The organism is Nocardioides sp. JS614 (genome assembly GCF_000015265.1).
GTDB lineage: Bacteria > Actinomycetota > Actinomycetes > Propionibacteriales > Nocardioidaceae > Nocardioides.
On record NC_008699.1, the window covers coordinates 3785514 to 3841278 of the forward strand.

52 protein-coding genes and 1 riboswitch (1 of these 53 running past the window's edge) are annotated in these 55765 nt (G+C 71.0%); of the genes, 18 read left to right on the plus strand and 34 right to left on the minus strand.

The features are described from left to right. Window positions 1-124: 124 nt before the first annotated feature. The 3 genes from NOCA_RS26835 to NOCA_RS19570 form a co-directional block, all read right to left on the minus strand. A complete protein-coding gene (locus NOCA_RS26835; protein ID WP_158305685.1) occupies window positions 125-823 on the minus strand; it encodes a DUF2510 domain-containing protein in 699 nt (232 codons plus the stop codon). Between the two features lie 1176 nt (window positions 824-1999). Then, a complete protein-coding gene (locus NOCA_RS19565) occupies window positions 2000-3118 on the minus strand; it encodes a helix-turn-helix domain-containing protein (protein WP_011757001.1) in 1119 nt (372 codons plus the stop codon). Then, on the minus strand, window positions 3115-3813 hold the full coding sequence (locus NOCA_RS19570) for a hypothetical protein (RefSeq protein WP_041546717.1): 699 nt from the start codon (window positions 3811-3813) through the stop codon (window positions 3115-3117). The genes NOCA_RS19565 and NOCA_RS19570 overlap by 4 nt, the downstream gene beginning before the upstream one ends. Window positions 3814-4139: 326 nt before the next feature. On the opposite strand from NOCA_RS19570, the gene NOCA_RS19575 reads away from it, so the two are divergent. Then, on the plus strand, window positions 4140-4844 hold the full coding sequence (locus NOCA_RS19575) for a hypothetical protein (RefSeq protein WP_011757003.1): 705 nt from the start codon (window positions 4140-4142) through the stop codon (window positions 4842-4844). A 335-nt stretch (window positions 4845-5179) separates the two neighbouring features. After that, complete coding sequence (locus NOCA_RS19580) at window positions 5180-6595, plus strand: hypothetical protein (protein ID WP_041546718.1); 1416 nt, start codon at window positions 5180-5182, stop codon at window positions 6593-6595. 31 nt (window positions 6596-6626) lie between these two features. On the opposite strand, the gene NOCA_RS19585 is transcribed toward NOCA_RS19580, so the two are convergent. Together NOCA_RS19585 and NOCA_RS19590 are read right to left on the minus strand one after the other, a co-directional pair. Next, a complete protein-coding gene (locus NOCA_RS19585) occupies window positions 6627-7163 on the minus strand; it encodes a hypothetical protein (protein WP_011757005.1) in 537 nt (178 codons plus the stop codon). Further along, on the minus strand, window positions 7156-9369 hold the full coding sequence (locus tag NOCA_RS19590; protein ID WP_011757006.1) for an NADP-dependent isocitrate dehydrogenase: 2214 nt from the start codon (window positions 9367-9369) through the stop codon (window positions 7156-7158). Before NOCA_RS19590 ends, NOCA_RS19585 begins: the two co-directional genes overlap by 8 nt. A 177-nt stretch (window positions 9370-9546) precedes the next feature. Between NOCA_RS19590 and NOCA_RS19595 the strand changes: the two genes are divergently transcribed. Continuing rightward, on the plus strand, window positions 9547-10542 hold the full coding sequence (locus NOCA_RS19595; protein WP_011757007.1) for an MIP/aquaporin family protein: 996 nt from the start codon (window positions 9547-9549) through the stop codon (window positions 10540-10542). Here the strand turns inward: NOCA_RS19595 and NOCA_RS19600 are convergent. After that, window positions 10523-11206, minus strand: a complete 684-nt coding sequence (locus NOCA_RS19600; RefSeq protein ID WP_041546720.1) for a hypothetical protein — start codon at window positions 11204-11206, stop codon at window positions 10523-10525. The two genes, NOCA_RS19595 and NOCA_RS19600, sit on opposite strands and share 20 nt — an antisense overlap. A gap of 72 nt (window positions 11207-11278) precedes the next feature. Between NOCA_RS19600 and NOCA_RS19605 the strand changes: the two genes are divergently transcribed. Next, window positions 11279-12265: a malate dehydrogenase gene (locus tag NOCA_RS19605; RefSeq protein WP_011757009.1), complete on the plus strand. Its 987-nt coding sequence runs from the start codon at window positions 11279-11281 to the stop codon at window positions 12263-12265. Window positions 12266-12283: 18 nt separating this feature from the next. On the opposite strand, the gene NOCA_RS19610 is transcribed toward NOCA_RS19605, so the two are convergent. The 7 genes from NOCA_RS19610 to NOCA_RS19635 form a co-directional block, all read right to left on the minus strand. Further along, on the minus strand, window positions 12284-12973 hold the full coding sequence (locus NOCA_RS19610) for a hypothetical protein (RefSeq protein WP_011757010.1): 690 nt from the start codon (window positions 12971-12973) through the stop codon (window positions 12284-12286). Then, the gene (locus NOCA_RS26040) at window positions 12974-13324 is read right to left on the minus strand and encodes a hypothetical protein (protein WP_011757011.1); all 351 of its coding nucleotides are present in this window, start codon (window positions 13322-13324) and stop codon (window positions 12974-12976) included. A gap of 31 nt (window positions 13325-13355) precedes the next feature. Next, window positions 13356-13688: a DUF3017 domain-containing protein gene (locus tag NOCA_RS19615; protein ID WP_011757012.1), complete on the minus strand. Its 333-nt coding sequence runs from the start codon at window positions 13686-13688 to the stop codon at window positions 13356-13358. Next, the gene (locus tag NOCA_RS19620; RefSeq protein ID WP_011757013.1) at window positions 13685-14536 is read right to left on the minus strand and encodes a bifunctional methylenetetrahydrofolate dehydrogenase/methenyltetrahydrofolate cyclohydrolase; all 852 of its coding nucleotides are present in this window, start codon (window positions 14534-14536) and stop codon (window positions 13685-13687) included. The genes NOCA_RS19615 and NOCA_RS19620 overlap by 4 nt, the downstream gene beginning before the upstream one ends. Window positions 14537-14558: 22 nt before the next feature. Continuing rightward, on the minus strand, window positions 14559-16136 hold the full coding sequence (gene purH, locus NOCA_RS19625) for a bifunctional phosphoribosylaminoimidazolecarboxamide formyltransferase/IMP cyclohydrolase (RefSeq protein ID WP_011757014.1): 1578 nt from the start codon (window positions 16134-16136) through the stop codon (window positions 14559-14561). A gap of 20 nt (window positions 16137-16156) precedes the next feature. Continuing rightward, window positions 16157-16233, minus strand: a riboswitch (ZMP/ZTP riboswitch). 11 nt (window positions 16234-16244) lie between these two features. Next, the gene (gene purN, locus NOCA_RS19630) at window positions 16245-16871 is read right to left on the minus strand and encodes a phosphoribosylglycinamide formyltransferase (protein WP_011757015.1); all 627 of its coding nucleotides are present in this window, start codon (window positions 16869-16871) and stop codon (window positions 16245-16247) included. Continuing rightward, a complete protein-coding gene (locus NOCA_RS19635; protein ID WP_011757016.1) occupies window positions 16868-18136 on the minus strand; it encodes a cell division protein PerM in 1269 nt (422 codons plus the stop codon). The genes purN and NOCA_RS19635 overlap by 4 nt, the downstream gene beginning before the upstream one ends. Window positions 18137-18228: 92 nt before the next feature. Here NOCA_RS19635 and NOCA_RS26045 point away from each other — a divergent pair, with 92 nt between their 5' ends. From NOCA_RS26045 to NOCA_RS19650, 3 genes are all read left to right on the plus strand, one after another. Next, window positions 18229-20058 carry a hypothetical protein gene (locus NOCA_RS26045; RefSeq protein WP_011757017.1) on the plus strand — a complete coding sequence of 610 codons (1830 nt, stop codon included), beginning with the start codon at window positions 18229-18231 and terminating at the stop codon, window positions 20056-20058. 394 nt (window positions 20059-20452) lie between these two features. Then, a complete protein-coding gene (locus tag NOCA_RS19645) occupies window positions 20453-20965 on the plus strand; it encodes an RNA polymerase sigma factor (RefSeq protein ID WP_011757018.1) in 513 nt (170 codons plus the stop codon). After that, complete coding sequence (locus NOCA_RS19650; RefSeq protein WP_011757019.1) at window positions 20958-21914, plus strand: hypothetical protein; 957 nt, start codon at window positions 20958-20960, stop codon at window positions 21912-21914. Before NOCA_RS19645 ends, NOCA_RS19650 begins: the two co-directional genes overlap by 8 nt. A gap of 108 nt (window positions 21915-22022) precedes the next feature. On the opposite strand, the gene sucD is transcribed toward NOCA_RS19650, so the two are convergent. The 3 genes from sucD to NOCA_RS19665 form a co-directional block, all read right to left on the minus strand. After that, a complete protein-coding gene (sucD, locus tag NOCA_RS19655) occupies window positions 22023-22916 on the minus strand; it encodes a succinate--CoA ligase subunit alpha (RefSeq protein WP_011757020.1) in 894 nt (297 codons plus the stop codon). 19 nt (window positions 22917-22935) lie between these two features. Next, window positions 22936-24096 carry an ADP-forming succinate--CoA ligase subunit beta gene (sucC, locus tag NOCA_RS19660; RefSeq protein ID WP_011757021.1) on the minus strand — a complete coding sequence of 387 codons (1161 nt, stop codon included), beginning with the start codon at window positions 24094-24096 and terminating at the stop codon, window positions 22936-22938. Between the two features lie 158 nt (window positions 24097-24254). Then, complete coding sequence (locus tag NOCA_RS19665; RefSeq protein WP_011757022.1) at window positions 24255-24686, minus strand: cobalamin B12-binding domain-containing protein; 432 nt, start codon at window positions 24684-24686, stop codon at window positions 24255-24257. A gap of 197 nt (window positions 24687-24883) precedes the next feature. On the opposite strand from NOCA_RS19665, the gene NOCA_RS28050 reads away from it, so the two are divergent. Next, window positions 24884-25849, plus strand: coding sequence for a M23 family metallopeptidase (locus NOCA_RS28050; RefSeq protein WP_011757023.1), 966 nt, complete (start codon window positions 24884-24886; stop codon window positions 25847-25849). A 12-nt stretch (window positions 25850-25861) separates the two neighbouring features. Here NOCA_RS28050 and pcrA read toward each other — a convergent pair whose 3' ends face one another. The 15 genes from pcrA to NOCA_RS19745 all read right to left on the minus strand — a co-directional run bounded on the left by pcrA (window position 25862) and on the right by NOCA_RS19745 (window position 40049). Further along, the gene (pcrA, locus tag NOCA_RS19675) at window positions 25862-28255 is read right to left on the minus strand and encodes a DNA helicase PcrA (protein ID WP_011757024.1); all 2394 of its coding nucleotides are present in this window, start codon (window positions 28253-28255) and stop codon (window positions 25862-25864) included. A 62-nt stretch (window positions 28256-28317) separates the two neighbouring features. Next, window positions 28318-28794: a hypothetical protein gene (locus NOCA_RS19680; RefSeq protein WP_011757025.1), complete on the minus strand. Its 477-nt coding sequence runs from the start codon at window positions 28792-28794 to the stop codon at window positions 28318-28320. Window positions 28795-28805: 11 nt separating this feature from the next. Next, window positions 28806-29168: a response regulator gene (locus NOCA_RS19685; RefSeq protein ID WP_011757026.1), complete on the minus strand. Its 363-nt coding sequence runs from the start codon at window positions 29166-29168 to the stop codon at window positions 28806-28808. Between the two features lie 33 nt (window positions 29169-29201). Continuing rightward, window positions 29202-29654 carry a chemotaxis protein CheX gene (locus NOCA_RS19690; RefSeq protein WP_011757027.1) on the minus strand — a complete coding sequence of 151 codons (453 nt, stop codon included), beginning with the start codon at window positions 29652-29654 and terminating at the stop codon, window positions 29202-29204. Then, window positions 29651-30046 (minus strand): response regulator, encoded by a 396-nt coding sequence (locus tag NOCA_RS19695; RefSeq protein WP_011757028.1) that lies wholly within the window; start codon window positions 30044-30046, stop codon window positions 29651-29653. The genes NOCA_RS19690 and NOCA_RS19695 overlap by 4 nt, the downstream gene beginning before the upstream one ends. Beyond that, window positions 30034-30870 carry a CheR family methyltransferase gene (locus NOCA_RS19700; protein ID WP_011757029.1) on the minus strand — a complete coding sequence of 279 codons (837 nt, stop codon included), beginning with the start codon at window positions 30868-30870 and terminating at the stop codon, window positions 30034-30036. The genes NOCA_RS19695 and NOCA_RS19700 overlap by 13 nt, the downstream gene beginning before the upstream one ends. Further along, the gene (locus tag NOCA_RS19705) at window positions 30867-31967 is read right to left on the minus strand and encodes a protein-glutamate methylesterase/protein-glutamine glutaminase (RefSeq protein ID WP_011757030.1); all 1101 of its coding nucleotides are present in this window, start codon (window positions 31965-31967) and stop codon (window positions 30867-30869) included. Before NOCA_RS19705 ends, NOCA_RS19700 begins: the two co-directional genes overlap by 4 nt. A gap of 96 nt (window positions 31968-32063) precedes the next feature. Next, a complete protein-coding gene (locus tag NOCA_RS26055; RefSeq protein ID WP_011757031.1) occupies window positions 32064-32969 on the minus strand; it encodes a hypothetical protein in 906 nt (301 codons plus the stop codon). Between the two features lie 43 nt (window positions 32970-33012). Next, on the minus strand, window positions 33013-33222 hold the full coding sequence (locus tag NOCA_RS19715) for a methyl-accepting chemotaxis protein (protein ID WP_202944651.1): 210 nt from the start codon (window positions 33220-33222) through the stop codon (window positions 33013-33015). Window positions 33223-33314: 92 nt separating this feature from the next. Continuing rightward, on the minus strand, window positions 33315-34871 hold the full coding sequence (locus tag NOCA_RS19720; protein ID WP_011757033.1) for a methyl-accepting chemotaxis protein: 1557 nt from the start codon (window positions 34869-34871) through the stop codon (window positions 33315-33317). 48 nt (window positions 34872-34919) lie between these two features. Further along, a complete protein-coding gene (locus NOCA_RS19725) occupies window positions 34920-35339 on the minus strand; it encodes a chemotaxis protein CheW (RefSeq protein ID WP_011757034.1) in 420 nt (139 codons plus the stop codon). After that, window positions 35336-37564, minus strand: coding sequence for a chemotaxis protein CheW (locus NOCA_RS19730; RefSeq protein ID WP_011757035.1), 2229 nt, complete (start codon window positions 37562-37564; stop codon window positions 35336-35338). Before NOCA_RS19730 ends, NOCA_RS19725 begins: the two co-directional genes overlap by 4 nt. A 97-nt stretch (window positions 37565-37661) precedes the next feature. Then, window positions 37662-38018 carry a hypothetical protein gene (locus NOCA_RS19735; protein WP_011757036.1) on the minus strand — a complete coding sequence of 119 codons (357 nt, stop codon included), beginning with the start codon at window positions 38016-38018 and terminating at the stop codon, window positions 37662-37664. A gap of 26 nt (window positions 38019-38044) precedes the next feature. Beyond that, the gene (locus NOCA_RS19740) at window positions 38045-38734 is read right to left on the minus strand and encodes a response regulator (protein ID WP_011757037.1); all 690 of its coding nucleotides are present in this window, start codon (window positions 38732-38734) and stop codon (window positions 38045-38047) included. Then, window positions 38727-40049 (minus strand): ATP-binding protein, encoded by a 1323-nt coding sequence (locus tag NOCA_RS19745; protein WP_011757038.1) that lies wholly within the window; start codon window positions 40047-40049, stop codon window positions 38727-38729. Before NOCA_RS19745 ends, NOCA_RS19740 begins: the two co-directional genes overlap by 8 nt. A 143-nt stretch (window positions 40050-40192) precedes the next feature. Between NOCA_RS19745 and NOCA_RS19750 the strand changes: the two genes are divergently transcribed. From NOCA_RS19750 to NOCA_RS19775, 6 genes are read left to right on the plus strand one after another with little or no spacing between them, the layout of a single operon-like run. Then, on the plus strand, window positions 40193-41416 hold the full coding sequence (locus NOCA_RS19750; RefSeq protein ID WP_158305686.1) for a PspC domain-containing protein: 1224 nt from the start codon (window positions 40193-40195) through the stop codon (window positions 41414-41416). Next, entirely contained in the window at window positions 41413-41721 is a 309-nt protein-coding gene (locus tag NOCA_RS19755; protein WP_011757040.1) for a hypothetical protein, read from the plus strand. The genes NOCA_RS19750 and NOCA_RS19755 overlap by 4 nt, the downstream gene beginning before the upstream one ends. Window positions 41722-41742: 21 nt before the next feature. Next, entirely contained in the window at window positions 41743-42285 is a 543-nt protein-coding gene (locus NOCA_RS19760; RefSeq protein ID WP_011757041.1) for a YbaK/EbsC family protein, read from the plus strand. A 10-nt stretch (window positions 42286-42295) separates the two neighbouring features. Then, entirely contained in the window at window positions 42296-42805 is a 510-nt protein-coding gene (locus tag NOCA_RS19765) for a DUF6328 family protein (protein WP_011757042.1), read from the plus strand. 33 nt (window positions 42806-42838) lie between these two features. Further along, on the plus strand, window positions 42839-43867 hold the full coding sequence (locus tag NOCA_RS19770; protein WP_011757043.1) for an LLM class F420-dependent oxidoreductase: 1029 nt from the start codon (window positions 42839-42841) through the stop codon (window positions 43865-43867). After that, the gene (locus tag NOCA_RS19775; RefSeq protein ID WP_011757044.1) at window positions 43867-45015 is read left to right on the plus strand and encodes an acyl-CoA dehydrogenase family protein; all 1149 of its coding nucleotides are present in this window, start codon (window positions 43867-43869) and stop codon (window positions 45013-45015) included. Before NOCA_RS19770 ends, NOCA_RS19775 begins: the two co-directional genes overlap by 1 nt. A 32-nt stretch (window positions 45016-45047) precedes the next feature. On the opposite strand, the gene NOCA_RS19780 is transcribed toward NOCA_RS19775, so the two are convergent. After that, on the minus strand, window positions 45048-45281 hold the full coding sequence (locus NOCA_RS19780; protein WP_140403883.1) for a hypothetical protein: 234 nt from the start codon (window positions 45279-45281) through the stop codon (window positions 45048-45050). Window positions 45282-45402: 121 nt separating this feature from the next. Here NOCA_RS19780 and NOCA_RS19785 point away from each other — a divergent pair, with 121 nt between their 5' ends. Then, window positions 45403-46347 carry an NAD-dependent epimerase/dehydratase family protein gene (locus tag NOCA_RS19785; protein ID WP_041547976.1) on the plus strand — a complete coding sequence of 315 codons (945 nt, stop codon included), beginning with the start codon at window positions 45403-45405 and terminating at the stop codon, window positions 46345-46347. 107 nt (window positions 46348-46454) lie between these two features. Here the strand turns inward: NOCA_RS19785 and NOCA_RS19790 are convergent, their stop codons facing one another. After that, entirely contained in the window at window positions 46455-46793 is a 339-nt protein-coding gene (locus tag NOCA_RS19790; protein WP_041546721.1) for an HNH endonuclease signature motif containing protein, read from the minus strand. Between the two features lie 510 nt (window positions 46794-47303). Between NOCA_RS19790 and NOCA_RS19795 the strand changes: the two genes are divergently transcribed. The 3 genes from NOCA_RS19795 to NOCA_RS19805 all read left to right on the plus strand — a co-directional run bounded on the left by NOCA_RS19795 (window position 47304) and on the right by NOCA_RS19805 (window position 54048). Then, a complete protein-coding gene (locus tag NOCA_RS19795; protein ID WP_011757048.1) occupies window positions 47304-49130 on the plus strand; it encodes an AMP-dependent synthetase/ligase in 1827 nt (608 codons plus the stop codon). A gap of 186 nt (window positions 49131-49316) precedes the next feature. Continuing rightward, window positions 49317-51455 (plus strand): MMPL family transporter, encoded by a 2139-nt coding sequence (locus NOCA_RS19800; RefSeq protein WP_011757049.1) that lies wholly within the window; start codon window positions 49317-49319, stop codon window positions 51453-51455. 67 nt (window positions 51456-51522) lie between these two features. Next, on the plus strand, window positions 51523-54048 hold the full coding sequence (locus NOCA_RS19805; RefSeq protein ID WP_011757050.1) for a bifunctional FO biosynthesis protein CofGH: 2526 nt from the start codon (window positions 51523-51525) through the stop codon (window positions 54046-54048). A 3-nt stretch (window positions 54049-54051) separates the two neighbouring features. Here the strand turns inward: NOCA_RS19805 and NOCA_RS19810 are convergent, their stop codons facing one another. Then, window positions 54052-55765, minus strand: partial view of a phosphoketolase family protein gene (locus NOCA_RS19810; RefSeq protein WP_011757051.1) — the 3' portion only. It continues 683 nt past the right edge of the window; 1714 of the gene's 2397 nt are visible here — the last part of the coding sequence; the start codon falls outside the window, past its right edge; its stop codon occupies window positions 54052-54054.

The following is a 55765-nucleotide window of genomic DNA, read 5'->3' on the forward strand; positions in this document are numbered from 1 at the left end:
CGTCGAGGGCTGCGTCACTTCGCCGCCTGTCGGCGCGGCTGATTTCGGCATCCAACTGCACTCAGTCATCCGGTGGTCGCCGAGGCATGACGCAACGCCATGCCTCGGTGTCGCTGCCTCCGCTCTAACTGAACACCCAAGCCGTAAAGAGACCAATCAGCACCACGATCATGGTGACCTTCAGGACGTCTGGGTCGTCGAAGTGGAGGCTGAGCCAGACACCCCCGGCCGCAACCACTCCGCAGATCACGTACGGCAACTTCGTCAGGCGCTTCTTCAACGTCTTCCATGATGTTCCGGTGAGCTTGTAGGAGAAGACATTCGCCGAGGCGGTCGCGGTCAGCAAGAGAAGTTTCGGCTCGCTCTCATGCCAGGCGACCCACGCCGACCAGATGGCGAGGATCAACCAGAAGATGACCCATCCGCTGAAAGCGAGTCTGCTGACGAGCGTGCCGAAGGTGTCGACAACATCCCAGAAGCCCTTTGATTTGTGGTCTTCCGGCAGCCGAGCAGAGCTCGGCATGGGTCGAAACGCCTGCCCTGACTCGGCGAACTGAACGCCGTTTCTCGTGACGTGTTCACTCCACGCATGCCCGTTCCACCACCGGAAGTCATGCCGTCCAGTCGGGTCTGGTCGCCATCCCGCTGGTAGGACCACCCAGTTCGCTCCGGTGAACGCCCAATCGTTGACAATGTCGCCCGGGTACCACGGTCCGGCACTGTTCGCGTTTGCATTGAGTGGAACCCACGTGCCGTGCGCAGCGAGAATGTATCCGTTGGCGATTGCGCCGATTGCCGCTCCATTCCCGTACCCATCCCGCACGCTCGGATTGTAGGGATGGCCGATCACCCCTTCCGCCGTTTGCGGCCAGAAGCGTGGTGACTTTGCGAACCTCTGGTTCCTCACGGCAGCCGGTCGACGGGCAGTCTCGTCCTCGTCCTGCCCAAGGAGATGCCGTAACGGCGACGGTCCACCACCGTCATTCCGCCGCCAGCCGGGCGATGTCAGCTCAGCGCCGCAGCAAGTTCACCGATGGTCACGAACCAAGCGCCTGCCGCAACCAGAGTCCAAGCGGTCCAATCGGTCTGCGCGCGTTTGACAGCTCGTCGCAGTTCGAGGTGCTCCGTCCTCGAAGCTACCAACGCTCGACGACTTCGGATTACGCCTCCTTCGGTCAGCAACCAGCGCAGGGCCTGGACCGAGGCTCCGGTTGCCACGAGTAGGGCGCCGACGAGCGATAACAGCGACGTCATACTGACATCGTCGCGCAGGCATGAGGATGTCCACGGGTAGGGCAGCGTCAACGACGAGCGACGGCCCCAAGGTGGCTCCGGTGAAGCTGCCCCGTTCCGCCGCGTTGGCACTCGGTGATTGCTCTGCCTAGGACTACTGGAGCCCGTAGACGCCGGCAATTAGATCGGCGTGAGAATCGAGCCCGACCTGCCGCAGGTACCTGAGGAGGACCGGGATCGGAGGCCAGTTCCGACGTAGCGGGGGGCCCGGGGGGCCTGAGTACGCACCGCCACCAGGGCCGGTGTAAAGGCCTCCTCCCGGGCCGCTGTAGCAACCTCCGCCAGGACCCGTGTACAGACCACCCCCGGGCCCGGTGTAGCAACCGCCTCCGGGGCCGGTGTAGAGACCTCCTCCGGGGCCGGTGTACGCGCCTCCGCCGGGTCCCGTGTAGGCACCTCCGCCGGGTCCCGTGTAAGCGCCCCCGCCGGGGCCCGTGTACATGCCGCCCCCTGGTCCGGTGTACTGGCCACCGTCGGGCCCGGAGTACCTGTCCCGAAGCCAGCCGTTCTCGTCTACCCAGTCAGTCATGCGACGATTGTTCCCTCGACCGCCGACAGTTGGGGGTGTGTCATAACGGACCGAGTCTGGCCAGACACCGGTCCTACGGAATCGTCCAGTTGCCGCCTGTCGACATGGAAGCAAACGACCAGGTCTGCCGATGAGCGGTCACTTGCCTCGAAGGTCGCGAGGGTGACAGCGATTGCTCTAGTTCCATGCGTCGGAGGGCGCGACGGCGAGGGTGGGCCGGTTGTCCGACCCGGCGCGCACGATCTCTTCTGCAAGTGCGGGTGCGATGCGACTAGAGGCAAGGATGTCGTGAAGATCGAGCCCGCTGTCGCGCATGGTCGTCTGCACCAGACCTAGAAGGGTCGGCGTTTCGGCGGGGCCCAGTTCGCCCGGCTCGGGAAGTCCCCACTGGGAGAGCTGCTGGTTCGCACGTCGGTAGGACGCTTCTGAAAGTCGGCCCAGGGCATGGGCGCGATATACGAGTGCCCTCAGGCTGACGCCCCAGTGCCGCTTGAGTTCGTGGAACTTTGGCCAGTCGATGCGGCGGGGTAGGTCGGAGATGATTTGGTCGCGCGGCATCAGGAACTCGCTCGCGAACCTGTGCGCCTGTTGTTCGACGAGCTTCGAACCGGGCTCGGTATCTGGGTGAAGGACGAGGTGGCCTAGTTCGTGTGCGGCGTCAAAGCGACTGCGCCCCTTGTCGTTCTTCGCTGGGGACAGGAACACCAGGGGTCGACGTGCAGTGAAGGTCGAGAATGCGTCGACTGCGTGAGGGGTGTCGCCGGGTAGGCGCAGCACGACGATGCCGTGTGCCTCCATCGTCTGGACGAGTGATGGCACGGGCCCGGGGGCGATGTTCCATGCTGCGCGTGTGCCGTTGGCGGCGCTGATGATGTCGTCGTCGGTGAGTTCGTCTGGGATGTCGACTTCTGGGAGACGCACGGGTGGCAGGTGCACGTACTGGCTGATGAGGTCGATGAGCTCCAGGCTCAGTTCGCCGTATGCGAGTGCTTGCTCGCGGGACGTGGCTGGAGTGGCGCGCAGGGAGCGGAAGTGGGCCCCGGATGCGGGGAGGAGCGTCAGGGGCCTCGAGACTCCGAAGAACTCGCGCGGAAGGCCGAGGCTTAGGCAGATTTGGTTGAGGACGCCCGAGGACGGGCGCGCCTGGCCCTTCTCATACTGCGCTATCGCGGTCGCGCTGATGCCGAGTTCGCGTGCGAGTTGTGCTTTCGTCTTGCGGCGCAGCCGACGCGCGACGGTAAGGCGTGTCCCGTCGAAGTCGGTACCAGCAGCCGGCTCTCGCACCGGCCCGGTCATGAAGCGCCGCCCTCCTGGGTAGCAGGTCGCACGACGACGGATGGCGTCGCACCGGCACGCTGATCAAAGCTCGGGGCCGAAGAGGCCGCGGAACGTACGGATGGGGTGGCCTCGGACGCCATCTCCTCGTCCCACCACAGGGGCTGCATTGCGACGAATGGGCGCTGCCCGAGCACTGGGACGGTCAACCAGCCCGCAGTCGATGCGGTCTTGGTGTCGCCGGCCCATACGAGGAGATAGGTGCGGACCACGCGGGGCTTGGCGGGATGGTCGAATAGCGGATCTTCGACGTTGGCGGTGGTGGTGTAGCCGCCGAGGGTGTCGGTGTTCGTTTCGGCGATGCTGTGCCGGATGGCGGAAGCCTGGGACCAGTTGAACAGGTCCCAGCGAGGCATTCGTCCTTCAGCATAGGGCGCTTTCATCACGTACACGTGCCGCCCACCTTGCTCGAACATCAGGCTGTTCCGCACGGTCGCCACCTTCAACCCTGGGACGTTCCAGTGTTCGGAGTCGACCTCGTCGCCTTCGCCATAGAACCGGCGCAACGCGAGGGTCTTGAGGTTCTCCGAGCACTGCACACCGAACGAGGTGGGTGTGTCGCCGAGCTCGCCGGGCTCGTGCCGTTCGAGGTTGCGTTTGAACACCTCCCCCGTCAGGTCAGCCACCTTCGCGGCCAGTCCGGTGTCGGTGAGCATCGCTACTGTTTCGACAAGAGCTCGGTCAGCGGCGACTTGCGCAGTGTCCATGGGTACATGTAAGCACAGATGCGCACACTCGCTCACGAGTCCGGGGGCCGATTTGCGACAAAGTTGTGAAGAACTGAAGTGAAATGGTTGCAGGCGCGGGGCTCAGTCTGCTCTAGTGGAACGACAAGAGGCCCCAACCGGGGTCTCTTCCCCAGGCCGAGGCCTCTTGCTTCCGTTGCTACCGGAAAGCCCGAGGTTAGTTGGTCCATACGGCTCTGACCAGAGCCGGCCGACTGGTGGTCTTGGGGTGGACACCCTGAAAGGGGGCCGCCCTCATGAGTGAGGGAATCACCACCAACCTCGAGGTCAGCCGGCAGTCGGTCAACGTCGACGTGGAGTCGATCGCGCCGCTGCGGAACTTCGGCGAGGACTCCTACGACGTCGCGAACTCCACGATCACGGCCCACGTCAACGTGCCAGCGCAGGGCAGGTACCGGCTGGTGCTGGCCATGGAGACCGAGGAGGCGACGTCGGCGTTCGTCCGAGTCGTCTCCGCGACCGACCAGGACTTCGACACGACCGCCACGTTCAAGCGAATCCCGCAGGGACAGGCGAGCATTCTCGAGCCCGTCCTCGCCAAGGCCGGCATCCCGCTGGAGGCCGACGTGAAGGCGGAGCTCGAGCGCGAGGTCAAGCGGTACAAGGTCGCCGACATCGACCTCCCCGCCGGGCCGCAGGTGCTCCGCATCCACGCCAGCCAGCGCGTGATGCCTCTGGGCGGCGACCCGCGGCGCTACCAGTTCGTCATCTACGCGCCGCAGCTCAGCCTCGCGCCGACGTCGAACGTCCGCCTGGGGGTGACGGTCGTGTTCCCGCTCGACTTCAGCGCCAATATTGACGCGCCCGTCGTGGAGGCGCTGCCCAACCAGCCGGCCGTCGCGACCGACGTGTTCACCGACACCATGCTCGGGCAGCAGCGAGCCTTCGGATGGGCGTTCCACGCCGACCCGAAGATCACCATCGGGTACACCTACCCGTAGTCCGACACAAGACGGGGCGGCAGGTCACCTGCCGCCCCGTCCTCGTCCGCGAAGTTGACATGGGTCGGTGCAAGTTCCAGTCCTGGACTACCGCATGCTCATCCCTAGATGCGCGCAGTTCGCAGCTGCGTCATTCCGCCTGTGTCCGCGCGACTGCGCGGACCAACCGCAGCCGGCACGCCGCCGACCAGCGCCCCCCGGCTCGAACTCCACGGCTCGCCCGGCCCCTGGCCGGACACGCGAACGCGACGCGTCGCAGCAACGGGTTCCAGCCATCGTTTCCACAAGCACGCCACCGACTTGTTTTCGAAGCTTTGATCGAATATAGTACAGACATGTCCACTGACATCAGCGACCTCGACGCGGCCGGCGTGCTGGCCGCTAGCGGTGGTGCGCTGCGCCGGCGGCGTGACGCGCAGGTGGCGGATCTGCTGCTGGTGCTGCAATGGGCGGACCTCCACGGCGACGACCCGCAGGACCGGCCGGGCGCGGTGCCGGTGAGTCACGGCGGCGAGCGGCTGGTCGAGCTCGGCGGCGACGGCACTCCCCTGGTTCAAGACCTGTGCGTGCACGAGCTCGCGATCGCTCGGCACACCCATCCCGTCTCGACCCGGGCAACGATGGGCGATGCACTCGACCTGCGGCACCGACTGCCGCTGACCTGGGCCCAGGTGGTCGCCCTGGAGTGCGAGACCTGGGTCGCCTGCAAGGTCGCGCGCATGTCGCGCCGCCTCGACCGCGACCAGGTCGGGATCGTCGACCGAGCGGTGGCCGAGGCGATCGGCGGTGAGTCGCCCGGCCGCGTGCTGGCGATCGCCGAGGCCAAGGTCATCGAGGCCGACACCGCCGCCCACGCGGCCCGGTTCGACGACGCTCGGCGCCGCCGAGGAGTCTGGGTGAGCCGCACCGACCTCGAGACCGGCAGCCGCACCGTCTTCTCCCGCATCGAGCCTGGCGACGCCGCATGGATCGACGCGATGACCGAGCGGATCGCCGACGCCCTCCTCGCCCGCCCCGACCTGCTCCGCGCCCACCACGCCGACCTGCCGGCCGCCCTGGACGACCTCAGCCACGACGAGCTGCGCGCGATCGCCTTCGGCTGGCTCGCGCGCCCCGACGACGTCTGCGAGCTGCTGCGCATCGGCGTCGACGAGGTCGTCCCGCGCAAGGCGCACCACCGAGCCGTGCTCTACCTCCACCTCCACGAGAGCGCCCTGGCCGGCAGCTCCACCGCCGTCGCCCGGGTCGAGGGACTCGGACCCATGCTCCTCGAACAGGTCGTGTCGCTTCTCGGCCACGCCCACGTGACCGTCAAGCCGGTGATCGACCTCGACGACCACGTCAGCGTCAATGCCTACGAGTTCCCCACCGCCGTGACCGAACGCACCCGGCTGCGCTGCGTCGGCGACGTCTTCCCGTACGCCGTCGGAACCGCCACGATGAGCGGCCGCTACGACGACGACCACGCCGTCCCCTACGACCCGCTCGGTCCACCCGGGCAGACCGGCGACCACAACGACGCCCCACTCGCCCGATCACACCACCGGGCCAAGACCCACCGCGGCTACCGCGTCAGACAGATCGGCGACGGCGCCTATCTCTGGACCACACCTCACGGGCTGCGGCGACTCGTCGACGTCGGCGGCACCCACGAGCTCTGCGCGAGCGACGCCTGGCGGCTCGAGCACGCCGAGGAGCTCGACGCCGCCATCCAGCGCATGTCCGACGCCATGCAGGCGGCTGCTTCCTGAGCAACCCGCACGGCACCGCACGACCTGTGCGTCAGCGCTCGACCGTCACCGCGGACTGCACGATCGCGACCTCGCCGCTCGCCGGCACGCACGGCTCGCCGGCGAAGGTGCCGGCCGGGCCGAAGCCGCCGCTCATCGAGACCTGGTCGCCGTCGTGGGCGACGACCTTGCCGTCCGCGTCGAGCAGCGTGAGCCGGTCGCCCTCGCGGGTGGCCTTGAAGCCCGCCGGCCAGACCGGCCACACCTTCCCGGGGTCGGCCCCGTCCTGGCCCGCCTCGAGGTAGACGCAGTAGTGGTCGTCGAGGCGCAGCACGCCCTGGATCAGGGCATCGTCGCCGCCACCGGACGTCGGCGCCCAACCGGAGATCGGCAGCCGGACCGTGGTGCCGCTGCCGGCCTCGTCGCCGGAGGAGACCAGGGCGACGATGCCGAACCCGATCGCGGCGATCACGAACGGGACGACCGCGGCGATCAGGTACCCGCGGTTGCTCAGCGCCTGCGTGCGGGACCAGCGGTCGTAGGTCTGGTCCCGCTCGTCGGGCGTCGGGTCGGGGCCGGCGTCAGCCAAGGGAGGCCAGCGCCTCGTTCAGGGTCGCCGAGGGCCGCATCACCGCGGACGCCAAGGCGTCGTCGGGCCGGTAGTAGCCGCCGATGTCGGCCGGAGAGCCCTGCACGGCGAGCAGCTCCTCGACGATCTGCTGCTCCTGCGCGGCGAGCGTCTCGGCCAGCGGCTTGAACGCGGCCGCGAGGTCGGCGTCCTCGGTCTGGGCCGCCAGCTCCTGCGCCCAATACAGCGCCAGGTAGAAGTGCGAGCCGCGGTTGTCGATGCCGCCCAGCTTGCGGGTCGGCGACTTGTCCCGGTCCAGGAAAGTGCCCGTCGCGCGGTCCAGGGTGTCGGCGAGGACCTGGGCTCCCGGGTTGGCGGCGTACCCGGAGAGGTGCTCGAAGGACGCCGCGAGCGCGAAGAACTCACCGAGGCTGTCCCAGCGCAGGTAGTTCTCCTTGAGCAGCTGCTGGACGTGCTTGGGCGCCGAGCCCCCGGCGCCGGTCTCGAACAGCCCGCCGCCGGCCATCAGCGGCACGACCGAGAGCATCTTCGCGGAGGTGCCGAGCTCGAGGATCGGGAACAGGTCGGTGTTGTAGTCGCGCAGCACGTTGCCGGTCACCGAGATGGTGTCCTCGCCACGGCGGATCCGCTCGAGGGAGTACGCCGTCGCCAGCTCGGGCGCCAGGATCTTGATGTCCAGGCCCTCGGTGTCGTGCTCGGGCAGGTAGGCGTTGACCTTCGTGATCAGGCTGGCGTCGTGGGCGCGGGTCTCGTCTAGCCAGAAGACCGCCGGCGCACCGGTCGCGCGGGCGCGGGTCACGGCGAGCTTGACCCAGTCGCGGATCGGCGCGTCCTTGGTCTGGCAGGCGCGCCAGATGTCGCCGGCCGCGACGTCGTGCTCGATGAGGACCGCGCCCGAGGAGTCGAGGACCCGCACGGTGCCGTCGGTGGGGATCTCGAAGGTCTTGTCGTGGGAGCCGTACTCCTCGGCCGCCTGGGCCATCAGGCCGACGTTCGGCACCGAGCCCATCGTCGCCGGGTCGAACGCGCCGTGCTCGCGGCAGTCGTCGATCACCGTCTGGTAGACCCCGGCGTAGGAGGAGTCCGGGATCACGGCCAGGGTGTCGGCCTCCTGGCCGTCGGGGCCCCACATGTGGCCGGAGGTGCGGATCATCGCCGGCATCGAGGCGTCCACGATCACGTCGGAGGGCACGTGCAGGTTGGTGATACCGCGGTCGGAGTCGACCATCGCGAGCGCGGGGCCGTCGGCGATCGCCTGCTCGAAGGCCGCCTTGATCTCGGCGCCGTTCGAGAGCTTGTCCAGCCCGCCGAGGATGGCGCCGAGGCCGTCGTTCGGACTGAGGCCGGCCGCGGCGAGGTCGTCGCCGTACTTCGCGAAGACCGGCTCGAAGAAGGCCCGCACCACATGGCCGAAGATGATCGGGTCGGAGACCTTCATCATCGTCGCCTTGAGGTGGACGCTGAACAGCACGCCCTCGCTCTTCGCGCGGGCGATCGCGTTGCGCAGGAAGCCGTGCAGGTGGGCGACCTGGAGGGTCGTGGCGTCCACGACCTCACCGGCCAGGACCGGCAGTGACTCCTTGAGCACGGTCGTGGTGCCGTCCGCGGCCTCGAGCTCGATGCGCAGGGTGTCGTCGGCGGCGAGCACCACGGACTTCTCGTTGGTCTTGAAGTCGTGCTCGCCCATGGTGGCGACGTTGGTCTTGGAGTCGGTGCTCCACGCGCCCATCCGATGCGGGTAGGCCTTCGCGTACTGCTTGACCGACGCGGGCGCACGGCGGTCGGAGTTGCCCTGCCGCAGCACCGGGTTGACCGCCGAGCCCTTGACCTTGTCGTAGCGCGCCCGGACGTCCCGGTCCTCGTCGGTCTGCGGGTTCTCGGGGTAGTCGGGCAGGTCGTAGCCCTGCTCCTGGAGCTCCTTGATCGCGGTCTTGAGCTGCGGGACGGAGGCGGAGACGTTCGGCAGCTTGATGATGTTGGCCTCGGGCCGCTTGGCCAGCTCGCCGAGCTCGGCCAGCGCGTCGTCGATCCGCTGCTCGGCGGTCAGGCGGTCGGGGAACTGGGCGATGATCCGGCCCGCGAGGGAGATGTCGCGGGTCTCCACCTCCACACCGGCCTTCGCGGCGTACGCCTGGATGATCGGCAGGAACGAGTACGTCGCGAGCAGCGGCGCCTCGTCGGTGTGGGTGTAGATGATCGTGGCCATGCGCGACGACTCCTGAAGCTCGAGAAAGTTGCTTGACGTCAAGATACCTGACGGGTCCGACGGAGCCACCTTCGCACCGGCTCTCGAGGCAGGTCCAGCCGGGCCCGCGCGTGAGTAGAGTGCTGTCGCTGCGTCCGCGGGGGACGCGTGTGAGCGAGCGCGAACGAGGAGCACATCGTGGCCGACTCCAGCCAGCCGACTCTCCAGCAGCAGCTCTCCGCCGAGGCGATCGGCACGTTCGTGCTGGTCTTCTTCGGGTGTGGGTCGATCGTCTTCGCCCACGAGGCCGACGCGCAGACCACCATCGCCACGATCGGCCTCACCTTCGGCCTGGCCGTGGGCGTGATGGCCTATGCGTTCGGGCGCGTGAGCGGCGCGCACTTCAACCCGGCGGTCTCCGTGGGCGCGGCGGTGGGCGGCCGGATGTCGTGGGCCCGCGCGGGCTGGTACCTGCTCGCCCAGGTGGGGGGCGCGGTCCTCGCCGCGCTCACCCTGTTCCTGCTGCTGCACGGCTTCGACGGCTTCGACTCCGAGCGCAACATGGGACAGAACTTCTTCGGCGACCAGGGCAGCGGCTACGCGTGGTGGGCGGCATTCGTCCTCGAGGCGCTGCTGACCGCCGTCTTCGTCGGCGTGATCCTCGCGGTCACCGACGAGCGCAACGAGCACCCGGCCCTCGCCCCGCTCACGATCGGCCTGACCCTCGCCGCGATCCACTTCGTGGCGATCCCGGCCACCGGCACCTCGGTCAACCCGGCGCGCTCGATCGGCCCGGCGCTGTTCGCCGGCCCCGACGCGATCATCCAGCTCTGGCTGTTCATCCTCGCCCCGGCGCTCGGCGCGACGATCGCGGGCGCCGGCTACTCGCTGCTGTTCGGCCGGGTCGGCGACCCGGTCCCGGGCTCGGGAGTCGTCCTCCGCCGCCCGCGCACCGCGGCGCAGGTGCCCGGCTACGCCGCGCCCGACCAGTACCAACAGCAGTGGAACCAGGAGAGCCCGTCGGCGTACGTCGCGCCGATCGTCCAGGACGGCTGGCAGTGGGACCCGATCGGCCAGCAGTGGCACCCCGTGGGGCAGACGCCCGAGCAGTGGCGCGTCCAGCAGGCGGCCGAGCAGGCGGCCCAGGATGAGTCGGACGACGGCGGGACCCGGATCAGGCCGCCGGCGGAGTAGGTCCCCGCACCAGCCGCACGGTCCGGTAGCTGTCGGAGACCAGCCGGGCCTCCACCAGACCCACGTCCCGGCCGTAGGAGAGCTCGGCCGTGGCCCCGGGCTCGAGCGCGCTCTGCTGCTCGAGGAGCAGGAGGTCGTCGTACGACCCGGCGGCGACCTCGGCGCTCTCGTCCAGCGACACCACGCGGGCCGTGTCCTCCACGACTCCCTCCAGGTAGCCCGTCCGGTAGCCGTCACCGACCCGGGGCCGAGCCAGCATCGCGATGCCCGCCTCGGCGCCGTCCTCCCCCGCCCGCCAGCTGCCGGCGCGGCCGAACCACCACACGTTGCCGCGCTCGTCCTGCGCGAACCAGTCGGTGACGACCCCGGACGGCTCGGTCGTCACGCGGCTGGTCGTGGCCACGCCGGCGACCTCCGGGCCGGTCTCCACGGTGACCCGCATCCGGTGCGCGCCCTCGGCGTCGGTGACGGCGTAGACCCACGAATCGCCGGCCTCGAGCGGGAACCAGGGGTTGTCCACGGTCGCGACGAAGTCGCCGGGGTCCGGGGACGGGGTGGGGATCGTGAGCTCGTCCACCCCGGCCGGCGGGCTCGGCGCCGATGCGGTGCCACAGCCGGCCAGGACGGCGAGTGCGGCCGCCAGGAGGAGGGGCCGCACGGTCATGGACCCCAGCATCGCAGGAGGCGGAGCCGCTGCTAGCGTCGGGACGAGAAACCGTCGCGTGAAGGAGTCGTCGTGAGCTCTACCCCGTTGAAGGTCGCCGTCACCGGCGCCGCCGGCCAGATCGGCTACAGCCTGCTGTTCCGTCTCGCGAGCGGGTCGCTGCTGGGCGACCGCCCGATCGAGCTGCGCCTGCTGGAGATCACGCCGGCCCTCAAGGCGCTCGAAGGCGTCGTGATGGAGCTCGACGACTGCGCGTTCCCGAACCTCGCCGGGGTCCAGATCGGCGACGACGCCGAGCAGATCTTCGACGGCGTGAACCTCGCCCTGCTCGTCGGTGCGCGCCCGCGCGGCCCGGGCATGGAGCGCGGCGACCTGCTCTCGGCCAACGGCGCGATCTTCACCGCCCAGGGCAAGGCGCTGAACAAGGTGGCCGCCGACGATGTCCGCATCGGCGTGACCGGCAACCCCGCCAACACCAACGCCTTGATCGCGATGACCAACGCCCCCGACATCCCCCAGGCCCGCTTCTCCGCGCTGACCCGCCTCGACCACAACCGGGCGATCTCGCAGCTGGCCGCCAAGACCGGCGCCGCGGTCACCGACATCAAGAAGATGACGATCTGGGGCAACCACTCCGCGACGCAGTACCCCGACGTCTTCCACGCCGAGATCGGCGGCCGCAACGCCGCCGAGGTCGTCGGCGACCAGGACTGGATCGAGAGCACCTTCATCCCGACCGTCGCCAAGCGCGGCGCGGCGATCATCGAGGCCCGCGGCTCGTCCTCGGCCGCGTCGGCCGCCTCGGCGACCATCGACGCCGCCCGCGACTGGCTGTTCGGCAGCGCCGACGCCGACTGGGTCTCGATGGCGGTGGTCTCCGACGGCTCGTACGGCGTCCCCGAGGGCCTGATCTCCTCCTTCCCGGTCACCACCAAGGACGGCGACTGGGAGATCGTCCAGGGTCTCGAGATCGACGACTTCTCGCGCGCCAAGATCGACGCCTCGACCGCCGAGCTCGCCGACGAGCGCGAGGCCGTCAAGGAGCTGGGGCTGATCTGACGGGTCGGCCCCGACAACTCAGCCCAGCAGGGACCTGACCGCGGCCGAGTCGTAGAACGGCGTGAGCCGGGCGCGGATGATCCGCTCCAGCTCACCGGACTCGTGCAGCGCCGCCACGGCGTACGGCGCGAGCCGCACGACGTCCGCGACGACGTCGGCCCGGTCCAGGCCGAGCTCATCGAGCAGCTCGGTGGGCGTGTAGCCGCCGAGCCGCTCCAGCAGCCCGTCGACCGCGGCCTCGACCAGCCCCGCGGCCGGCTCCCCCGCGGCGGCGGTCACGACCAGGTCGTACGCCGCGTCGACGAGCCCGGCGAGCTGCTCGCGGGTGACGCTGCGGCTCAGCCCCGAGATCGGCTCGGCGGCGGCCAGCTCCCACACCTGCAGCACCGCCGCGCGGGTCGTGGGGTCCCGCACGGTCTCGACCAGGATCTTGTTGAGCCGGCCGACGGCGTAGGTGCCGCCGCGCCCGACGGTGTCGCCGATCAGCCCCTCGAACTGCTTGTCCGCCACGCCCATCACCTTCGACGCGGCGCTGGTGCCGAACGACATCAGGGAGCCGAGGCCGGGGACGCGGTCGGCGACCGCCTTGTTGGCCTGGAGCACCTCGCCGACGATCCGGCCCATGAACCGCGAGGCGACGGTCCCGACCAGCGGGCTGGCGGTGAGCCGGTCCAGGCCCCGTTCGAGCCCCGGGCTCAGCGCGATCAACTAGTCGAGCAGCGCCTCGATCTGCTCCCGGTCGGCCAGCTCGCCGAGCAGGTGCCGGTCGACCGGCCCGTCGTGGACGACGTCGGCGAGGACCTCGACGACCGCGCCGGTGGCGGCACTGCCCGGCACGCTCTGCAGCAGGCGCGTCGCGATCGCGACCAGGGTGTCCCGGTCGACGAGGTCGGCGATCGGCTGCCCGGCGGACGCCGCGAGCAGGTCGTCGGCGAGCCCGGCGACGGTCTCCGACAGGCCGGCTCCGCTCAACCGGGCCACGTGGTAGGCCACCTGCGCGTCGAGGAGCTGGTCGGCGAGGGCCGCGACATCGGAGGGGGCGCGGGAGGGGTCGGTCACGGACCGACCGTACGCGAGGGAGCGGTGCGGGCTACAGCGGCTGGTCGGGGATCGAGCCGGCCAGCAGGATCAGTGCGACGCCGACGCCGGCGAGCAGGAAGCAGTCCCACCAGCGCCGCCGTACGGCGAGCATGCCGGCGTCCCGGCTGGGCAGCACCGCCCGGACGACGGCCGCGAACAGCAACGCACCGGCGATCCAGCGGATCCCCTGGCGCCACGCGCCGGTGGTGACGATCCCGAACCCGATCGCGGTCACCGCGATGACCACGAGGTAGAACGCGCCCCCGATCGTGGACGGGTAGCGCCGGCCCACGTCCTCCGCGGAGACGGGCTCCAGGTCGTCGGGAGGCTCGAGGTCGCTCACGAATCCGTCTGCTCGGCCATCGCCACGATGTTGGACAGCAGCATCGCCCGGGTCATCGGGCCGACGCCGCCCGGGTTGGGCGAGACCCAACGGGCCACGTCCCACACCTCGGGGGCCACGTCCCCGGCGAGCTTGCCGTCGACCCGGGAGACCCCCACGTCGAGCACGGCGGCACCCGGCTTGACCATCGCGCCGGTGACGATGCCGGGCACCCCGGCAGCCGCCACGACGATGTCGGCGCCGCGCACGTGCGCCGCCAGGTCGCGGGTGCCCGTGTGGCACAGCGTCACGGTGGCGTTCTCGCTGCGGCGAGTCAGCAGCAGGCCGAGCGGCCGGCCGACCGTGACGCCGCGCCCGACCACGGTGACCTCGGCGCCGGCGATCTCGACCCCGTGGCGGCGCAACAGCTCGACGATGCCGTTGGGGGTGCACGGCAGCGGCGCGGCCTTGCCGAGCACCAGCCAGCCGAGGTTCGTCGGGTGCAGGCCGTCGGCGTCCTTGGCCGGGTCGATCAAGCCGAGCACGCGATTCTCGTCGCGGCCCTTCGGCAACGGCAGCTGCACGATGTAGCCGGTGCACGCCGGGTCGTCGTTGAGCACCCGGACCGCGTCCTCGATCTCGTCCTGGGTCGCGGTCGCGGGCAGGTCGATCCGGATGGACTCGATGCCGACCTCGGCGCAGTCCTTGTGCTTGCCGTTGACGTACCACCGCGACCCGGGGTCGTCGCCCACGAGGATGGTGCCGAGCCCGGGACGGATCCCGCGCTCGTGCAGGGCCGCCACCCGGGTCGTCAGCTCGCCCTTGATCGCCGCCGCGGTGGCGGTCCCGTCCAGCTTCTGTGCGGTCACGTGGTCATCCTCGCCTGTCGGCTCAGTGGAAGAAGTGCCGGGTGCCGGTGAAGTACATGGTGACGCCGGCGGCCTTGGCCGCCTCGACCGTGAGCTCGTCACGGACCGAGCCGCCCGGCTGCACGATCGCGGTGACGCCGGCGTCGATGAGGATCTGCGGGCCGTCCTCGAAGGGGAAGAACGCGTCGGAGGCGGCGACCGATCCCGCGGCCCGGTCCCCGGCCCGCGAGACGGCGAGCCGGCAGGAGTCGACCCGGTTGACCTGGCCCATGCCGATGCCGACCGAGGCGCCGTCCTTGGCGAGCAGGATCGCGTTGGACTTCGCGGCGCGGCACGCCGTCCAGGCGAACGCGAGGTCGGCGAGCACCTCCGCCGAGGCGGGCTCCCCCGCGGCCAGCGTCCAGGTCGACGGGTCGTCGCCCGTCGCGTCGACGTGGTCACGCACCTGCACGAGCACGCCGCCGCTGATCTGGCGCAGCTCGGTGGAGCGCTCCTCGGCCGGGTCGGCGCAGCGCAGGATGCGGATGTTCTTCTTGCCCTGCAGGATCTCGACCGCGCCCTCGTCGTACGACGGCGCGACGATCACCTCGGTGAACACGTCGGCCACCTGGCGGGCCATCTCGACCGAGACGGGCCGGTTGACCGCGATCACGCCGCCGAAGGCGCTGACCGGGTCGCACTCGTGGGCGCGGCGGTGGGCCTCGGCGACGTCGGCGCCGACGGCGATGCCACACGGGTTGGCGTGCTTGATGATCGCGACGGCAGGCTCGTCGAAGTCGTACGCCGCGCGCCGCGCCGCGTCGGTGTCGACGTAGTTGTTGTAGGACATCTCCTTGCCGTGCAGCTGCTCGGCCCCGGCCAGACCGCCGCCCCCTGACGAATCGGTGTAGAGGGCGGCGTCCTGGTGCGGGTTCTCGCCGTACCGCAGCACGGCGGCCTTCTGCCAGGTCTCCCCGGCGAACTCGGGCCAGCCGTCCTCGGCCGGCACGTACGTCGAGGCGAACCAGCCCGCGACCGCGACGTCGTAGGCCGCGGTGTGGGTGAACGCCTCGGCTGCCAGCACCTTGCGCTGCTCGAGGGTGAACCCGCCTGCGGCGACGGCCGCCAGCACGTCGGCGTACCGCTCCGGCGAGGTCACGATCGCCACGGACGGGTGGTTCTTGGCGGCGGCCCGGACCATCGAGGGCCCGCCGATGTCGATCTGCTCCACGCACTCGTCGGGCGTGGCGCCCGACGCGACGGTCTCGCGGAACGGGTAGAGGTTGGAGACCACCAGGTCGAACGGCTCCACCCCGAGGTCGGCGAGCTGCTGGACGTGGGAGTCCAGGCGCCGGTCGGCGAGGATCCCCGCGTGCACGCGCGGGTGCAGCGTCTTGACCCGGCCGTCGAGGCACTCCGGGAAGCCGGTCAGGTCCTCGACCTTGGTGACCGGGAGGCCCAGGCCCTCGATCAGCTTCGCTGAGCCGCCCGTCGACACCAGCTCGACGCCGGCGTCGTGCAGGCCGCGGACCAGGTCCTCGAGGTCGGTCTTGTCGTAGACGGAGACGAGGGCGCGGCGGATCGGGATGCGGTGCTCGGGCGTGGACACGGGTTCGGACACAGAGAACTCCTGCTCGGAAGGGGGAGCACCCAGGCGGTCGATGCTCCGTGCGTCACTCCCCGGTGGTCACCCACCCGCGCCAGTCGTGTGGAGTCCAGCATAGGACCGTCAGGTCTCGTCACCGAACCGAGTGCGCCGGCCCTCGACGGTCCAGCCGGCCCGGGCCATCCGGCCGACCGTGTCGACCAGCATCGCGCGCTCGGCGACCTTGATCCGCTCGTGCAGCGTCTCGACGGTGTCGTCGTCCTCGACCGGCACGGCTCGCTGGGCGACGATCGGGCCGGTGTCGACCCCGTCGTCGACCACGAACAGCGTGCACCCGGTCACCTTGACGCCGTACGCGAGGGCATCGGCCGGACCGTGCATGCCGGGGAAGGACGGGGACAGCGCGGGGTGGGTGTTGACGACCCGGCCGCCGAGCCGGGTCAGGAACTCGGCCCCCACCAGCTTCATGAACCCGGCAAGCACGACCAGGTCGGGCTCGAAGCCGGCGACCGTGTCCGCGAGGGCCCGGTCCCAGTGCTCGCGGCTGGTGAACTGCCCGACCTTCCGCACGAACGTCGGCACGCCGGCCCGATCCGCGCGGGCGAGTCCCTCGATGTCGTCGCGGTCGGCGCCCACGGCGACGACGCGGGCGCCGTACGACGGGTCGGCGCACGCGTCGAGCAACGCCTGGAGGTTGGTCCCGGACCCGGACACGAGCACCACGAGACGAGCGGGGCGGCGTGGGGTCACGCGGTGGATTCTAGGGAACCGCGGCGATGGGTCCGACGCTGCCACCAGGTCATGAGAACGCCGCCGACCAGGCCGCCGAGGCCGAAGGCGGTGATCGCGTGCACGAGCACGTCGAACGCGAACGGTCCGACCTCGCGCATCCGGCCCGGCCCGACGGCCCCTCCAGCGACCACGGCGAGCAGCCCGAGCAGGAGTCCGGCCAGCGCGCCGCCCACGCAACCGCGCAGGGCTCCGTGGTCCCAGCGCAGCGTCGGGTAGCGGCGCTGCGAGCGGGCGACGGCGGCAGCGGCGACCAGCGGCGGCACCGCGAGGAGGTACGCCGTCCAGGCCGGGGTCGGTCCGTTCGCCGGGAGCGCGGCGAGCAGCGGGAACATCGGCAGCGGGCCGAGCGCGACGCCGGTCGGGGACACCAGTGTGTCGACGCCCACCGCGAAGCCCGGGCCGAGCAGGTAGGAGCCGGTGAACACCGCAGCGTTGGGGACCAGGGTCGCGGTCAGCGCCGCGTAGACGGTGCCGTCGCCGGCGCTCAGGTGCAGCCGGGACATCACGTTGGCCGCCGTACCGAAGTCCAGCGCGAACGCGACCAGGAAGACCAGCGCCGAGAGCGCGAGGTAGCCGCCGAGGACCCGCAGGCAGGCGGCGCCCGCGGCCCGCACCGAGGCGGGGACGAACGCGGCCCAGATCGCCGCGCGCCCCGAGCCCACCGCGATCGCGACCAGCCCGAACGTGGCGCACAGCAGCAGCGATCCGGCGACCACCCGCGGCAGCGAGGGTGCGGTCTCGGCGGTGGCCGCGAGGCGGAACGTGACGAGGGCCACGAGCAGGTAGCCGGCGAAGAACGCGGCAGCCGCGGTCGGGACCGTCCAGTCGCGCTCACCGTCGGCGATCCGGTCCGCGTCGGGTCCGTGGCCAGACACCGAGTCGCCGACCCGGTGCCCGAGGCGCCACACGGCCCAGGCGGCCAGCGCCGTCAGGCCGAGGGGTACGACGGTCACCGCGACGCCGTCGACGTGGATACCGGAGCCGTGGGCCAGCAGCCAGCCGAGCGCCCCCACCCGCAGTCCGTCGCGTGGGGTTCCGTGTGCGCCCGCGTCAGCCAGGAACCAGCCCACGACTCCGACGGCCAGGCAGATCAGGAGGGTCGCCAGCGCCGCGCTCGCCCCGCCGAGGACCGCGACCAGCACCAGGGGTCGCCGGTGGCGGGGGTCCGAGCGGTCCGCGCCTGCGAGGCGGGCGGCGGCCGAGCCGGTGAGCAGCGAAGTCATGGCTCCGCCATCATCACCGCCCGGGCAGGCCGATCCGGGCTCCCACGCCGGTTCGGCCGGGATGTCCCGATCGGGCTACCGTGGACGTCGCCATGAGGGACCCCGGTCAGTTCGACGAGTTCTACAAGGACGTCCGCACGCGCCTGCTGCTGCTGACGTACTGCCTGACCGGCGACCTCGGATCCTCCCGTGCCGCCGTCCGCGACGCGTTCGTGGTGGGCTCGCACCACTGGCGCAAGGTGACCCGCCTGGAGGACCCGGAGGCCTGGGTCCGGGTGCGCGCCTGCGCACACGCCCAGCGCCGCCACACCGCGAAGCTCTGGCACCGCGAGAAGGGCCTCGACCCCGAGGTGAAGGCCACGCTGGACGCGCTCGGCAAGCTGTCGCTGGGCCAGCGCAAGGTGCTGCTGCTGACCGAGCTGACGACCGCCTCGCTCGCCGAGATCGCTCGCGAGGTGGGGCTCCCCCGGCTGGAGGCCGAGCGCGAGCTGCAGACCGCGATGTCGCGGCTCTCCGTCCTGCGCGAGGTGCCGACCACGAGCATCCGCACGCTCTTCGACCCGATCCGCGCCCACGTCGACGACGGCCGCTGGCCGCGAGCCACGATCATCCGGCGGGCCGGGGCCGCCCGCCGTCGTACCCACACGGTGATCGGCGTCGCCGCGACCGTCGCCGCCCTGGTCGTCACCGGCACGCTGGTCACCGACGCGACCGGGGTGCGGCCGACGCTGGCCGGTGAGCGGATGGAGGCCCCCCAGGACCACAAGCCGTCGAGCTCGCCGACCCCAGACCCGGTCGACGTTCCCGAGGACACGCTCCTCACGGCCGAGCAGGTCGGCGCCCAGGTGCCCGGCTCGGGCTGGACGGTGACCCGGACCGACGACAACTCCGGTGGCGACGGCTTGGTGATGCCGTGCCAGGCGAGCCGGTACGCCGACCCCCGCGGCACCGCCGCCCTGGTTCGGGTCTTCGGATCCGCGGGCAAGGGCTCGGCCGAGACGGTCCAGGCCACGCAGGCCTCCCCCTCGGCCAAGGCCGCGGGTCGCGGCTACCGGACCGCGCTCTCCTGGTTCGCCGGCTGCGCCTCCGAGCGCGCCCAGCTGCTCGAGACCCGCGAGGTTGCGGGCGTCGGCGACGAGGCGATGCTCGTGGTGCTGCGCACCTGGGACGCTCCCGCCTCGACCGTGGTCGCGGGCGTCGCCCGGACCGGGCAGCTCACGACCACGGTCGTCAGCCGCTCGCCGGTCGGCCGGGCGCCGGAGCTGACGAAGTCCGCCGCCCTGCTCGGGTCGGCGGTGACCGAGCTGTGCGGCCGCACCGGCGCCGGGACCTGCTCGAGCCGGCCGCGCCTGCGGACCGTGCCGCCGGTCCCGGTCGCGACCGTGCCCGCCATGCTCGCCGAGGTCGACCTGCCGCCGGTGGGAGAGGTACGCCGACCCTGGGTCGGCACCGAGCCGCGCCAGGCACGGGACAACGCCGCGGCCACCGGCTGCGACCGCGCGGACTTCAGCACCAAGGCGATGAGCAACAACGTCACCCGGACGTTCCTGGTGCCCGGCGCGAAGCTGCGCGCCGAGTTCGGCCTCACCGAGACGATCGGCTCCCTCCCCGAACCGAAGGCGGCCGGCTTCGTCGACGACGTCCGCGACCGGCTGGCGAGCTGCTCGAAGAAGCAGATGGGCACCCAGGTGGACCGGATCCGCCAGCTCGAGGGCAAGCACCGCGACCTCACCGTCTGGCGGGTGACCACGGAGATCAGCGACCAGCGGTCGGTGAGCTACCTGATGGGCATCGTCCGCGACCGGACCTCCGTCGCGCAGGTCGGCTTCGTCCCCGACCCCGCCGGCGGGATGTCCGCCGACGACTTCGTCGCCCTGGTCGAGCGCGCGCTCGCGCGCCTCGAGGCGATGCCGCGCCCCTAGCCCGGACCCGGCCGGCTGAACCTGCGCAGAAATACGGCGCTCCTGCTGCATCTGTGGTTCTGCACCAGGCGGTGGGGCCTGGTCGAGGCTGGGGTCTCCGGGAGGTCATGCGGACGGTGTTACCGCTTGCTCCGTCTGCATGACGTCCCGCCAGAACCCGGCGGCCGGGAGCGAACCGCAACCGCCCGCCCACCGTGCCCCCTGCCAGCCTTGTCGGCCGTCACCCCAGGCCGTCCGCAAGCCACGCAACGCCCGACCCGGGGCTCTACGCACCCACTGATAGGTCAGGAGAGCCAGAAATACTCCCCGAGCGTGCAACCGTGGTGCGCGGTGAGGCGTATCCCCTACGACTCGGCACCGAGCCGGGCCGCACACAGACGGGAACCCTGGGTCGATGGACGAGCTCGAGTTCGACGAGTTCTACAGCGCGTCGTTCCAACGCATCGTGGGCCAGGTCTACGCGATGATCGGCAACCGTGACGAGGCACAGGAGTGCGTCCAGGAGGCGTTCGCGCGGGCCTGGGCGCACCGACGCAAGCTGGACCGCGCGGAGCACCCCGAGGCGTGGGTGCGGACCACGGCGTACCGCCTGGCGGTGAGCCGCTGGCGGCGTACGGCGCGGGGCCGCAGGCCGGTCGACCGGGCCCTCGGCGCGCCCACCGAGACGGCGCCGCCGAGCGAGGCACACGTCGCGCTGGTGGCCGCGCTCAAGCAGCTCCCCGAGGCGCAGCGACAGGCGTTGGTCCTGCACCACATCGCCGACCTCCCCGTCCACGACGTCGCCCGTGAGGTCGGCGTCCCCGAGGGCACCATCAAGGCCCGGCTCAGCCGCGGCCGCGCGGCGCTCGCCGCGATGCTCGCCGACGAACGACCCGGCGGTCTCCAGGAAGGAGCGAGCCATGCGTGACCCGATCGAGGAGCTCGAGAACTTCACCGTCCCAGGACCTCCCATGACTCCCCTCCCCGCCGCCGAGGTGCGCCGACGCGGCAACCGGATCCGCCGGCGCAACAACGCGCTGGCCGGCGCCGCCGCCGTCGCCGTCCTCGCTGCCGTCGTCACGCCGGTCGCGCTGCTCGCCGGAGACCACCAGGACCGCGACGTCCAGCCCGCGCCGGCGGTCAGCTGGCAGCAGGAGGTGCCCGACGACTTCCCGCTCGCGACCGACCTCTTCGGTGACCCGCCCGTCACCGCGGAGTCCGGGGTCGACGACATCGTGCTGTGCGGGACGACCGCCTGGTCACCCGCCGACCCGGTGGCGACCGTCGACCTCGCCGGCGCGCGCTTCGAGGAGAACGAGGCCTACCTCGGCCGCACGCTCGCCCTGTACGCCGACGGCGCCACCGCTGAGCAGGCCCTCGCCGCGCTGCGCTCGGGCGTCGAGGACTGCGCGCGGGATGAGAACGGCACCGGGCTGCCGCTGGTGCAGGAGACCGTCCCGGTCGACCTCGGCGAGGACGGTTTCGCGTTCATCCAGCGCTCGAAGGACGGCGACCTGCTCGCCGAGCTCACGCTCTGGGAGGTCGTCCGGTCCGGGAACGCGCTCTACCTCGACACCTCCTACGGCGCCGCCGGCGACGACCAGGCCGTGGCGACGGCGATCTCGAACATGACCCACCGCTCCGAGGTGGTCCGGGCCCAGCTGTGCGTGTTCTCGGCCGACCCGTGCGCCCAGCCGGGGCTCGAGTCCGAATCGCCGTCGCCGTCGCCGAGCATCGGCGAGGGCGCGGTCGGCGCGATCCCGCCCCGCTCGACCGAGGGCTCGCTCGACAGCGCCGCCCAGAGCGTCCCCGACGTCACCGAGGCCAACCGGGGCCTGGTCCCCGCCCTCTGCCGCTTCACCGAGCGCGGCTGCTGAGCGCCGCGGCGGTCGCCGTTGGTCGAGCAGCGGGCGCCAGCCGGACGAGATCCGGGGCGAACGGCCCCGGGCAAGCGCGTGCCCGGGGCCGTCGTCCTACGCGGTGGATCAGAGCGAGGCGAGGACCTCGCGCATGAGCTCGGCGGTCTCGGACGGCGTCTTGCCGACCTTCACGCCGACGGCCTCGAGGGCCTCCTTCTTCGCCTGCGCGGTGCCGGAGGAGCCGGAGACGATGGCGCCGGCGTGGCCCATGGTCTTGCCCTCGGGCGCGGTGAAGCCGGCGACGTAGCCGACGACCGGCTTGGTCACGTGCTCCTTGATGTACGCCGCCGCCCGCTCCTCGGCGTCGCCGCCGATCTCGCCGATCATCACGATCGCCTTGGTGTCCGGGTCGGCCTCGAACGCCGCGAGGGCGTCGATGTGGGTGGTGCCGATGATCGGGTCACCACCGATGCCGATCGCGGTCGAGAAGCCGTGGTCGCGCAGCTCGTACATCATCTGGTAGGTCAGCGTGCCGGACTTCGACACCAGGCCGACCGGGCCGGAGCCCGCGATCGTGGCGGGCGTGATGCCGGCCAACGCCTCCCCCGGCGTGATGACGCCGGGGCAGTTCGGGCCGATCATCCGGGTGCCGCCCGTGTTCGCGGCGCTCTGCAGGTAGGCGAACACCTCGGCGGTGTCCTGCACGGGCACACCTTCGGTGATCACGACGAGCAGGGCGATGCCGGCGTCGATGGCCTCGATGCAGGCGTCCTTGGTGAAGGCGGGCGGGACGAACACGACCGACACGTCGGCGCCGGTCTCGGCCATCGCCTCCTTGACCGTGCCGTACACGGGCAGGTCCTTGCCGCCGAGCTCGATCGAGGTGCCGGCCTTGCGCGCGTTCACGCCGCCGACGATGTTGGACCCCGCCTCGACCATGAGGGTGGTGTGCTTGGAGCCCATGCCACCGGTCATGCCCTGGACGATGATCTTGGAGTCCTTGTTGAGGTAGATCGACATTGCTTCGTGGTCTCCAGTCTCAGGCGTTCGCGAGCTCGGCGGCCTTGTCGGCCGCGCCGTCCATCGTGTCCACCATGGTCACGAGAGGGTGGGCCGCCTCGGTGAGGATCCGGCGGCCTTCGTCGGCATTGTTGCCGTCGAGCCGGATGACCAGCGGCTTGGTGGCATCCTCACCGAGGATGTCCAGGGCGCCGACGATGCCGTTGGCGACCTCGTCGCAGGCGGTGATCCCGCCGAACACGTTCACGAACACGGCCTTGACCTGCTCGTCGCCGAGGATCACGTGCAGGCCGTCGGCCATCACCTGGGCGTTGGCGCCGCCACCGATGTCGAGGAAGTTCGCGGGCTTGACCCCACCGTGCTTCTCACCGGCATACGCGACGACGTCGAGCGTGGACATGACCAGACCGGCGCCGTTGCCGATGATCCCGACCGAGCCGTCGAGCTTGACGTAGTTCAGGCCCTTGTCCTTGGCGGCGGACTCGAGCGGGTCCTCCTCCTCGCGGATCACGAAGGAGGCGTGCTCCTCGTGGCGGAACTCGGCGTTCTCGTCGAGCGAGACCTTGCCGTCGAGCGCCTCGAGCTTGTCGCCGGCCAGCCGCGCGAGCGGGTTGACCTCGACCAGCGTGGCGTCCTCCTCGACGAAGACCTTCCAGAGCGCGAGCACGGTCTGCACGGCCTGCTCGGTCAGCGCCTCGGGGAACTTCGCGTCGGCGACGATCTCCCGAGCCTTGGCCTCGTCGACACCGGCGCCCGGGTCGATCGGGATCTGGCGCACGGCGTCGGGGTTGGTCTTGGCGACCTCCTCGATCTCCACGCCGCCCTCGACGCTGGCGATGCACAGGTAGCGACGGTTGGCCCGGTCGAGCAGGAACGAGAAGTAGTACTCCTCCTCGATGCTGGCGGCGGGAGCGATGAGCACGCGGTTCACGCGGAGGCCCTTGATCTCCATGCCGAGGATCGCCTCGGCGTGCGTGCGAGCCTCCTCGGGCGTCTTGGCGAGCTTGACGCCGCCCGCCTTGCCGCGGCCACCGGCCTTCACCTGCGCCTTGACCACCACGACACCCAGCTGCTCAGCAGCGGCCTGGGCCTCGTCGGGGGTGTGGGCGACGATGCCGAGAGTGACCGGTACGTCGTGCTTGGCGAAGAGCTCCTTCGCCTGGTACTCCATCAGATCCACTGATCCACCATGTTCCTCTGTAGGAGCGGGCGGACGCGTTTGACGTCCGCGCGCCGCTGGGATGTCGCTCGGGTGTCCTCGGGCACCCTAGTCCGGACCCCGCGGGTACGACGAGGGCGGCCGGACGTGACGCGTGGCATACGACTCGTCGGTAACCCTCAGCCGGCGAAGTGCTCCGCGACCCAGCCGGTGATCTCGCCGGTCGCCGCGCCGGGGGTGAACACCTTGGCGACGCCGAGCTCCTCCAGCACCGGGATGTCCTCCTCGGGGATGATCCCGCCCCCGAAGACCACGATGTCGGCCGCGTCCCGCTCCCGGAGCAGCTCGAGCAGCCGCCGGAACAGGGTCATGTGCGCGCCGGAGAGGACCGAGAGGCCGATCAGGTCGGCGTCCTCCTGGATCGCCGTCTCCACGATCTGCTCCGGGGTCTGGTGCAGGCCGGTGTACACCACCTCGTGGCCGGCGTCCCGCAGCGCGCGGGCGACGATCTTGGCGCCCCGGTCGTGGCCGTCGAGGCCGGGCTTGCCGACCACGATCCGGATCCGCGGCGACGGGCCGGCCGGGCCCCCCGAGGGTGTGGTCGACGTCATGTCCGCAGGTTAACCCACCCCGAACCGCGCCGGAGGCACGCGTGACCCTGCCCACTCCGCCACCCCGTTCCCCGCCCGAACGGGTTCAAGTACCCGGTTCTCCTGCCGAAGATTCCCCAGAAGGTTTCCTGCGCCCGTGATCTTTCCGTTACAGTCGGGCGTCGCCGTCTGAACCCCGAGCAGCGGAGAACTTATTCATGGGCAACCACCGAGCGGAACGTCGCGGCCCCGGCCGCCGTCCCTCGGACCTCCCGACCCCGCTCGAGGCAGCGACCCCGGTCGCCGTCGGCGGCAAGCGCCGGGCGACCCCGCCGGCCAAGGCGCCGAAGCTGCTGAAGACCGCGAAGCCCCCGAAGCCCGAGAAGGCCGGTCCGGCGGTGACCGACAGGCCGGCCCGGCGCGCCCACCGCCACACGGCCCCGCGCGGACCGCTCTTCCGCGGCCTCCTCCCCTCGCCGCCGATCCTGCTCGGCGTCGCCGCCCTCGCGATCTCCGCGGGCGGAGCCCTGACCGTCGCGAACGGCGGCCTCGGCGAGGACGCGGCCCGGTTCACCCAGGCGAGCGCCCTCAGCGGCGCCAGTGACGTCTCCCGGGTCAGCATGCTCGACCGCGGCACGATCAGCCGCGACTCCCGCCGGGACGCATTGGAGGATCGCGCCGACGCCGAGCTCGTCGCGCAGGCCGAGGACCAGGCTCGCCAGCGCGACGCCGCGCTCGCGAAGCTGACCGCCCTGGCCCAGCAGCAGGCCGACAAGCTCCGCCTCAACCAGTGGGTCCTGCCCGTGGCCGGCTACCACCTGACCGCGGGCTTCGGCGACTACAGCGGACTCTGGTCGAACTACCACACCGGCTTGGACTTCGCGGCGCCCAGCGGCACCCCGATCGTGGCGATCGCCAACGGCGTGGTCACCTCCGTCGGCTACGACGGCGCGTACGGCAACAAGACCGTCATCACGCTCGACGACGGCACCGAGCTGTGGTTCGCGCACCAGACGTCGTACACGGTCAGCGTGGGCCAGGAGGTCCGCGCCGGCGATCTGATCGGGTACGTCGGCTCCACCGGCAACGTGACCGGCCCGCACCTGCACCTCGAGGTCCGCCCCGGCGCCGGCGACCCCGTCGACCCGTACCAGGCGCTCGTGGTCCACGGCCTGACGCCGTAGCGCGGACGAGCGCTACAGCTTCTCCACGGGCGCGTAGCGCAACAGCAGCCGCTTGACGCCCTCGGAGCCGAAGTCGATCGAGGCGACCGCCTTCTCCGCGACCCCCTCGAGCGCGACGACCGTGCCCATGCCGAAGGAGTCGTGCAGCACCCGGTCGCCGGGCTCGAGGCTCGGGATCTCGCGGGCCGGCTTGGCCCGGGCCGCCGCGTCGGCGCGGACGGCGGCGGCGGAGAAGTTCCGGCGGCCGGCCGCGGTGGGCGAGCCGAGCCGGGCGGCCGAGCCGCTCGCCAGGTCGGGGCGCCCCCAGCGGGTCTGGGCGGCCTCGGTGCGGCGCCAGTCGACCAGGTCGACGGGCAGCTCGTCGAGGAACCTCGACCCGGGGTTGTGCGAGGGCGCGCCCCACGCCGAGCGGACCACGGCCCGGGAGACGTAGAGGCGCTCGCGGGCCCGCGTGACGCCGACGTACGCCAGCCGGCGCTCCTCCTCGAGCTCCTGCTGCTCACCGAGCGAGCGCGCGTGCGGGAACACGCCGTCCTCGAGACCGGTGAGGAAGACGACGGGGAACTCCAGGCCCTTCGCGGTGTGCAGGGTCATCAGGGTGACGACACCGGCGTCCTCGGGGTCGTCGTCGGGGATCTGGTCGGCGTCGGCGACCAGCGCGACCCGCTCCAGGAAGTCCGCCAGGCCCGGCGCGACGGTGCCGGCGTCGACGTCGGCCGGGTCGGCGGACGGACCTGCGACGGGGTCGTCGGCGAACTCGCGCGCGACGGCGACCAGCTCGGCGAGGTTCTCCAGCCGGGTCTCGTCCTGGGGGTCGTCGCTCTCCTCCAGCGCGGTGAGGTAGCCCGAGCGCGCCAGCGTGGTCTCCAGGATCACGTCGGGGCGCTCGCCCCCGTCGACCATCGACTGGAGCTCCTCGATCATCGCGACGAACCCTTGGATCTGGGTCAGCGACCGGGTGGCGAGCCCCGGCGCGTCCTCCGCGCGGCGCAGCGCCTCCCAGAACGTGGTCCGGTCCCGCTCCGCGAGGGCGTTGACGCACGCGACGGCCCGGTCGCCGATGCCCCGCTTGGGGGTGTTCAGGATCCGGCGCAGCGAGACCTGGTCGGCAGGGTTGACCAGCAGCCGAAGGTAGGCGAGCGCGTCCCGGACCTCACGGCGCTCGTAGAAGCGGACGCCCCCGACCACCTTGTAGGGCATGCCGAGGCGGATGAAGATCTCCTCGAACACTCGCGACTGGGCGTTCGTGCGGTAGAACACGGCGACGTCCCCGGGCCGGTAGGCCTTCGCGTCGGTGAGCCGGTCGATCTCCTCGGAGACGAACCGCGCCTCGTCGTGCTCGTCGTCGGCGACGTACCCGACGATCCGCTCGCCGTCGCCGGCGTCGGACCACAGCCGCTTGGGCTTGCGCGCCTGGTTGTGGCCGATCACCGAGTTCGCGGCGGTCAGGATCGTCTGCGTGGAGCGGTAGTTCTGCTCGAGCAGGATCGAGGTGGCGTTCGGGAAGTCCTGCTCGAAGTCGAGGATGTTGCGGATGTTGGCGCCCCGGAACGCGTAGATCGACTGGTCGGCGTCACCGACGACCATCAGCTCGGCCGGCTCGATGCGCTCCGCGGACGGGTCCAGCTCCTCCATCCGGTCGGCGCAGAGCTGGTGGATGAAGGCGTACTGCGCGTGGTTGGTGTCCTGGTACTCGTCGACGAGCACGTGCCGGAACCGGCGCCGGTAGGTCTCGCGCACCTCGGGGAACTGCTGGAACAGGTGGACCGTGAACATGATCAGGTCGTCGAAGTCGAGCGCGTTGGCCTGGCGCAGCCGCCGCTGGTAGGTGGTGTACGCCGCGGCGTAGGTCTCCTCCAGGTGGTTGCGCGCGTCCTTGGTCGCCTCGTCGGGGTCGCGCAGCTCGTTCTTCTGGTTGGACACCCAGTGCAGCAGCGCGCCCGGCTGGTAGCGCTTCGGGTCGAGATCCAGGTCGTTGCAGACCAGCGTCATCAGCCGCTTCTGGTCGGCCGCGTCGTAGATCGAGAAGTTCGACTTGAACCCCAGCTTGTCGACTTCCTTGCGGAGGATCCGCACGCAGGCGGAGTGGAACGTCGAGACCCACATGATCCGGGCCCGCCGGCCGACCAGGTCCTCGACCCGCTCCTTCATCTCGGCCGCGGCCTTGTTGGTGAACGTGATCGCCAGGATCGACCCGGGGTGGGCCTTCCGCTCGGAGATCAGCCAGGCGATCCGGCGGGTCAGCACCCGGGTCTTGCCCGAGCCCGCTCCCGCGACGACCAGGAGCGGCGCGCCCTCGTGGACGACGGCCGCCCGCTGGGGCTCGTTGAGCCCCTCGAGCAGCTCCTCGCGAGTGGGTCCGCGGCGGGTCGGCTCCGGCCCGTCGGACGTGGGGGTGGCGGGCATGCCGGGCAGGGGGATCGAGATGCTCATGCTGTCCGCCAGCCTACGTGTCGGGACCCCCGGTCTCAGACGACGACCGTCACCACCGAGAGCGTGCCACTGCCGTAGCCGGCGATCTCGAGGGCCACGTCCTCGCGGACGCCCGGTGTGGCCGCGCACGACGCGATCTGCGGGGGCAGCGGGTCGTGCGGGGCGAAGGTCGACGACAGCCGCTGGTGCACCCCGGCGCAGTCGCCGATGGGCGCTGCGAGCACGTTCAGGATCTCCGAGACGTTCTCGAACAGGTTGTCGGGCAGCAGGCCGTCCTCGACGGCCGCGTCTGCGCCGCCCTTGGGGATCAGCGCGAGGGCGGCGCCGGCGTACGCCGCCAGCGGCAGGTCCATCACGGCGATGGTGGCCAGGTTGTGCTGGGGGTCGACGTACGCCGCGACCACAGGCCGGGGCGGGTCGAGGGTGACCGGGGCACCATCGCCCACGGCGACGTCGCGGCCGAGCAGGCCCTCGAAGACGTCCTTGATCAGCTTGCGGTCCGGGAGGCTCATCGTCGCGCCCCTCAGCCCAGCATGCCGGCGAGCGCGGACTCGAAGTGCTCGGGGGTGAACGGCTTGGCGATGAGGAACAGCGCGCCCGCTTCCGCGGCGGTCTTGCGCATCTCGTCGGAGCCCTCGGAGGTGACGAACCCGAACGGGACGGCGTTGCCGCTGCCGCGCAGGTCGCGGAGCAGCTCGATCCCCGTCTTGTTCGGCATGTTCCAGTCCGAGAGCACCAGGTCGGGCCTCTCCGTGGCGACCTTGTCGAGTGCGTCGGCACCGTCGGTGGCCTCCACGAAGTCGTGGTGCCCGAAGCCGGCCTGGCGCAGCGTGCGCAGCACGATCTGGCGCATGACCCGGCTGTCGTCGGCGATGATGATCTTCATGGTCGGGTGGTCTCCTCCTAGTGGGTGGTCGGGTCAGCTGGCCACGGCGTCGGGCACGATCTGGACGTGCACCGGGTTGCCGCGCCAGGACACCACGAGGCTCTCCTCGGTGGACGGCGGTGACGCGCTCGCCCGGATGCCCGGGAGGCCGAGCGTCATCGAGCCGCCGATGGCGCCCTTCACGCTGCCGCCCACGACGTTCAGGACCTCGCCGACCGCATCGTGGACGTCCGGCTCGTCGACCGTCTCGTCCGGGCCCATGCCCAGGAGAGCGCCCGCGATCTGAGCCGCGACGGAGCTGTCGCAGGTCAGCAGCAGCCGGCCGTTCCAGCCGCCGCGGATCTCGATGTGGGCCTGGAGGCCGGTCTCGAACTCCGCCGGTACGCCCGCGGGCCAGGGGTCGGCGGCCTCGAAGAGCATCGAGCCCCAGACCTGCTCGATCGCGGCGTGCACCAGGGCCTGGTCGGGCGCGCTGTAGGTGGTCATACGGGATCTCCCACGGTCGTCGGGGTCAGCCCGAGCAGGTCGAGCTTCTCCACGAGGGCGTCGCCGGTGAACGGCTTGATCAGGTACTCGTGCGCCCCTGCAGCCAGCGCGCGCACGATCCGGTCCTGCTCGCTCTCGGTGGTCACCATCATCAAGGTGATGGCGCGCCACTCGACCTGCTTGCGGACCTCGGTGATGAACGTCAGGCCGTCCATCACGGGCATGTTCCAGTCCACGCATGCCAGGACGGGCAGGTTCCCGTCCTGGGCGGCGAGGACGTCGAGCGCCTCCTGGCCGTCACCGGCCTCGAGGACCTCGAAGCCGGCATCGACCAGGATGCGACCGACGATCCGCCGCATCGCTCGGGAGTCATCGACAATCAAGGCACGCATGTGCGCTGTTCCTCTCTGATCCGGTACACGGAGGATCGTCCGGCCGGTACTCGTTCCCAGGCGTCGTCGACGCCCATGGTCATCTCGGCCGCACCGAGGAACAGGTGGCCGTCGGGTGCCATCACCTGCCGGACGCGGCGCAGGATGTCGCGCTTGGTCGCCAGGTCGAAGTAGATGAGCACGTTGCGCAGGAAGACCACGTCGAACTTCCCTATCGGCGGGAAGGGACGGACCAGGTTGAGCTGGCGGAACTGCACCTGCGAGGAGAGTGCCGAGCTGATCCGCCAGTTCAGGCCGGCGCGCTCGAAGTGGCGGACGAGGGTGGTCGCGGGCAACCCGCGGTTGACCTCCAGCTGTGAGTACTCGCCCTTGCTCGCCCGGTCGAGCATCTCCTGGGAGAGGTCGGTGGCGAGCATGTCGATCTTCCACCCCGAGAGCTCGGGGGTGTCCTGCGCCGTCATCAGGATGCTGTACGGCTCCTGACCGCTGGAGCAGGCCGCGGCCCAGACGCGGATCTCGCGCTTGCTGCGGGTCTTGGCGAGAGCCGGGAAGACCGACTGTCGCAGCGTGGTGAACGGGTCGGTGTCTCGAAACCACGACGTCTCGTTGGTGGTGAGTGCCTCGACCACGAGCCGCAGGGCCGACGGGTTGCGGCGGGTGGCGAGCTCGGCGACGAAGGCATCGACGCTCGCGTGGCCGCCCTGACGGGCGAGCGGCACCAGGCGGGACTCGACGAGGTACTCCTTGCCCGGCTCGAGGACGATCGCGCTCTCCGCTCGCACCAGCTCGCGGACGAACGTGAAGGCGTCGTGCCCGATGCTCATGACAGCGCTCCTGCCGGGACGAGGGACGGACGTTGGCGAGCGAGCCGGCGCAGGATCTCCGGTCCGAGCTCGAGAAGGGGCAGCACCCGTTCGGCCAGCCCCGCGGTGGCGACGGCGCCCGGCATCCCCCAGACCACGGAGGTGGCCTGGTCCTGGGCCAGGACGCTGCCGCCGCGCTCGACGATCAGCCTCGCGCCCTTGCAGCCGTCGGACCCCATGCCGGTCAGCACAGCGGCCAGCACCGCCGGGCCGACGGCGGCCACGGCGCTGCGGAACAGCACGTCGACGGCCGGCCGGCAGTAGTTCTCGGGCGGCGCCTGGGTGAGCCGGGTGCGGAGGCCGGCGGCGTCGGTGGTCACCTCGAGGTGGTAGTCGCCGGGCGCGATCGCCACGGTGCCCGGCCGCAGCGGCTGGTTGTGCTCCGCCTCGACGACGTCGTACGGCAGCTGCCGGTCCAGGCGGGCGGCGAACTGGCGGGTGAACAGGGGCGGCATGTGCTGCACGACCGCCACCGGGACCGAGAGCGGCGGCAGCGTGTGCAGCAGCGCGCTGAGGGCCTCGGGGCCGCCGGTCGAGCTGCCGATGACCAGCAGGCGGTGGCCTCCGAGCGGAGGCGTCGCCGGGGCGTGCAGCTGCACGGTGGCGGTCGGGGCGACCGTGACACCAGCGGGGTGCGGGGTGATGCCGCGTCGGGGCACCAGCGACTTGATCCGCGGGATCAGCGCCTCGCGGACCTGCTCCATCGAGCGGCCCACGCTGCCGACGTTCGCCGGCTTGGGCACGTAGTCGGAGGCGCCCGCGCCGAGGGCGTCCAGGGTCGCGACCGCGCCCCGCTCGGTGAGCGTGCTGAACATGATGATCGGTACCTTGTTGCCGGTCGCGCGGATGGCGCGGACCGACTCGATGCCGTCCATCTCCGGCATCTCGATATCCATGGTCACCAGGTCCGGCCTGAGCTGCGCGACCTTCTGCAGCGCGGCCCGGCCGTTCACGGCCGTGCCGACGACCTCGATGTCCGGGTCGGCGGAGAGCAGGTCGGACACCAGCTTGCGGATCACCACGGAGTCGTCGACCACGAGCACCCTGATACCGGGCATGGGCGTCCTCTCGTCCTGTCCGCCAGGCTGCGGACGTAGTGACCATCGGCGGCGCGGGCGGATACCTAAGGAGTGCGACGCACCCAGGTCCGGATGTCAGGCCCCGAAGATCGGTCCCTCGCCGTACACCAGGTGCCACGGGCGCAGCAGCACCGTCGAGGCGGTGGCCGGCAGCAGGTCGGCGATCGCCACCGCCTGCAGGACGCCGGAGACCGCGTTCCAGACGCCGTACGCCGCGTCCCGGGGCGTGAGCCCGGCGAGCTGGAAGGCGATGACGCCGGCGAGCTGGGCGTCGCAGGCGAGCCGCAGCCGACCGGCCATCGACACCGCCCAGCTCGCCTGGTGCATCGCCGGCGCCCACTCGGCCGTGCGCACCCGGTTCTCGTCCACGACCCGGCGCCAGGCGGCCCGGACCTCCTCGTCGCCGTCGGCCAGCCGGTCGAGCACCCGGTCGAGGCGGCCCATCCCGGTCGAGGCCGTCTCGTCGCGGGTCGGCAGGTCCGCGCGCAGGTACGGCGCGACCAGCGCGCGCCGCACTCCCGGGTCGAGCCGGTCCCCGAGGAAGCCGCTGACCGCGGCGTCGGACAGCACGTCCGCGGCGGCCGAAGCGGTCGGGTCCTGCACGCTCATCGGGCCGGAGTGGATCCAGGTCCAGTCCAGGAGCTCGTGCCGGACGAAGTGGTCCAGGGCGTGCGTGTCACCGAGCAGGCTCGTCTCGAGGCGACGCAGGAGCGTGGACGCCCCGGTCGTGACGGCCTCCTCGACGGCCGCGCCGGCCAGGGGCAGCATCGACCGGACGGTGGCCGCCCGCTCGTCGGCGCGTGCGGCGGCCCGCAGCCAGTCGCTCCGGCGCACCGGTCCCGGGTGCTGCGCGGCCCACGCGTCCAGGTCTGCGACGTCAGCGGTGAGCGCGGTCCGCAGGACGGCGGCCGCCTGGCGACCACGGCCGAGCCGGGCGAGGTCGAACCCGATCGCATGTCCGCCCAGCAGGGAGTACGGCATGGTGGCACTCCCCCTTCACGAACAGCGGTCCGGCCGGGCCGGGTCAGGACGTGAAGCCGGCGACGGCCCCACGCAGGTCAGTAGCCATTCTGGCGAGGTCGTCGATGGCACCGCGGGTCTTTGCAAGAGCCAGGGTCGTCGCATCGGCGGCGGCGGCGACGCCGGAGATGTTCGTCGCGATCTCACCCGAGCCCGTCGAGGCCTCCGCGACATTGCGCGACATCTCGTTCGTCGTCGCGGTCTGCTCCTCCACCGCCGACGCGATCGTCAGCTGGTAGTCGTTGATCGAAGCCCGAGATCCTCGGAGCTGCCGGGGCACTCATGGTGCGGCCCTTCCAGTTGTCGTCAGCGGCGGAAGCGGGTGACCTCGGAGCGCAGGTCCTGGGACATCCGGGCCAGCTCCTGGATCGCGGTGAGGGTCTGGTTGACCGCCTGCGTCGTGGTGTCGGCGGCGGCGGCGACGCCGGAGATGTTCGCCGCGATCTCACCCGAGCCCGTCGAGGCCTCCGCGACATTGCGCGACATCTCGTTCGTCGTCGCGGTCTGCTCCTCCACCGCCGACGCGATCGTCAGCTGGTAGTCGTTGATCGAGGCGATGATCGCCGAGATCTGCCCGATCGCATCCACCGCACCACCGGTATCGGCCTGGATCGCCTCCACCCGACGCGCGATGTCCTCGGTCGCCCGCGCCGTCTCCTGCGCCAGCTCCTTGACCTCGTTGGCCACCACCGCGAACCCCTTGCCCGCCTCACCGGCACGAGCCGCCTCGATCGTCGCGTTCAACGCCAACAGGTTCGTCTGCTCCGCGATCGAGGTGATCACCTTGACCACGTTCCCGATCTCCTGGCTCGACGCCCCCAGCTTGCCCACCGTCTCGTTCGTCGACTCCACCATCGACACCGCCTGCGACGCCACCCGCGCCGCCTCGTTCGCCGACTGCGCGATCTCCCGGATCGACGCCCCCATCTGCTCCGAACCAGCAGCCACCGTCTGCACGTTGCGCGAGACCTCCTCCGCAGCACCAGACACCACACCGGCCTGCACCGAGGTCTCCTCCGCACCCGCAGCAATCTGCTGCGACGACGCCGACAACTCCTCCGACGCAGCCGCCACCGCATCCGCCGACCCCACCACGGTGCTGATGATGCCGCCGACCGAGTCGATGGAGGCGTTCAGCGCGCACTCGAGCTCACCGAGCTCGGCGGTGGACCTCTCCTCGGCGCGCTGCGTCAGGTCGCCCTCGGCGAAGCCCTTCAGCACGTCGACGCTGCGCCGCAGCGGCACGGTGATCGAGCGCCCGATCAGCCAGGCGATCACCGACATCACGATCATCCCGACGATGCCGACGGCGACCAGCAGCGTGGCCGCACGGCCGCGGGCCGAGTCCGCGGCCGACTCCTTGGCGGCCGTGTCCGCGTCGACCTTCTCGATGGCGGCGGAGAGCAGCACGTCCATCGCGTCGTTGGCCGTCTGCACGTCCTCGACGTTGACGCGCGCCGCGCTCTGGTTCGCGATCGCGGAGTCCACGAAGTCGCCGATCGCGGTCTCGTAGTCGGTCCAGGCCTGGCGGAACTCCGGAGTCGTGATCGACAGCCCCAGCGCGTCGATGTCGCCCACGATCTCGTCGATCGTCGCGATGTCGTCCACGACGTCCTGCGCGATCGCCTCGTTGTCGGGGTAGGCGACGGCCTTGAGGCCGTCGACCTTGAGCTCGGCGGAGCGCGTGTCCAGGTGGTACAGGTACGCCCGGGCGTCTTGGTACTTCCCGATCACCTCGGCATCCCGGTCGACCGCACGGAGGTTGAGGAGTGCCGAGCCGCCGACGACCGCGCCGGCGACGACGCCGATGCCGACGATCGCGGCCAGGCGACGACCGACGGTCAGGGTGACAGGAGAGTTCATGGGCGTGCCTTCGTGAGTGAGGTGGGGTGCCAGAAGGTCGAGCAGGCGTCAGGCCGCGACGGCGCGGTCGACGTCGAGGGCCAGCAGGAGCTCGCCCTCGAGCTTGTACGCCCCGAGAAGAAGATCGCGCGAGACGCCGACGAGCGTGTCCGGCGGCGGCTCGAACTGGTCGTCGTCGACGTCGACGACGGAGCCGATCGTGTCGACCATCAGGGCGACGGGCTCGCCCGCCACCCGGATCACCACGAGCATCGGCTCGGTGTCGCCATCTCGGTCCGGCAGGTCCAGCAGCGCGCGCAGGTCGATCGCGCTGAGCACCTGGCCACGCAGGTTGATCAGGCCGGCGAGGGTGACCGGGGACAGCGGGATCCGCGTCCGGGTCTGTCCTCGCAGGACCTCCTGAACCGCCTCGACGTCGACGCCGTACAGGTGTCCGTCGAGGGTGAAGGTCACCATCCGGGTGCTCACACCGCCTCCTGGAGCTCGTCGCGGAGATCGATCTCGACGTCCGAGTCGGAGTAGAACTTCGGGTCGGCGGCGAGGATCGCCGCGCGTACGTCGAGGACCTCGACGATCCGGTCGCGGATCAGCGTGGAGCCGACCAGGCCGTGGTCGTCGATGTCGCTGTGGACCTCGGACTCCTCGTCGACGATGTCGATGATCTCGTCGACCACGATCGCGACGCTGCGTGCGCCGGCCGAGTAGACGACGACCACCAGGTCGTCGCCGGCGCGCTCGCTGATCGCGCCGAGGTGCCGGTCCAGCCGCAGCAGCGGCAGGATCGCGCCGCGGTACTGGACGACCTCGCGGCTGCCCACCACCTCGACCGTGCTGGCCGCGATGTTCTCGAGGCGGGTGACCGAGGAGAGCGGGATCGCGACGCGGCGGCCGCCACCGATGCCGGCGACCAGCATCCGCAGGTGCTCCCGGGACGTCTTGGTCTCCTCGGCGGCGGTGCCGGCGGCGCCGCGCTCGAGGGCCTCGGCGGTGAGCGCCCGTCGGGCGAGCGCCTGGACGTCGAGGATCAGGGCCACCCGGCCGTCACCGAGGATGGTCGCGCCGGAGTAGGTCCCCAGCGACTTCAGCCGGGAGGTCAGCGGCTTGACCACGATCTCCTCGGTGCTGAGCACCCGGTCGATGACCAGGCCGAAGCGCTTGCCCTCGGCCTGGAGCACCGCGATGAGCACGTGCCCGTCGGACCGGTCGGACTCGACACCGAGGACGTCGGTGAGGCGGACCAGCGGGAGCAGGGCGCCGCGCAGGCGGTAGACGGACGCGCCGTTGACGTCCTCGACCGCAGTGGCGGCCCGGTCGGCGTCCAGCGCGACCAGCTCCAGCAGGCTGACCTGTGGGATCGCATACCGGTCGCCCGCACACTCCACGGTGAGCGCCGGCACGATCGCCAGCGTCAGGGGGATCCGCAGCCGGCAGGTGGTGCCCCGGCCGACGACGGACTCGACCTCGATGGTCCCGCCGATGGCCTCGATGTTGGTCTTCACGACGTCCATGCCGACGCCGCGCCCGGAGACGTTCGTGACCGACTGCGCGGTCGAGAACCCGGGGAGGAAGATCAGCTGGAGGATGTCGGCGGGCGACATCTGAGCGAGCTGGGCGGTGGTGCGCAGGCCGCTGGCCAGCGCCTTCTCGGCGATCCGGTCGGCGTCGATGCCCGCTCCGTCGTCGCAGACCTCGACGACCACCTGGCCGCCCTCGTGGTAGGCGCGCAGGGTCAGCACGCCCTCAGCGGGCTTCCCGGCTGCGATCCGGCCCGCGGGGTCCTCGAGGCCGTGGTCGACCGCGTTGCGGACCAGGTGGGTCAGCGGGTCCTTGACGGACTCCAGGAGCGAGCGGTCGAGCTCGGTCTCCCGGCCCACCATGGCCAGGGTGACGCTCTTGCCGCAGGCCGCGCCGAGGTCGCGCACGACGCGCGGCAGCTTCGACCAGAGATGATCGATCGGCTGCATGCGGGTCTTCATGACTCCCTCCTGCAGCTCGGTCGCGATCAGGTTGAGGCGCTGGGCCGACCGGGTCAGGTCGAGGTCGTCCTGGTCGCCGGCCTGCCGCACGATCTGGTTGCGGGTGAGCACCAGCTCACCGACCAGGCGCATCAGGGTGTCGAGCAGCTCGACGTCGACGCGGATCGAGGACTCGGCGACGTTCCGGCGGGTCGACGAGACCTCCTCGGTCGCCTCGACGGCCGTGGCAGTGGGCGTGGGGGTGGGCACCGGCTCGGCGGCGACCTCGGCCTCGACCTCCACCGCGGCCTCGGGCTCGGGCAGCAGCTCGGCGATGGGGGTCGGGGCGGCGTTGCCCTCGAGCACCGCGGTGATCCGCTCCACGACCTCGGTGACGTCGATGTCGCCCTCGGTGCCGCAGTCCTCGATCACTGCCAGGAGCTCGCGCACCTTGTCGACCATCGCGAGCAGCACGTCGGTGGTCTGCGGGGTCATCGACTGCTTGCCGTCGCGCAGACGGGCGAGGAGGTTCTCCCCGACGTGGGTCACCGACTCGAGGTTGCCGAACGCCAGGAACCCGCTGGTCCCCTTGATGGTGTGGATGGTCCTGAAGATGCTGCCCAGCAGGTCACGGGACCCGGGCTCCCTCTCGAGCGCGACCAGGTCGCGATCGAGCTGGTCGAGGTTCTCGTGGCTCTCCACGAGGAACTCCTGGACGATCTCGTCGATCTCTTCCACCGTGTCGGCCCTCTCGTCGGGTGACGTACGAGGGCCTCATCGGCCGAATCCGCACCGATCTGAGACAGGTGCAGACATTTGTGCAGGTTGTCGCAGGTCAGGCGTGGGCGGAGGCCCAGAAGACGGCGACGCAGATGTTGGCCACGGTGAGGATCAGGAGCAGCGCCCACAGGCCGTTGGCGATCCGCTCCTTGCGCAGGTTGGCCATCACCAGAACGAGGATGACCAGGCCGATGACGCCCTTGACCGCGATCTTGGCGTTGTCCAGGGTGCCGCCATCGGCCTCGATCACCCCGACCAGGAGCAGGCCGGCGACGAACGCCGTCCCGGCGCCGTCGCGCATCAGGGAGTTCACGGTCTTCTCCGGGCTGCGCGCCTGCACGAGCAGCCCGCCGACCAGGGCGGCGAAGCCGAGCATGTGGACGACGAGCAGGACGTGGCGCAGGAACTCCATGGGAGGAGCCTAGGCGGTGCCGGCTCCTAGAGCAGCCGGCGGTCGGAGGCCCAGCGGGTGAGCTCGTGGCGCGAGGAGAGCTGGAGCTTGCGCAGCACGCTGGACATGTGGGTCTCGACGGTCTTGATCGAGATGAACAGCTCCTTCGCGACCTCCTTGTAGGCGTAGCCGCGGGCGATCAGGCGCATCACCTCCCGCTCGCGCTCGGTGAGCCGGTCGAGGTCCTCGTCCACCGCGGCGACGTCGATCGAGCCGGAGAACGCGTCCAGGACGAAGCCGGCCAGCCGGGGCGAGAAGACGGCGTCGCCCTCGGCGACCCGGCCGATCGCCTGGACCAGCTCGGGACCGGTGATGGTCTTGGTGACGTAGCCGCGCGCCCCGCCGCGGATGGTCCCGATGACGTCCTCGGCGGCATCGCTGACCGACAGGGCGAGGTAGCGGGTGTCCGGGGAGGCGTGCGAGGCCGTCACCCTGCGCATCACCTCGGCCCCACCGCCCCCGGGCAGGTGGACGTCGAGCAGCACCACGTCGGGGCGGTGGGTCGAGACCGCCGCCACCGCCTCGTCCACGTCGGCGGCCTCGGCGAGCACCCGGACCAGCCCGCGGCCGGCGCTCTCGAGCTCGGCGCGCACTCCGCGCCGGAACATGGCGTGGTCGTCGACGATCACGATCGCCGCCGGTCCCCCGGCGCGGGACGCCGGGTGCTGCTCACTCATCGTTCTCCTCCTGTCGCGACTGCCGGGACAGGTGCAGGCGCACCTCGGTCCCCTCACCGGGCACCGACCGGATCTCGGCCGTGCCTCCGTGACGCTGCATCCGGTCGACGATGCTGCGGCGCACGCCGTACCGGTCGGTGGGCACCATCGCAGGATCGAAGCCGCGGCCGCGGTCGCGGACGAAGACGTCCACCGCCGTCTCGGTGACCTCCGCGTAGACGTCCACCTTGCCGGTGCCCGCGTGCTTGGCGGCGTTCGTCACCGCCTCGCCGGTCGCGTTCACGACCGGCCGCAGCGCCTCGTCGAAGTCACAGTCGCCGACGGTCACGACATCGACGGACACGCCGTACTCGTCCTCGACGCGCGCGGCGACGCCGCGTAGCGCGCTGGCGACGGTGCGCTCGTCGGTGGAGTCACCGGCGTAGAGCCAGGACCGCAGGTCGCGCTCCTGGGCGCGGGCCAGGCGGGCGACCGCGGTGGCGTCGTCGGCGTTCTTCTGGATCAGGGCAAGCGTCTGCAGGACCGAGTCGTGCAGGTGGGCGGCGACGTCGGCCCGCTCCTGGGTGCGCACCCGCTCGGCGCGCTCGTCGCTGAGGTCGGCGGCGAGCCGGTAGATCCACGGCCCGATCACGATCGCGAGGCCGACGATGCTGAGCAGCGCGGCGACCGTGACGTCGCGCGCCATCCCGATGGAGCCGCCGCGCACCGAGTAGAGGAAGACCGCCAGCACGATGAGGAGCACGCCGAGGCCGACGCGGGCGTACGACGCCCAGCCGCCGGGCCCGAACACGACCCGCACCGGGTCGATCCGGCCGGTGCTGTCGAGCCAGCGCTCGCGCTGCGCCTCGTCGGCCTGCCGCCAGAGCAGGGCGATGCCGACGACGGCGATCGTCATCGGCCAGAAGATCGCCCCGCGACCCAGCACCGCCTCGAGCAGCAGGATCGCGCCCAGGCCGAGCGCCGCCAGCGCGATCGCCGGCCCGATGTCGCCGAGCCGCCGGATCCGACCGGGGCGGCGGCCGCCACGGGTGGCGCTCTCGATGCCGGGAGCGCCGGTCTCGAAGTGGGCGTCCGAGGGGAGCAGCCACCACAGGCCGGCGTAGAACGCCACCCCGAAGCCGCCCAGGAACGCCCCCAGCACGAAGCCGGCGCGCACCCAGAGGACCGGGAAGCCGAGGTGCCTGGCCAGGCCCGCCGCGACCCCGCCGAGGATCGGCTCCTGGGTGTCCCGGGTCGCCCGCCGGCCGCCGTACGGGACCGCCGCCGATCGCGGGTCGGGCCGGCCGGCGTCGGCGGTGGCGTGTGCGCTGCTCATCTCCCCCTCATCGTCTCATCGCGGGTGGTCGCAGACCATGAGGGCGAACCCCGAGCCGCCCCTGAGTGCGGGGCCCCGCCCCCGGCCCAGGATCAGGGCTGTCCCCGATGGTGCGCGCCCCCGCGACCGAGCAGGCTGGTGCCATGACCACCACACCGCCCGAAGCACCATCGGACCCGCAGTCACCGCACCCCACCGGGAGCACCGGGCCGCGCGTCGACCGCGACCAGGTCCGCGACCTCGGCCGCCTGCGCCGCTCCGTCACCGACCGCAAGGTCGCGGGCGTGGCCGGTGGCCTCGGGCGGCACCTGGACATCGACCCGCTGATCCTGCGGGTGGCGTTCGTCGTGCTCGTGTTCTTCGGCGGCGCCGGCCTGATCCTGTACGGCGCCTGCTGGCTGCTCGTCCCGGAGGACGGGGCCGTCCGGGCGCCGTTCAACCTCGACGAGCGCAGCCGGACCGTCGCGCTGGTCATCGTCGGCGTGATCGCCGCCCTCGCCCTGATCGGCGACTCCTGGGGCGCCTTCTGGTTCCCGTGGCCGCTCGCGATCGTGGCGCTGGTCGTGCTGTGGCTGCTGACCCGCAACAACCCGCCGCATCCGGTGCCCCCGGTTGCGCCGGTCCCGCCGTCCGAGCCTCACGCCCAGACGTACGCCCAGACGTACGCCCAGACCTACCACCAGCCGGCACCGCCTCCGGCCCAGCCGACGTACTACAGCCCGCCGCCGGCGTACGTGCCGCCCGCGACGTACGTGCCGCGGCCGCCGAACCCGCGCAAGCGCGGCCCGATCCTGTTCTGGTTCACGCTCGCGCTGATCGTGCTGGCCGAGGGCGTCCTCGGCATGATCGACCTCGCCGGCGTGGGCTTCGCGGACGCGGCGTACCCCGCGCTCGCCGTGGGGATCTCCGGGCTGATGCTGGTGGTCGGTGCGTTCTTCGGCCGGGCCGGCGGCATCATCGCGCTCGGCCTCCTGGCCACGGTCGTGCTGACCGGTGCGACCGCTGCAGACCGGTGGGACGGCGACAAGGTCCTCGAGACCCCGCCGACCGCGGCGGCCGTGGACGACCGCTACTGGCTGGGCGTCGGCGAGCAGGTCATCGACCTGCGCGAGGTCGCCGACCTCCAGCGGCTCGACGGCCGCACGATCGAGGTCGAGGGCGGCGTCGGGCACATCGAGGTGATCCTCCCCGTCGGCCTGGCCGCCACCGTCCGGGCCGACGTCGACGGCCCCGGCAACATCAAGGTCTTCGACCTCGAGCGCGGCGGGATCGACACCACCCTGAACTCCTACGACGGGTCGCAGCTCGACCCGGCGATCACCATCGACGCCCAGCTCGGCGTCGGACAGATCGAGGTGCACCGATGAGCACGACCACCACCCAGCCGACCTACCCGGAGCGTCAGTCCGGCCGGCACCCCGTCAACGTCGGCCACCTGGTCATGGGGATCGCGTTCCTCGGCCTGGTGGGCGTCTGGGCCCTGATCCAGGGTGACGTCGTCGGCAACGGCGACGTGCGCTGGCTGATGCCGGTGCCGTGGGTGCTGGCCGGCCTGGCCGGCCTGCTGGCCGTCGGCCTCTCGGGCAGCAAGCGCTGGTCGACCCGGCAGACCGGCTGGGTCGGGTCCGACCCGGCGCCCGGGGCGGAGCCCACTCCGGACCAGGAGCCGTAGGCCACCCGCCACAATGGGTGCATGTCCGCCCCGACCCTCGGCTCGCTGGAGACCGTCCCCGCCCTCGACCGTCCCGACCTGCTCGCGGACCCCGTCGCCGCCGCCCTGCGCTCCTGGCCGGGGGCCGCGCAGATCGGGGTGGTCGAGATCGACCCGGCGATCGCCGACACCGCCGCCCTGGCCGAGGCCTACGACCTGCCGATGTCGACCGGCGCGAACTGCGTCGTGGTGGCCGGGCGCCGCGACGGCGCCGAGCGGGTCGCGGCGTGCCTGGTCCGCGCCGACTCCCGCGCCGACGTCAACGGCCTGGTCAAGCGCACCCTGGACGTCCGCAAGGCCTCGTTCCTGGCGATGGAGCGCGCGGTGGAGGAGTCGGGCATGGAGTACGGCGGCATCACCCCGCTCGGCCTCCCCGCCGGCTGGCGGTTGCTGGTCGATCCGCAGGTGCTGGACATCGAGGTCGCGGTGATCGGGTCGGGGGTGCGGCGCTCGAAGCTGCTGCTCCCCGGTGCGCTGGCCGCCGAGCTGCCCGGCGCAGAGATTGTGGCGGGCCTGGCTGGGTAAGACTGTCGCCATGAGCGACAGCGAGCAGTCCCCCGAGGAGAACCCGAAGTCGGGTCGGCGGGAGACCGAGGAGGAGCGGCTCGACCGCAAGTGGGAGGACCTGCTCCAGGAGCTGAGGGTCATGCAGACCGGCGCGCAGTTGCTCGCCGGCTTCTTGCTGACGCTCCCGTTCCAGGACAAGTTCGACACCCTCGACGACTTCCAGACCGGGCTCTACCTCGCGCTGGTGCTGCTGGCCACCCTCACCACGGCGCTGATCATGGGACCGGTCGCCATCCACCGCCGGCTGTCCGGACGACACGTCAAGGAGCGGCTGGTCGCCTCCGCCCACGTGCTCGTCTGGGGCGTCCTGACCGCGATCGCCCTGCTGGTGACCGGGATCGTGATGTTCATCTTCGACATGGTCATCGACCTGACCTGGGCCAGCGTGGCGGCGGCGGCGATGGCGCTGGTGCTGGTGACCCTGCTGGTCCTGCTCCCCCACCGGCTCATGGGCGGGGAGAAGAACCGGTCGACATAGCCGCGGACTGATTGTGACAGTTATGCTGTCACGATGAAGCTGTCGATGCCGCTGATGTACGGCGGGAACCCACGTCAGACCGCCGACCAGGTCGCCGGGCTCGAGAAGGCCGGCCTGGACACCCTCTGGGTCGCGGAGCCGTACGGCTTCGACGCCCCGACGCTGATGGGCTACCTGGCCGCGAAGACCGAGACCGTCGAGATCGGCGCCGGGATCCTCAACGTCTTCTCCCGCACGCCCGGCGCGCTGCTGCAGACCGCGGCCGGGCTGGACAACGTGTCCGGCGGGCGCGCGGTGATCGGCCTGGGCGCCTCCGGCCCGCAGGTGATCGAGGGCTTCCACGGCCTCCCCTACGACAAGCCGCTGGGCCGCACCCGCGAGGTCATCGAGATCATCCGGATGGGGCTGCGCCGCGAGTCGCTGGTCCACGACGGGATCTTCACGCTGCCGCTGCCGGCCGACCAGGGACTGGGCCTGGGCAAGCCGCTGAAGCTGCTCAACAAGCCCGAGCGCCCCGCCGTACCCCTCTGGGTCGCGGCGCTCGGCGACAAGAACGTCGCGATGACCGCCGAGGTCGCCGACGGCTGGCTGCCGTTCCTGTTCCTGCCCGAGAAGGCGAAGCAGGTCTGGGGCGACGCGCTCGCCCGGGGCGCTGCGAAGCGGTCGGCCGACCTCGGTCCGCTGGAGATCAGCGCCGGCGGCATGGTCGCGATCGGCGAGGACGTGAAGGGGATGCTCGACTTCATGCGACCGATGTACGCCCTCTACGTCGGCGGCATGGGCGCGCGCGGCAAGAACTTCTACAACGAGCTCGCCTGCCACTACGGCTACGAGAAAGAGGCACGCGAGATCCAGGACCTCTACCTCGACGGCCACAAGCGCGACGCCGAGGCGAAGGTGCCGCTCGAGTGGCTCGAGGCCGGCAACCTGGTCGGCCCCGCGTCGTACGTCCAAGAGCGCATCGCCGCGTTCCGCGAGGCCGGTGTGACCAGCCTGCAGGTCTCCCCCGCATCCGACGACCCGGCCGCGACCATCGCACAGATCAAGGAGTGGGTGGCCTGATGCCTGAGCAGCCGACGATTCTCGAGCAGGAGCACGAGGACTTCCGCGGCACCGTCCGCGCCTTCCTGGAGAAGGAGGTCGTCCCGCACCACGAGCAGTGGGAGAAGGACGGCCAGGTCAGCCGCGAGGTCTGGCGCAAGGCCGGCGAGCACGGCCTGCTGTGCTTCGACGTCGAGGAGGAGTACGGCGGCGCCGGGGTCAAGGACTTCCGCTACAACATGGTGGTCGCCGAGGAGATGTGCCGGGTCGGCGCGAGCGGCCCCGGCTTCCCGGTGCACACCGACATCATCGTCCCCTACATCAGCCAGCTCGGGACGCCCGAGCAGAAGGCCCGCTGGCTGCCCGGCCTGGTCAGCGGCGAGCTCATCTCCGCGATCGCGATGACCGAGCCGGGCGCCGGCTCGGACCTGCAGGGCATCAAGACCACGGCGATCGACAAGGGCGACCACTACGTCCTGAACGGCTCGAAGACGTTCATCAGCAACGGCATCCTCTCCGACCTCGTGATCGTCGTGTGCCGCACCGACCCCGACGCCGGCCACCAGGGCATCAGCCTGCTCGTGGTCGAGCGCGGGATGAAGGGCTTCGAGCGCGGCCGCAACCTGGACAAGATGGGGATGAAGGCCCAGGACACCGCCGAGCTGTTCTTCGACGAGGTCGAGGTCCCCAAGGAGAACCTGCTCGGCGCCGAGGGCTCCGGCTTCGTCTCGCTGATGGTCAACCTCGCCCAGGAGCGGATCTCGATCGCCGTGATGGCGGTCGCCGCCATCGAGCAGATGCTCGAGGTCTCGCTGTCCTACGCCAAGGACCGGCAGGCCTTCGGCAAGCCGATCGGCAGCTTCCAGCACAACCGCTTCCTGCTCGCCGAGATGGCCACCGACGCCCACATCGCCCGGGTGTTCGTCAACGACTGCGTGCTCAAGCTCAACGCCGGCCAGGTCGACCCCGCCCTCGCCTCGATGGCGAAGTGGTGGACCACCGAGACCCAGAAGAAGGTCGTCGACCAGGCCGTCCAGCTGCACGGCGGCTACGGCTACATGATGGAGTACCCCGTCGCCCGGGCCTACGTCGACAGCCGGATCCAGACCATCTACGGCGGCACCACCGAGATCCAGAAGGAGATCATCGGCCGCTCGCTCGGCATCTGACGACGGACCATCGGTGGTCGAGTGACCGATCTCTAACTGCCTCCGCCACCGGCGAAGAACATGGCCATCAGCGCGCCGACCTGGACGAGGAAGGACGCGCCCGCGCCGCACACGACGCCGAGCGCGGCGGTGACCCCCAGGATCGGCCAGAAGGCGTCGTCGAAGGCCTCGCCCGCATGGGACCCGAAGAAGAGACCTGCCGAGATCGCCACGGTCAGGACCAGCGCAACGAGAAGTCCCGTGAAGAACTGACGCCCGCGAGTCACCGTCCCGATACTGTCCGATCGGCGACCGGAGTGCACGACCATCGGCAGATCCGCGGGTCCGGTGGATCAAGGTTGTGACCTGGAGCCGCAGGTCGACGGCCGCGGGTGTAGCTTCCTGGTGATGGCCAGCTCGATCGATCATGTGGTCCTGGGGGCCGCCGGCGCGACGGGGTCTGCGATCGTCCGGTACCTGGTGTCTCAGGGCGCGCGGGTGCGGGCCGTGTCACGCAGTGGCCGAGCGGATATCGCGGGTGTCGAGTCCGTGGCCGCGGACCTCGGCACGAGCGACGGAGCGCGTCGGGCGTGCGCGGGGGCAGCGGTCGTCTACCACTGTGCACAGCCCGACTACACGAAGTGGCCCGAGCTTTTCCCTCCCATGACGGCCGCCGTCATCGACGGTGCGGCGGCCGCGGAAGCAAAGCTCGTGTTCGCGGACAACCTGTACATGTACGGGCCGCCCGACGGCCCGATGAGCGAGCAGACTCCCCTACGGGCCACCGGTTCGAAGGGCCGCACGCGCATTGCGATGGCCGACGCGCTGCTGAGTGCGCACGCCGAAGGGAAGCTGCGCTGCACGATCGGCCGGTCGTCGGACTACTACGGCCCGGGCGGGCTCGGCTCGACTGCCGGTGAGACTGTGATGAACCCGTTGGTGCGTGGCAAGCGGGCGCGCTGGCTCGGCTCGCTCGACCAGCCGCACACGCTCAACTACCTCGACGACATGGCCCGCGCGCTCGTGACGCTGGGTGAACGCGACGATGCGGACGGGGAAGTCTGGCATCTCCCAGCCGCCGAACCGCTCACCGGTCGCGAGTTCCTCACCCAGGCGTTCGAAGCGGCCGGGCATCCGCCACGGATCGGCGTCGCGTCGCGGACGACCATCAGGATCGCGGGACTGTTCAGTCCCCTTCTCCGCGAGCTCGACGAGACACTCTACCAGTTCGAGCGCCCGTTCGTGTCGGACGCGTCGAAGTTCCAGGCGACATTCGGGCCGTTTGAACCGACTCCGCATGCAGACGGGATACAACGCACGGTCGACTGGTTCCGTCGCCACTACGCGGCATGATCGGGAAAGCCGAGTCGTCGGCGATGCACGCTCACCAATTGGCGCGGTCGTCGCCCACGGAGCTGAGACATGACGCTGTCCCCGCCGGCCTGGTCGGCGGGGTGGGGTCAGTGGATATGTCGTGAGGACGTGACGACGTAGGTGCGGTGGTGGGGGCTGGTCCATTCGAAGGTGCTGCGGGTGTGGCGGTGGTAGGTCCAGCCGCCGGTGGTCTTCAGCCGGTGGTGCAGCCGGCAGATCGGGGCGAGGTTCGACGTCGCGGTAGGGCCGAGGGGCCAGGGGATGATGTGGTCGACCTCCTCACCCGGGTGCAGGGCGGCGCAGTCGGCGGCGATCTCGAAGCGGCGCGCCTCCGCGGCGGTCAGGTCGGCGCGCACGGCACGCGCGGCACCGAGGACCCGGTCGACTGAACCGGTCCTCGGGGTGTTCGCCACGGGTGCCTTCATGGCTTCCACTAGATCAGGGGCCACCGACAGTCCGAGGCCCAGAACGCCCTGTTCCACAGGGCCCTGGGAGATTCGAAAGCAAAGACCTTGCGCGGCCACCTTCGAACGGCTTGCATGGTCGCCGCTCTGCCTTTACTTCCGGGGTCTCGACGACGCTCGCTGGCGCTCGCTGCTCGACCAACGGAGGCACTGGGCCGAGCGGTCCGCAGGGGTCGCGCCGTACCCACCGCCACCTTCGAACGGCCTGCGTGGTCGCCGCCCTGCCTTCACTTCCGGGGTCTCGACGACGCTCGCTGGCGCTCGCTGCTCGACCAACGGCGCGCCCGCGGTGATCGAGCTCGTCGAGATCCCCGCCACCCGCGCAGGGCGGCGGCCACCTTCGAACGGCCTGCGTGGTCGCCGCCCTGCCTTCACTTCCGGGGTCTCGACGAGCTCGACCTGCGGGGTCGACAAGGTGTCCTGTCAGACGGGAGGCTGTGACCCACGCCACGTCGACCTTGAGGAGCACAGATGACCACCGACGTCCTGTCCGAGCGCGCCAGGATCGAGGCGGCGATCGCCGGCCGCACCCTCCCGGACGCCCTGGCCGAGACCGCGAGCCGGTTCGCCGACCAGCCGGCGTACTCCGACAAGCACGAGGTGGCCGAGGGCGGGTCGTGGCGCACGATCACCTGGACGCGGACCCGCGAGCTGGCGCTCGACGTGGCCGCCGCGCTCATCGACGCCGGCGTGCAGCCAGGCGACACGGTCGCGATCATGGCGACCAACCGGATCGAGCACTTCATCGCGGACATGGGAGCCGTGCACGCCGCTGCGACGCCGATGTCGATCTACAACACGCTCTCCGCCGAGCAGGTCGCCTACGTCGCCGGCCACGCCCGGCCCACCGTGGTGGTCCTCGAGAACGACGACCACCGCGCCCGCTGGGCGAACGCGCTCGAGGAGACCGACAGCATCCGCAAGGTCGTGATGCTCGGCGCGGAGTGGGACGCCTTCGTGGCCGCGGGAGCGGCGTACCGCACCACCCACCCGGACGCCGTCCAGCAGCGGGTCGCGGAGCTCGACGCGGACGCGCCGGCGACGATCCTCTACACCTCCGGCACCACCGGGTACCCCAAGGGCGTCGTGCTCACCCACCACAACGTCATGTACGAGGCGCTCAGCACGCTGGAGGCGGCCGGGCTGCACGAGGCGCAGACCGCGATCAGCTACCTCCCGCTCGCCCACATCGCCGAGCGGGTGCTCGGCCTCTACGGCCCGCAGATCCAGGGCAGCCACATGTACGCGATCGGCGACCCCTCGGGCCTGCTCGCCGCGCTCGGCGAGGTGCACCCGACCAGCTTCTTCGGCGTGCCCCGGGTGTGGGAGAAGATCAAGACCGGCATCTCCGCCAAGCTCGCCGCGGACCCGAACCCGGACAACGTCAAGATGGTCCAGGACGCGATGGCGGCGGGCCAGGCCTGGGTCGCGGCGCAGGAGGTCGGGGGCACGATGACCCCGGAGATCGAGGAGGCCTACCGGGCGGCAGACGAGGCGATCCTCGGCTTCCTCAAGCTGCTGCTGGGCCTCGACCAGGTCACCTGGGCCGGCTCCGCGGCCGCGCCGATGCCGATCGAGGTCGCCCGCTTCATGGCGGGCCTCGGACTCAAGGTGTACGACGTCTACGGGATGACCGAGACCACCGGCGCGATCACCGCCAACGGCCCGGACGCCTTCAAGCTCGGCACCGTCGGCCGCGCGACGCCCGGGATGGAGGTCCGGCTCGGCGAGGACAACGAGGTGCTCGTGCGCGGTCCGGTCGTGATGCATGGCTACCACCGCCAGGACGACGCGACCCGCGCCCTGATCGACGAGGACGGCTGGGTGCACACCGGCGACATCGGCACCCTCGACGAGGACGGCTTCTTCTCGATCGTGGACCGCAAGAAGGAGCTGATCATCACCTCCGCCGGCAAGAACATCGCCCCGTCCAACATCGAGGGCTACCTCAAGGAGTCGCCGATCGTCGGGCACGCGATGGCCGTCGGCGACGGTCGGCCGTACGTCGTCGCGATCCTCACCCTCGACGGCGAGATCGCCCCGATCGTCGCGCAGCAGCTGGGCCTCGAGTTCACCGACCTCGCCGACCTGGCCGAGAAGCCCGAGATCCGCGCGATGGCCCAGAAGGCGGTCGACGAGGCCAACGCCCGCCTTTCCCGGCCCGAGCAGGTCAAGTCCTTCGAGCTGCTGCCGGTCGAGTGGACCGCCGAGTCCGAGGAGCTCACCCCGACGCTCAAGCTCAAGCGCCGCGTGGTGAACGCCAAGTACGCCGACGTGCTGGATCGCCTGTACGGCTGACCCTCCGCCGCCGCAACTCTCCCAGCAGCTCTCCCGGCAAGCGGTCAGCCCGCGTCCTCAATCCCTGTCACAAATGGGCTAGGTCGTTCGTCGTACGGATGCCCGATGAGTTCGGGATCCACACCGGGTCGATCTAGGGGAAATCCCCGATGCGACCGACCCTCAGCCCCTGGGAGAGTTCACACCATGCACCGTCAGATCGCAGGCAAGCTCACCGGCCGCGTCAGCAAGTGGCTCGTACTCATCGCGGTCCTCGTGATCGCCGGCATCATGGGCTCCTTCGCGGGCAAGCTCACCGACGTCCAGAACAACGAGACCGAGTCCTGGCTCCCGTCCAGCGCCGAGTCCACCAAGGGCTTCGAGAAGCTCACCGCCTTCCAGGACGAGTACGACGTCGGCACCACGGTCGTCTACCACCGCGAGGGCGGGCTCACCCAGGCCGACCTGACCGCGATCGAGGGACAGGCCGCCGAGATCGAGCAGATCAAGGGCATCACGGACGTCGTGACGCCGCAGCGGGCCGAGGCGGCCGGCATCCCCGCGCCGTTCGTCTCCGACGACGGCCAGGTCGCCAAGCTGCAGTTCACCGTCAACTACGGCGACAAGCTCTGGGAGGAGCTGCCCGACCTCAAGGACCGGCTCGACGCGATCACCGCGATCGACGGCGTCGACACCTACCTCGCCGGCGCCGGCGGGCAGAGCGCCGACGCGGCCACGATCTTCAGCTCCTTCGACAGCAAGCTGCTGCTGGTCACCCTCGGAGTTGTGGTCCTGATCCTGCTGGTCAGCTACCGCAGCCCGCTGCTGTGGGCGCTCCCGATCATCAGCGCGGGCGTCGGGCTGATGACGACCATGGGCCTGCTGTACTTCCTCGCCAAGTACGCCGGCCTGACCGTCAACGGCCAGACCCAGTTCATCCTGACGGTGCTCGTGATCGGTGCCGGCACCGACTACGCCCTCCTCCTGGTCGCCCGCTACCGCGAGGAGCTGCGCCGCCACGAGGACCGGCACGAGGCGATGGCGTTCGCGCTGCACCGCGCCGCCCCCGCGATCCTGGCCAGCGCCGCGACCGTCGTCGTCGGGCTGCTCTGCCTGACCTTCGCCGAGCTGAACTCCACGGCCGGCATGGGCCCGGCCAACGCGATCGGCATTGCCATCACGTTCGTGGTGATGGTGACCCTGCTCCCGGCGCTGCTGGTGATCTGCGGCCGGTGGGTCTTCTGGCCGCTGGTCCCGCGCTACGGCTCCCAGGAGCCCACGGCCTCCGGACTCTGGGCCCGCGTCGGCAAGGGCATCGCGCCGCGCCCGCGGACCGTCTGGGTCGGCACGGCCATCGTCCTCGGCGTGCTGTGCCTGGGCTTCCTCCGGCTCGACACCTCCGGCATCCCCAGCGACGAGCAGTACACCACCCAGCAGGACTCCGTCACCGGCCAGTCGATCCTCGTCGACCACGGCCTGGTCGACGCCAGCACGCCCGTCCAGGTGGTCGCCAACGAGGACAAGGCCGAGGACGTCGCCGCGGCGATGTCGAAGGTCGACGGGATCGCCGACCCCGTGGTCGTCGCCGCCAAGGACGGCGTGGCCCTGGTCGTCGCGGAGCTGACCAGCGACCCGTACTCGCAGGCGGCGTACGACGCCGTCGAGGACGTGCGATCGGCGACCCACGACGTGGCGGGCGCGGACGCGCTGACCACCGGCATGACGGCGGTCTCGCTCGACATCGAGGAGGCGGCGGCGCGCGACAACCTGGTGATCATCCCGATCGTCCTGCTCGCCGTGCTGCTGATCCTGATCGGGCTGCTGCGCTCGCTGGTCTCGCCGCTGATCCTGGTCGGGACGGTGATCCTGTCCTTCGGGGCCGCGCTGGGCATCTCCGGGCTGGTGTTCGACTTCATCTACGGTTACGAGAACACCGACACCGGATATCCGCTGTTCAGCTTCGTGTTCCTCGTCGCCCTCGGCATCGACTACAACATCTTCCTGATGACCCGGGTCCGCGAGGAGACGGCCGTCCAGGGCACCCGCAGGGGATCGCTGATCGCGCTGTCCTCCACGGGCGGGGTGATCACGTCCGCCGGCATCGTGCTGGCCGCGACGTTCGGGATGCTCGCGACCATGCCGATGACGTTCACCCTCCAGCTCGGTACGACGATCGCGCTCGGCGTGCTGCTGGACACGATGATCGTCCGCTCGGTGCTGGTCACCGCGGTCAACCTCGACCTGGGCGGGAAGATCTGGTGGCCGAGCGCGCTGGACCGCAAGCCGCCGGTCGAGTTCACCCCCGAGGAGCCGACGCCCGAGCCCGAGGCGCTGCCGGTCGGCTGAGACACGCCGTTGTCCGGGTCCCGGGCCGGCCCGAGCATCGAACCGGCCCGGGACTAGCCTGACGTGGATGAACGAGCAGCCGACTGCGCAGCAGGTCCGTCGGGCGTTGGCGCGTGCCGAGCGTGGTGCCGTGTTGGATGTGGCGGAGGCGGCGGTGTTGTTGGCCGCGTCCGGGGATGATCTGGACCGGTTGGTGGCGGTGGCGGCGCGGGTGCGTGATGCGGGGCTGGTGGCGGCGGGTCGTCCTGGGGTGGTGACCTACTCGCCGAAGGTGTTCGTCCCGGTGACCCGGTTGTGTCGGGACCGGTGTCATTACTGCACGTTCGTGGAGACCCCGGCGCAGGCGGCCCGGGAGGGGCGGGCGCCGTACCTCTCGCCGGACGAGATCGTGGCGATCGCCGCACAGGGTGCGGAGCTGGGTTGTCTGGAGGCACTGTTCACCCTGGGTGATCGGCCCGAGGACCGGTGGCCGCAGGCGCGGGCGTGGCTCGACGAGCAGGGCTATGACTCGACGTTGGCCTACGTCCGGGCGATGGCGGTGCGGGTGTTGGAGGAGACCGGGCTGCTGCCCCACCTGAACCCCGGCGTGATGTCGTGGGAGGAGCTGAACCGGCTCAAGCCGGTGGCCCCCTCGATGGGGATGATGCTGGAGACCACCAGCCGCCGGTTGTTCGAGACCAAGGGGCTGGCGCACCACGGCTCGGTGGACAAGGACCCGGCGGTGCGGCTCCGCGTGCTCGAGGACGCGGGGCGGCTCTCGATCCCGTTCACCACCGGGCTGCTGGTCGGGATCGGGGAGAGTCTCGCGGAGCGGGCCGAGACGATCTTCGCGCTGCGCGCCACGATGAAGGCCTACGGCGCGGTCCAGGAGGTGATCGTCCAGAACTTCCGGGCCAAGCCCGACACCGCGATGCGACACGCGGGCGACCTCGACCTGGCCGAGTACCGGGCCGCGATCGCGGTCACCCGGATCGTGCTCGGCCCCAAGGCCCGGATCCAGGCCCCACCCAACCTGGTCGACCTGACCGAGTGCCGCGCACTGCTCGAGGCGGGGGTGGACGACTGGGGCGGGGTCTCCCCGCTGACCCCGGACCACGTGAACCCCGAGCGCCCCTGGCCCTCCCTGGACCGGCTGCGCGAGATCACCGCCGGCTGCGGGTTCGAGCTGCGGCCGCGGCTGACCGTGCACCCCGAGTACGTGCGGGCCGGGGAGCCGTGGCTGGACCCGCGGGTGTCCGGGCACGTCGCGGCGCTCGCCACCGAGGACGGCTTGGCGAAACCGGGCGTCCGCCCGACCGGTCTGCCGTGGCAGGAGCCCGACGGCGGCTTCGCCAGTGTCGGGCCCGGGGTCGGGCGCACCGACCTGCACGCGGCCATCGACGACGAGGGTCCCCACGGGGGCCGCACCGAGGACCGGCGCTCGGACTTCGCCAACGTGTACGGCGACTGGGAGGCGGTCAAGGACGCGGCGTCCACCACGGGCGCGCCCGCGGTCCTGCACGCCGAGGGGCGTGAGGCAATGGCCGCCGCGCAGGCCGACCCCGGGAACCTCTCCGACGAGCACGCGCTGACCCTGATGACCGCCGAGGGGGCGTTGCTGGAGCAGGTGTGCCGGCTGGCCGACGACCTGCGCCGCGACGCGGTCGGCGACGAGGTCACCTACGTGGTGAACCGCAACATCAACTTCACCAACGTCTGCTACGTGGGCTGCCGGTTCTGTGCGTTCGCCCAACGCCGCACCGACGCCGACGCCTACTCCCTGTCCTATGCCGAGGTCGCCGACCGGGCCGCCGAGGCCTGGGACCTGGGCGCCACCGAGGTGTGCATGCAAGGCGGCATCGACCCCGAGCTCCCCGCCACCGCCTACTTCGACCTCGTCGCCGCGGTCAAGCAACGGGTCCCCGACATGCACGTCCACGCCTTCTCCCCCATGGAGATCGTCAACGGCACCGCCCGCACCGGGCTGTCCATCGAGGACTTCCTCATCAAGGCCCGCGAGGCCGGCCTCGGGTCCATCCCCGGCACCGCCGCGGAGATCCTCGACGACGAGGTCCGCTGGGTCCTGACCAAGGGCAAGCTGCCCACCCGCACCTGGATCGAGGTCATCACCACCGCCCACCGAGTCGGGATCCCCACCACCTCCACGATGATGTACGGCCACGTCGACAACCCCCGCCACTGGGTCAACCACCTCCGCGTCCTGTCCCGGATCCAAGACGAGACCGGGGGCTTCACCGAGTTCGTACCCCTGCCCTTCGTGCACACCTCCGCACCCATCTACCTCGCCGGCGTCGCCCGCCCCGGCCCCACCCAGCGCGACAACCTCGCCGTCCACGCCATGGCCCGGATCCTGCTCCACGGCCGCATCCCCAACATCCAGACCTCCTGGGTCAAGCTCGGCATCGAGGGCACCCAAGCCATGCTCCAAGCCGGCGCCAACGACCTCGGCGGCACCCTCATGGAAGAAACCATCTCCCGCATGGCCGGCTCCGAACACGGCTCCGCCAAGACCGTCGCCGAACTCATCGACATCGGCGCCGGCATCAACCGCCCCGTCGTCGAACGCACCACGACGTACGCCGGACGCTCCTGACTCTCAGCCCTCCGGGGCGTCGAGCTCGGGGGTCGCGGTGCGGTAGCGGGGCCCGAAGGAGCCCTGCCAGGTCCAGTCGCGGATCTCCGGCAGGTCCTCGCCGTAGGTGCGGATGTACTGCCGGTGCCGGATCAGGGCGTTCTTGAACTCCTCCCGCGCGTCACTCGAGGTCGCCGCCAGCCGCGGCACCCGGTCGATCACGTCGATGGCGAGGTTGTAGCGGTCCATGTGGTTGAGGACCGTCATGTCGAACGGCGTGGTGGTGGTGCCCTCCTCCTTGTACCCGCGCACGTGGATGTTGGCGTGGTTGGTGCGCTTGTAGGTCAGCCGGTGGATCAGCCACGGATAGCCGTGGTAGGCGAAGATCACCGGCCGGTCGGTGGTGAACAGGGCGTCGAAGTCGGCCTCCGAGAACCCGTGCGGGTGCTCGCTCGCGGGCTGGAGGCGCATCAGGTCCACCACGTTGACGAACCGGATCCGCAGGTCGGGCAGGTGCTCGCGCAGCAGGTCGACCGCGGCCAGCGCCTCCATCGTCGGCACGTCGCCGGCACAGGCGATGACCACGTCGGGACCCTCGTCGCCGTCGTTCGACGCCCAGTCCCAGATGCCGGCGCCCTTGGTGCAATGCACGATCGCGTCGTCCATGGAGAGGTACTGCAGCGCCGGCTGCTTCCCCGCGACCACGACGTTGACGTAGTGCTTGCTGCGCAGGCAGTGGTCGCCCACCGAGAGCAGCGTGTTGGCATCCGGCGGCAGGTAGACCCGCACCACGTTGGCCTTCTTGTTCACGACGTGGTCGATGAAGCCCGGGTCCTGGTGCGAGAACCCGTTGTGGTCCTGGCGCCACACGTGCGAGGTGAGCAGGTAGTTCAGCGACGCCACCGGCCGCCGCCACTCGATGCGCCGGGTGGACTCCAGCCACTTCGCGTGCTGGTTGAACATCGAGTCGATCAGGTGGATGAACGCCTCGTAGCAGGAGAAGAGCCCGTGGCGCCCGGTGAGCAGGTAGCCCTCGAGCCAGCCCTGGCAGGTGTGCTCGGAGAGGATCTCCATGATCCGGCCGTCCGGCGCGAGGTGGTCGTCGTAGCCGAGGATCTCGGCGTTCCACGCCCGGTCGGTCACCTCCATGACGTCCTGGAGCCGGTTGGAGGAGTTCTCGTCGGGGGCGAACATCCGGAAGTTGTGCATGTTCTGCGCCATCACGTCGCGCAGGAACCCGCCCAGCACCCGGGTCGCCTCGACCGAGCCCGTACCTGGTGCGTCCACCTCGACCGCGTAGTCACGGAAGTCGGGCATCCGCAGGGGCTTGAGCAGCAGGCCGCCGTTGGCGTGCGGCGACGCGCTCATCCGCAGCTCACCGCCCGGGTGCAGGGCGGCGATGTCCGGGGCGGGCGCCCCCGACTCGTCGAAGAGCTCCTCGGGTCGGTAGCTGCGCAGCCACTCCTCGAGCACCGCACGGTGCGCGTCGTCGCTGCGGGCGTTGGCGAACGGGACCTGGTGGGAGCGCCAGAAGTCCTCGACGCGCTTGCCGTCGACCTCCTTCGGGCCGGTCCATCCCTTCGGGGAGCGCAGCACGATCATCGGCCAGGCCGGCCTCGGCAGCGGGTCCGAGGCGGCGCGCGCCTCGCCCTGGATCCCCGCGATCTCCTCGAGGCACCGGTCCAGGGTGCCGGCGAAGTCGGCGTGCATCTGGGCGGCGTCCGAGCCCGCCACGACG

What these genes read in the sequence shown, in the direction of transcription:
- NOCA_RS19685 (WP_011757026.1), bottom strand. Translation starts at nt 29,168, where the DNA reads ATGAAGATCATCATCGCCGACGACAGCCGGGTCATGCGCCAGATCGTG.
- NOCA_RS19805 (WP_011757050.1), top strand. Translation starts at nt 51,523, where the DNA reads ATGAACGAGCAGCCGACTGCGCAGCAGGTCCGTCGGGCGTTGGCGCGT.
- NOCA_RS19650 (WP_011757019.1), top strand. Translation starts at nt 20,958, where the DNA reads ATGCGTGACCCGATCGAGGAGCTCGAGAACTTCACCGTCCCAGGACCT.
- NOCA_RS19790 (WP_041546721.1), bottom strand. Translation starts at nt 46,793, where the DNA reads ATGAAGGCACCCGTGGCGAACACCCCGAGGACCGGTTCAGTCGACCGG.
- NOCA_RS19600 (WP_041546720.1), bottom strand. Translation starts at nt 11,206, where the DNA reads ATGACCGTGCGGCCCCTCCTCCTGGCGGCCGCACTCGCCGTCCTGGCC.
- NOCA_RS19680 (WP_011757025.1), bottom strand. Translation starts at nt 28,794, where the DNA reads ATGAGCCTCCCGGACCGCAAGCTGATCAAGGACGTCTTCGAGGGCCTG.
- NOCA_RS19690 (WP_011757027.1), bottom strand. Translation starts at nt 29,654, where the DNA reads ATGACCACCTACAGCGCGCCCGACCAGGCCCTGGTGCACGCCGCGATC.
- NOCA_RS19590 (WP_011757006.1), bottom strand. Translation starts at nt 9,369, where the DNA reads ATGGCCACGATCATCTACACCCACACCGACGAGGCGCCGCTGCTCGCG.
- NOCA_RS19635 (WP_011757016.1), bottom strand. Translation starts at nt 18,136, where the DNA reads ATGACTTCGCTGCTCACCGGCTCGGCCGCCGCCCGCCTCGCAGGCGCG.
- NOCA_RS19575 (WP_011757003.1), top strand. Translation starts at nt 4,140, where the DNA reads ATGAGTGAGGGAATCACCACCAACCTCGAGGTCAGCCGGCAGTCGGTC.
- NOCA_RS19765 (WP_011757042.1), top strand. Translation starts at nt 42,296, where the DNA reads ATGAGCGACAGCGAGCAGTCCCCCGAGGAGAACCCGAAGTCGGGTCGG.
- NOCA_RS19795 (WP_011757048.1), top strand. Translation starts at nt 47,304, where the DNA reads ATGACCACCGACGTCCTGTCCGAGCGCGCCAGGATCGAGGCGGCGATC.
- NOCA_RS19775 (WP_011757044.1), top strand. Translation starts at nt 43,867, where the DNA reads ATGCCTGAGCAGCCGACGATTCTCGAGCAGGAGCACGAGGACTTCCGC.
- NOCA_RS19705 (WP_011757030.1), bottom strand. Translation starts at nt 31,967, where the DNA reads ATGCCCGGTATCAGGGTGCTCGTGGTCGACGACTCCGTGGTGATCCGC.
- NOCA_RS19570 (WP_041546717.1), bottom strand. Translation starts at nt 3,813, where the DNA reads ATGCTCACCGACACCGGACTGGCCGCGAAGGTGGCTGACCTGACGGGG.
- NOCA_RS19695 (WP_011757028.1), bottom strand. Translation starts at nt 30,046, where the DNA reads ATGCGTGCCTTGATTGTCGATGACTCCCGAGCGATGCGGCGGATCGTC.
- NOCA_RS19750 (WP_158305686.1), top strand. Translation starts at nt 40,193, where the DNA reads ATGACCACCACACCGCCCGAAGCACCATCGGACCCGCAGTCACCGCAC.
- NOCA_RS26045 (WP_011757017.1), top strand. Translation starts at nt 18,229, where the DNA reads ATGAGGGACCCCGGTCAGTTCGACGAGTTCTACAAGGACGTCCGCACG.
- NOCA_RS19735 (WP_011757036.1), bottom strand. Translation starts at nt 38,018, where the DNA reads ATGGAGTTCCTGCGCCACGTCCTGCTCGTCGTCCACATGCTCGGCTTC.
- NOCA_RS19720 (WP_011757033.1), bottom strand. Translation starts at nt 34,871, where the DNA reads ATGAACTCTCCTGTCACCCTGACCGTCGGTCGTCGCCTGGCCGCGATC.
- NOCA_RS19745 (WP_011757038.1), bottom strand. Translation starts at nt 40,049, where the DNA reads ATGAGCAGCGCACACGCCACCGCCGACGCCGGCCGGCCCGACCCGCGA.
- NOCA_RS19665 (WP_011757022.1), bottom strand. Translation starts at nt 24,686, where the DNA reads ATGACGTCGACCACACCCTCGGGGGGCCCGGCCGGCCCGTCGCCGCGG.
- sucD (WP_011757020.1), bottom strand. Translation starts at nt 22,916, where the DNA reads ATGTCGATCTACCTCAACAAGGACTCCAAGATCATCGTCCAGGGCATG.
- NOCA_RS19800 (WP_011757049.1), top strand. Translation starts at nt 49,317, where the DNA reads ATGCACCGTCAGATCGCAGGCAAGCTCACCGGCCGCGTCAGCAAGTGG.
- NOCA_RS19740 (WP_011757037.1), bottom strand. Translation starts at nt 38,734, where the DNA reads ATGAGTGAGCAGCACCCGGCGTCCCGCGCCGGGGGACCGGCGGCGATC.
- pcrA (WP_011757024.1), bottom strand. Translation starts at nt 28,255, where the DNA reads ATGCCCGCCACCCCCACGTCCGACGGGCCGGAGCCGACCCGCCGCGGA.
- NOCA_RS19580 (WP_041546718.1), top strand. Translation starts at nt 5,180, where the DNA reads ATGTCCACTGACATCAGCGACCTCGACGCGGCCGGCGTGCTGGCCGCT.
- NOCA_RS19755 (WP_011757040.1), top strand. Translation starts at nt 41,413, where the DNA reads ATGAGCACGACCACCACCCAGCCGACCTACCCGGAGCGTCAGTCCGGC.
- NOCA_RS19645 (WP_011757018.1), top strand. Translation starts at nt 20,453, where the DNA reads ATGGACGAGCTCGAGTTCGACGAGTTCTACAGCGCGTCGTTCCAACGC.
- NOCA_RS19700 (WP_011757029.1), bottom strand. Translation starts at nt 30,870, where the DNA reads ATGAGCATCGGGCACGACGCCTTCACGTTCGTCCGCGAGCTGGTGCGA.
- NOCA_RS26055 (WP_011757031.1), bottom strand. Translation starts at nt 32,969, where the DNA reads ATGCCGTACTCCCTGCTGGGCGGACATGCGATCGGGTTCGACCTCGCC.
- NOCA_RS19760 (WP_011757041.1), top strand. Translation starts at nt 41,743, where the DNA reads ATGTCCGCCCCGACCCTCGGCTCGCTGGAGACCGTCCCCGCCCTCGAC.
- NOCA_RS19770 (WP_011757043.1), top strand. Translation starts at nt 42,839, where the DNA reads ATGAAGCTGTCGATGCCGCTGATGTACGGCGGGAACCCACGTCAGACC.
- NOCA_RS19785 (WP_041547976.1), top strand. Translation starts at nt 45,403, where the DNA reads ATGGCCAGCTCGATCGATCATGTGGTCCTGGGGGCCGCCGGCGCGACG.
- NOCA_RS28050 (WP_011757023.1), top strand. Translation starts at nt 24,884, where the DNA reads ATGGGCAACCACCGAGCGGAACGTCGCGGCCCCGGCCGCCGTCCCTCG.
- NOCA_RS19565 (WP_011757001.1), bottom strand. Translation starts at nt 3,118, where the DNA reads ATGACCGGGCCGGTGCGAGAGCCGGCTGCTGGTACCGACTTCGACGGG.